Source organism: Microbacterium zouquanmingi, from assembly GCF_052266675.1.
Taxonomy (GTDB): domain Bacteria; phylum Actinomycetota; class Actinomycetes; order Actinomycetales; family Microbacteriaceae; genus Microbacterium.
Map to the genome: position 1 here is coordinate 56,086 of NZ_JBQPRA010000002.1, position 56,685 is coordinate 112,770.

Below are 56,685 nucleotides of genomic sequence, written 5' to 3' on the forward strand. Positions count from 1 at the left end.
AGGATTCCTCCGGTGACGACGTCGGATTCCGCCGACTGCTCGCCGCGAACGGCGCCGCCGGCCGCCCGCTGCAGGTGCTGACCGGTCACGAGGTCGTCGTCGACGCCATGCTCCTCGCCGGAGCCGATGGCGTCGTGCCAGGGCTGGCGAACGTCGAGGCCTCCGGCTACGTGCGGCTCTGCGACGCGGCTGCGCGCGGCGATTGGGATGCTGCGCGCCTCGAGCAGGAGCGGATCAACCGACTGTTCGAGATCGTGTTCCAGCCCATCGGCCTTGCCGGGGATGCGACGGGTGTCGGCGCGTTCAAGGCCGCGATGCACGCACGTGGACTGATCGATCACCCGACGATGGCGGCTGGCGTGCAGAGCCTCGATGCGGATGCCGTGCAGAAGGTCCGCGGCATCCTCGCCGAGATGGATCTGCTCCCTACCCAGGCGGCGTGATGGAAGAGCTCGTCCTCGCTGTTGACATCGGCGGCACGAAGACGGCCGCGGCGCTCGTGACGCGCGATGACGTGCTGCTGCAGACCGAGCTGATGCCGACTCCGGCGTCTTCGGGACCGGCAGCGGTTATCGCGGGTGCGGTCACGCTCGCGGAGCGGTTGCTCGCCGGGCGCGACCCCGACTTGCGTCTCGCGGGCATCGGCGTCGGAACAGCGGGCGTCGTCGATCACACCACCGGGACCATCGTCTCGGCGACAGATACTTTCGCTGATTGGGCGGGGACGCCTCTGGCCGCCGGCCTCCGGTCTGCGCTCGCCCACCGGCTCGCTCCCGATGCGCTCGTGAGCGTGCGGAACGACGTCGACGCACACGCGCTGGGCGAGTTCCTGCAGGGAGCTGCGGCCGGAGCATCCGCGGCCCTCATCGTCGCCGTCGGCACCGGAGTCGGCTCCGGCATCATCGTCTCCGGTTCCCCGCTGTTCGGTGCGCATCACGTCGGCGGCGAGATCGCTCACATGCCCGTGCCCGGCGCCGAGCACCTGCGCTGCCCCTGCGGACGGATGGGGCACCTCGAAGCGCTCGGTTCTGGAACCGGGATGCACCGGCACTACCTTTCGCTCGGTGGCGACCCGCGGGTTCCGGATGCCAGGGGGATCGCCGCCGCGGCAGCGACCGACCCCGTGGCTGCACGTGCGCTCGCCGAATCGGCGGCCTGCGTCGGTCGCGCTCTCGCCGGCGCTGCCACCCTGCTCGACCCCGAGCGCATCGTCCTCACCGGCGGCGTGCCGCAGATCGGAGAGGCATGGTGGATGCCGATGCGCGACGCCTACCGCGCCGAAGTCATCGACGTGCTCCAGAACATTCCGATCGTCGCCGGCAGTCTCGGCGCTGACGCACCGCTGCGCGGCGCCGCAGCCACAGCCTGGAGGAACTGATGCGATCCACCGACACACTTGCGCGTCTTCGCGGCGGCCTGATCGTCTCGTGCCAGGCGTATCCGGGTGAAGCGATGCGCGATGCGCGCACCATGGCGCAGGTCGCCTCCGCCGCGATCGTCGGGGGAGCCTCGGCGATCCGCGTGCAGGGCATCGCCGATATTCGCGCCGTGGCCGAGCTTCCTGTTCCGCTCATCGGGCTATGGAAGGACGGCGACGACGACGTGTTCATCACGCCGACCCTCGAGCACGCGATCGCCGTCGCCGATGCGGGGGCCGACATCATCGCGATCGACGGCACCCGCAGGCCCCGGCCGGACGGGCTCACTCTTGCTGAGACTGTGGCAGGTCTGCGCGCACACCTCGCCGACACCGGTAGAGGCGCTCTGATCATGGCTGACTGCGGCTCGCTCGATGACGCGGTCACCGCAGAGGAAGCCGGTGCTGACATCCTCGGCACCACGCTGTCGGGGTACACCGGCGAGCGGCCCAAGACAGCAGGTCCCGATCTGGAACTCATCGGGCAGATCGCCGCACGCTGCTCCGCGCCCATCTGCGCCGAGGGGCGGGTGCATTCCCCCGCGCAGGCGGCGGCGGCGCTCGCCGCCGGGGCTTTCACGGTCTGCGTGGGCACTGCGATCACGCATCCGTCGACCATCACGTCATGGTTCGTCGAGGCGATCCGGGGCTGACCCTCGCGGTGGGCGGGTGATCGGACTAGCGTTGCGATTACCCTTCCCCGCCCCCAAGGAGGCGCAATGGCCCGTGTCCGTGTTGACCTGTTCGCTTCGCTCGATGGCTTCACCGCAGCGCCGGACCCGGCATCTGACAATCCGATGGGGGATGACTGGGCGCCGCTGACCGCCGCCTACTCCGCCACCCGCACCTTCCGTGCCAAGGTCTTCGGTGACACCACCGGTGCCGGCACAACCGGAATCGACGAGAAGTACGCCCAGGCGCTCTCGTCCGGGGTGGGCGCCGAGATCATGGGCGCCGCCATGTTCGGCCTGCACGTGAACCCCGACGATCCGGACTGGAAGGGATGGTGGGGAGACGAGCCGCCCTTCGGATACCCCGTCTTCGTGCTCACGCATACTGCGCCGCGTCCGTCGATCCCGATGAGCGGCGGCACTACGTTCCACTTCCGCACCGGTGACCTCGTTGGCATCCTCGACGAGGCGAAAGAGGCCGCAGACGGCCTGGATGTGTTGATCGGCGGAGGTATCCGGACCGCGCGCGAGTTCTTGCGCGCCGGTCTCGTCGACGACCTGCACGTCGGAATCGCACCGATCGTGCTCGGCCGCGGCAACCGAGTGTGGGAAGACATGCGAGGGATCGAATCGACCCACGCTGTCACTAGTGAGGTCGCCGAGAGCGGCACCATCCACGTGACGTTCCGCAGGTAATCGACTCAGAGTTCGTCGTCGAGCAGGCGCAGCAGCCAGCGCTTGCGGGCGCGGTGCACATCGCGCGAGACGGCGGCGTCTTCGATCACGCTCTCGGAGGCATGGAACGCGCCCGACCACACGTGCAGCTCGGCCTGGTTTCCCGCAGCCCACAGGGCCCCGGCGAAGGTCGCGACCGAGTCGCGGAACACCTCGGCGGATCCCACATCGAGGTAGGTGGGCGGAAGGTCTTCGAGATCGGTGCGATCGCCAGGAGCGATGGATGCTGCGCCTTCCAGGGCGGCATCCCAGCAGGCGCGGTTGGAGGTGCGGCTCCACGCCGGGTCGGTGGCGAACTGCACGGCCGAGGCGGTGTCGTGGCGGTCGAGCATGGGACACATCAGTAGGGTTCCTAGCACGGGGATGCTCTGATCGCGGCATTCGAAGGCTACGGATGCGGCAAGCCCTCCGCCTGCGCTGTATCCGGCGAGGACGACGGGAACGCCATCTGCTGCGGCCTGTCGTGTGAGCTCGACGAGATGCGCGACGATTCGATCGTGCGGTGTCTCGGGGGTGAGCGGGTAGTCAGCGGACCACAGTTCGAGCTGCGCGTCCGCGGAGTGCCGGGCGAGCACGTCCGCGCCGTCCAGGCGATTGCCGGCGATCAGGCCGCCGCCGTGGAAGAAGAGCACGCGCACGCGAGGAGTGATGCCGGGAGAGCAGAAGGCGGTGATGCCTGGGGCGACGTCGCGTGCTTCCAAGCCGTGCGTAGTGCAGATCGCGTCGACCGTCGTGCCGCGACCGGCGGCGATCGCCCGGTAGCGGTGCATCGCCGCGACATCGGCTACCTCGGCGAGCACCGCGGCGGAGAGTTCGCGCAGACCTGGTGCGAGGGGAACTGCGACGTTCGGGCGCCGGAACGGCGTCACTGTGCATTCATCAGACATCAGATGTCCTATCGTGGCACGAAAGGACAGAGCTGTCCATAGTGGACGTTCTCGTTAGAGCCGGTCGAATCCGGTGATGGTGACGACGGCTTCGCCGGCCTCGTCGGATGCCGCGAGATCGATGGTCGCGCTGATGCCCCAGTCGTGGTCGCCCGTGGGGTCATCGATGATCTGCCTGGCCGTCCATTCGGTCTGGCCCTCGGTGAGGAGTAGCAGCTTCGAACTGCGGGCATCCGGGCCTGTGAGGATCTCATCATGCTCGGCGAAGTAGGCGTCGAGCGCGTCATCCCACGCATCCGCACCGAAATCAGGGTCGAGTGCGGCCAGTGCATCGACGTCTTCGAGGGCTGCCAGCTGCACCCGGCGGAACAGCTCATTGCGCACGAGGGTGCGGAACGCGCGCACGTTGCTGGTGAGGCGCTTCGGAGCCGGCGGGACGATCGGCTCTTCGTCTGGGCGATGCAGATCGACGACACCGTTGTCGGTGCCTGCGCGCAGCTCCTCCCACTCATCCAGAAGTGAAGAGTCGACCTGGCGCACGAGCTCGCCGAGCCATTCGATGAGGTCGCGCAGGTCTTCGTTCTTCAGCTCTTCAGGGATGGTCTGGGATGCTGCGCGATACGCATCCGACAGATAGCGAAGCACCACTCCCTCAGAGCGTGCGATCTTGTAATAGGCGACATATTCCCCGAACGACATGGCCTGCTCGTACATGTCGCGGACGACGGCCTTCGGGTGCAATTCGAAGTCGCGAATCCAGGGCTGCGCAGCGCTGTACGTCTCGAACGCCGCGCCGAGCAACTCCCCCAGCGGCTTCGGGTACGTGATCTGCTCGAGCAGCTCCATCCGCTCGTCGTACTCGATGCCCTCGCGCTTCATCTCTGCCACGGCATCGCCACGCGCGAGGAACTCCTGCTGGCTCAGCACCGCACGGGGATCGTCCAGCGTCGATTCGACGATCGAGATCATATCGAGGGCGTAGGTCGCGGCATCCGGATCGAGAAGCTCGAACGCGGCCAGCGCGAACGGTGAGAGCGGCTGGTTCAGCGCGAAGTTCGGCTGCAGGTCGACGGTGAGACGGATCTCGCCAGACGGCGTCTGCTCGACGATCCCCGATTCGCGCAGCGTCCGGTAGATTCCGAGCGCCCGCAGCGCCAGCAGGCGCTGGCGAGCGCGGGGCTCGTGGTTGTCATATACCAGTGCGCGTATATTCCCGAACGCGTCACCGCCGCGACCGATGACGTTGAGCATCATCGCGCTGGTGATCTGCATGTGCGAGGTGAGCGTCTCGGGCTCAGCATCCACGAGTTTGCGGAATGAGGGCTCGCCCCATGACACGAATCCGTCGGGTGCTTTTTTGCGGATCAGCTTGCGCTTCTTTTTCGGGTCGTCGCCAGCCTTCTTGATCGCCGCAGCGTTCTCGGACTCGTGCTCGGGAGCCTGGCAGACCACGGTGCCCGCCGTGTCGTATCCCGCGCGGCCTGCACGGCCGGCGATCTGATGGAACTCGCGGGCGTTCAGCTGCCGCATCCGCGTGCCGTCGAACTTCGTCAGGGCGGTGAGCAACACCGTGCGGATCGGCACGTTGATACCGACGCCGAGCGTGTCGGTGCCGCAGATGACGCGCAGCATCCCGCGTTGGGCGAGCTGCTCGACGAGCCTGCGGTACTTCGGCAGCATCCCGGCGTGATGCACGCCGATGCCTGCGCGCAGGAACTTCGACAGCGTCTTTCCGAACGCCGTCGTGAACCGGAACTCTCCGATGAGAGCGGCGATCTCGTCGCGCTGCTCACGCGTGGCGATCTTCGTGCTCGACAGCGCCTGCGCCCGCTCCATCGCGGCCGCCTGCGAGAAGTGCACGACGTAGATCGGCGACTGGCTGGTACCCAGCAGGTCTTCGACGGTCTCGTGGATCGGCGTGAGCTCGTAGAAGAAGTGCAGCGGGACGGGACGCTCGACCCCGGTCACCACTGCGGTCTCGCGGCGAGTGCGCCGAGTGAGGTCTTCGGCGAGTGAGGTGACATCGCCGAGCGTCGCCGACATCAGTACGAACTGCGCTTGTGGAAGCGTCAGTAGCGGAACTTGCCATGCCCACCCGCGATCGGGGTCGGCGTAGAAGTGGAATTCGTCCATCACGACCTGACCGACGTCGGCCGTAGGCCCCTGGCGCAGCGCGAGATTCGCGAGGATCTCAGCCGTGCAGCAGATGATTGGAGCATCCGCATTCACCGATGAATCTCCGGTGATCATGCCGACGTTGTCGGGGCCGAAGATGTCGACGAGCGCGAAGAACTTCTCGCTGACCAGCGCCTTGATCGGCGCGGTGTAATAGCTGCGTCGGCCTTCGACGAGCGCCGCGAAATGGGCGCCGATCGCGACGAGTGACTTGCCGGTGCCCGTCGGCGTCGACAGGATCAGGTTGTTGCCGGAGACGATCTCGATGACCGCTTCGTCCTGCGCGGGATAGAGCTGAATGCCGGTGGACTCTGCCCATTCCACAAACGCCATGTAAACGGCATCCGCATCGGAGCCGTCGGGAAGAGTCGTGGGATCGAGAAGAGAAGACATGAGAAACGGCCGGGTCAGGCCTTCTTGACGACGCTTGACTTGAGCAGCATCGCGCCGAATCCATCGATCTTGCAGTCGATGTCGTGACCGTTGACGGGGGCGATGAGGCGGATGCCGCGCACTTTGGTTCCCGCCTTGATGCCCGTCGAGCCCTTGACCTTGACGCTCGTGACGAGGGTGACGGTGTCACCGTCGGAGAGGACGTTGCCGACGGCATCCTTCACGACCTTCTCCGCCGGCTCGTCTGCCGAGTCGGAGGATGCTTCGCTCGGCGACCATTCGTGACCACACATCGGGCACACCAGCAGGGCGCCCATTTCGTAGGCGTGCTCACTGGAGCACTCGGGGCACAGAGGAAGCGAATCAGCCATGGGATCAGCGTATCTCGGCGGCGAGCTCACGCCCGCGGTGCATTCCGGAGCACGTCGGCTTTGAGTAGCTCGCCGACCGGGCACTCCCATCTCGAAGTAGTCGGGTGCGGCGACGGCGAGGCCCGCGTCGAACAGCGCCCGTGGTCGGATGCCCCCACGGCGCGGTGCTGACCCGCCGTGCCGGGCAGCACCACGGGCGTGGCATAGCTCCTGAGAAACAGCGCAATTCGGCGGGTAGCGAGCCGGAATCACGCCGATCGGCGAAAAACTTCAGGAGTTATGCGCGGGATCAGGCCGCGCCCTCGCGTCTCCGCACGTTTTCGCTGATCCAGAGGGGGAGCCGACCTAACCGTCGCCGACGAGCTCACCGCGGATGCGGCGCAGATCCTCCATGAGTGAGCCGATCAGGACCCAATGACCGGATGCCGGGGGCGTCAGATGCAGCGGGGCGGTCAAAGCCGGAATGGCTGACGTCTCCGTCGACGCCTCTGGAGCCACGTCAGCGACCTGCACTGCCAGGCGCACGTCGTGTCCTGCCCGTCGCAGCTGCTCGGCGATGGCATGCACGGAAGGCTCATCGGCGAGAGTCTCGTCATAGTGGTCGAAGTACGCGCGCGTCATGCCGATCACCTGGGTCACGATCGGGGAGAGCGTGTCGAGGAGCGTCCGCATCTCGGCGACTTCGCCGCGTGAGCGGCGACGCGGGTTGAGGGTCAGGGATTCCTCGCCGGCGGTGACGGATGCCGCGGCTGCGACCTGCATAGGACGAAGCAGGCGCGCCTTGACCATGAGCGCCTGAAGATCGGCAGGACTCTGCACCGCCATGAGGGCGGCCGCGAGTCGGTCCATGCTCGCGGCGATCTCGGTTCCGAGCAGCCCCAGGTCACGTCGGGCCGGAGCGGTGAGAACAGGCGGCACGATCAGCGCATTGACGATGATGCCGATCACGACACCGATCAGGGTCTCGATGATCCGATCGAGCGCGTACTGCGGACTCGACGACCCCAGTGCGAGCACGAGCATCGCCGAGATCGCCACCTGGTTACCCATGCCGGGTGTAGCTCGGAACGCCCAGGCCACGAGCATGGCGACGACGATCGCGAGCAGCACCACCCAGCTCTGCGGGCCGAGCAGCAGGCTCAGGCCGGTCGCGATCAGCACCCCGCCGATCACGCCGGCGCTGCGCTCGATCGCTTTGGTGAAGGACTGGTTCACGCTGGGCAGTACGACCAGAAGCGCCGCGATGGCGGCGAACACCGGCAGGGGCCCGGGAACGAGCCAGCCGGCGATCAGCCACGCACCGATGGTCGCGACGGCCGATTTCACGACCTGCAGCAGAGGGCTGCGCTTCGCACTTCGCATCGCCGCCGTCACCCGCATGTGACCACGCTATCGCCGTACCGATCGGGTAACGGCGAACTGAGGGCACCCTAACCTCGTGTTACGTTAGGGGAGGCTTACCAAAGCTACTCGGCTCACGCCTCACCCATCCCGATCTGAAGGAACGCCTGTGCGCATCTCCCGCATCCTCGGCCTCGGCACTGCCGTGCTTCTCGCCGCAAGCCTCACCGCCTGCTCCACCGCTCCCGCAAGCACCGACGACGGCGCAGCGGGCGCGAACCCGGCATCCGACGGTGCTTTCCCCGTCACGATCGAGCACGTCTACGGCGAGACCACCATCACCGAGAAGCCCGAACGCGTCGCCACCGTCGCGTGGGCGAACCACGAGGTTCCGCTGGCGCTCGGCATCGTTCCGGTCGGCATGAGCAAGGCCACGTGGGGCGACGATGACGACAACGGCGTGCTGCCGTGGGTCGAGGACAAGCTCGACGAGCTCGGCGCCGAGACCCCCGTGCTCTTCGATGAGTCGGATGGCATCGACTTCGAGGCCGTTGCCGACACCGAACCCGACGTGATCCTCGCTTCTTACTCCGGGCTCACGCAGGAAGAGTACGACACGCTCTCCAAGATCGCCCCCGTCGTCGCGTACCCCGAGGTCGCCTGGGGCACGCCCGTCGAGACAATGATCGAGATGAACTCCGCAGCGCTCGGTCTCGCCGACGAGGGCGACGCTCTCATCGATGAGATCCATGCCCAGACGGATGCTGCGCTCGAAAAGCACGCGGCACTCAAAGACGCGAAGCTCCTGTTCGCCTACCTCGACCCGAGCGACCTCAGCCAGATCATGTACTACACGCCGGTCGACACCCGTCCCGGGTTCCTCACTGAGCTCGGGCTTCCGGAGCCGGCCGTTCTCGCCGACACCGACAGCACCGAGTTCTACCTCACCGTGAGTGCTGAGAACGCTGATGTCTTCGACGACGTCGACGTCTTCATCACCTACGGCGACGATTCGCTGATCGAGACTCTGCAGGCCGATCCGCTGCTGTCGAAGATCCCGGCGATCGCCGAGGGCCGCATCGCCATCCTCCCCGATGCCACACCGCTGGCAGCATCGGCGAACCCTTCGCCGCTGTCGATCGGCTGGGGAATCGACGACTACTTCGCGCTGCTCGAGGCGCCGCTCCTCGCGCAGTGACCGGCGCGTGACCTCGACCGCCACCGCATCGAAGCCGGGCACCGCGAACCTGCGGCGCCCGGCTTCGGCGCGCACCATGTGGCTGCTCGTCGGGGTCGGGGTGCTCGTCGTGCTCAGCATCCTCTCGGTGTCTTTCGGTGTCCGCGCGGTCTCGCTGCATGACATCATCACGGCCCTGGGCGGTCAGGACGACACCATCGCCCAGGCGGCGATCATCAAGCGCATCCCTCGCACCGTGCTCGCGCTTCTCGTCGGCGCGGCGCTCGCCCTGTCGGGCGCCGCGATGCAGGCGGTGACCCGCAACCCGATCGCCGACCCCGGCATCCTGGGCATCAACAACGGCGCGTCGTTCGCCGTCGTGATCGTGCTCGCCGCGTTCGGCGCGACCGGAGCCTTCACGCAGATGCTCGTCGCCATCGTCGGCGCCGCCGTGACCGCCGTCTTCGTCTATACGGTGGGATCGCTCGGGCGCGGCGGGGCCACTCCGCTCAAACTCGCGCTCGCCGGCGCCGCGACGAGCGCGGCACTCGCCTCGCTCATCAGCGCGATCCTGCTGCCGCGCGTCGACCTGCTGCAGGCGTTCCAGGCATGGCAGATCGGCGGCGTGGGAGGAGCCGAATGGCCGCGCATCGCGGTCACCGCTCCGGTGCTCGCCGTCGGCGCGCTCGTCTGTTTCGCGTGTGCGCGCGGAATGAACTCCCTCGCCCTCGGCGATGATGTGGCAACCGGCCTCGGTGAGAACGTGTTCCGCACGCGGCTGATCTCCGCGCTCGGTGCCGTCATCCTCGCGGGCGCCGCCACGGCGATCGCGGGACCGATCGGATTCGTCGGTCTCGTCATCCCGCATTTCTGTCGGATGCTGGTGGGCACAGACCATCGCTGGCTGCTGCCGTTCTCGGCGCTCGCCGGAGCCGCGCTGCTGCTGGCCAGCGACATCGTCGGACGGGTGATCTCGCCGTCGGGCGAAGAGATCCAGGTCGGCATCATCACCGCCGTCATCGGTGCCCCGTTCTTCATCTGGATCGTCCGCCGCCAGAAGGTGAGAGAGCTGTGACCCTTCGACAGGCTCAGGGACCGAGTCCGCGACAAGCGCCGGCGATGATCGCAGCAGGACGCCGTGCCCGCCACCGCCGCCACGCGACCGCGAGCGTGATCCTGGGCATCCTGCTTCTCGCGCTCGCCGCTGTCGCCCTCATGGTGGGCAACACCTTCTACACGCCGGGCGAAGTCATCCGCGTCATCCTCGGCGAGAGTGTGCCCGGGGCGTCCTTCACGGTGGGGGAGCTGCGTCTGCCCCGCACCGCTCTCGCGATTCTCGCGGGCTTCGCGTTCGGCATCGCCGGCGTCTCGTTCCAGACGCTGCTGCGCAACCCGCTCGCCTCCCCCGACATCATCGGCATCACGCAGGGCGCGAGCGCGGCGGCTGTCGTCGCCATCGTCACGCTCGGGCTCAGCGGCCTGGCCGTGTCAGGGTTCGCCGTCGCAGGTGCGCTGATCACGGCGATCGCGATCTACTTCCTCTCGAACAAGGGCGGGTTCTCCGGCATCCGGCTGATCCTCATCGGAATCGGCGTCGCGGCCATGCTGCAGAGCGTCGTCTCGTACGTGCTGTCGCGCGCCGCGCAGTGGGACATCCAGACCGCGATGCGCTGGATCACCGGCAGCCTGAACAACGCCTCGTGGGACGACATCGCACCTCTCGCGCTCGCGAGCCTCATCATCTGGCCGTTCCTGTTCTCGCAGGCGAAAGCGCTCGGGATGCTGCAGCTCGGCGACGATTCGGCCGCAGGCCTGGGCGTTCGAGTGAACCGGACGCGGTTGGTGTTCATCGTCGGCGCGGTGATCCTGCTCGCCTTCGCCACCGCCGCCACAGGGCCCATCGCGTTCGTCGCGTTCATGGCGGGTCCCATCGCCGCCCGCATCACCGGGCCGGGTGCGAATCTGCTGCTGCCCTCTGCCTGCGTCGGTGCCGTGCTCGTGCTCGGTGGCGACCTGATCGGCCAGTTCGCCTTCTCGGGCCGCTACCCGGTCGGCGTCATCACCGGCGTGCTCGGTGCGCCGTACCTGATCTACCTGCTCATCCGCACGAACCGCTCGGGAGGATCGCTGTGACCGAAGCGCACACCCTGACCGCCGAGGCCGTCACCCTCGGCTACGGCGATCGCACCGTGGTCGAAGGGCTCGACCTCGCCATCGCGCCGGGGAAGATCACGGCGATCGTGGGGGCCAACGGATGCGGCAAGTCGACGCTGCTTCGAGCTCTCGCACGCCTTCTGTCTCCGGCATCCGGACAGGTCGTCCTCGACGGCAAGTCGGTGCATTCCCGACCAACGAAAGAGGTCGCGCGGGTGCTCGGCCTGCTGCCGCAGTCGCCGATCGCTCCCGAGGGCATCGTCGTCGCCGACCTGGTCGGCCGGGGGCGTCACCCGCATCAGAAAGCCCTCGCGCGCTGGACCGCGCACGACTACGAGGTCGTCGCCGACGCTCTCGCGGCGACTGGAATCACCGATCTCCAAGACCGCAGCGTCGATGAGCTCTCCGGGGGTCAGCGCCAGCGGGTCTGGATCGCGATGGCGCTCGCGCAGGAGACCGACATCCTGCTGCTCGACGAGCCGACGACCTTCCTCGACGTCGCCCACCAGGTCGAGGTGCTCGACCTGCTCACCGACCTCAGCGTCTCGCGCGGCACGACCATCGTGATGGTGCTGCACGACCTCAACCTCGCGGCCCGTTACAGCGACGAGCTCGTCGCGATGCGCGGCGGAAAAGTGCACGCCATCGGCGCTCCCGAAGACGTGCTCACCAACAGCCTTGTCGAAGAGGTCTTCGGCATGGCGAATCAGATCACCACGGATCCGGTCTCCGGAAAGCCGATGGTCACCCCGATCGGAAGGCATCATGTCCGCTGAGACCCGCACTCGTCCCTCCTACGTCCTCGCGCGTGCCGTCGTGCGTGCGGTGGAACGGGTGTCGCCGAACTTCGTGCGAGTCACCTTCGGGGGATCAGACCTGGACGACTTCGGTACCCCCGGCGACGTGTTCGACGCGCGGATCAAGCTCGTCTTCCCGCCGGCATCCGGCATTCTTCCCGACATCGATCGCGATACCGACGACTGGTGGGGTGCGTACCTCGCGGTTCCAGAGGACGAGCGCGGATCGATGCGCACCTATTCGGTGCGCTCTCTCAACGTGGCGGATGCCGCGACCGAGGTCGTCGTCGACTTCGTGCTGCACCTGGCGCCAGGGCTCACCGGTCCCGCTTCGCTCTGGGCGAGCAACGCCGCCGTCGGCGACGAGTTGTGGATCGTGGGTCCGCGGCGCGGTCGTGAGGATCGCAGCGGGATCGAGTTCGCGCCGGGCGCGGCATCCGCTGTCGTCCTGGTCGGCGACGAAACGGCAGCGCCCGCTATCGCGCGCATTCTCGAGGATTCCCCGCGCGATGCGCGCGGGATCGCGTTCATCGAGGTGCCCTCTGCCGACGACGTCCTGCCGATCAACGCTCCCGCGGGGGTCACGGTGCACTGGCTGCCGCGCGGCGATGCGGTGCACGGACTGCGCGTGATCCCGACCGTGCTCGACTATCTCGGTGACACCGGTCACTCCGAGATCACCGTGCAGGATGCCGAGGGCGAAGACCTCGTGTGGGAGACGCCGGTCCATTCAGGCAGCGGCGAATCGATCGGTGTGGCAGCGGCGGGCGTCGACCGCTACTTCTGGATCGCAGGCGAGAGCGGCGTGGTCACGACGCTCCGCCGCCACCTCGTCAAGGACCTGGGCATCGACCGCGCGCAGGTGGCCTTCATGGGCTACTGGCGCCGCGGCGTCGCCATGCGCGGCTGAGGCTTCATGCTGACGTCGGTCCCGCGTGGTTCGATGAGTCTATGAACGCAGAAGAGCGAATGCAGCGGGAGGTCAGGGCGATCTGGGCCACTGTCATCAGCTTCTGCGTGGGCGCGATCCTCGGCACATGGGTGCTGTGGGGGAGCCCCAGACCGGTTGCCGGCGATGGATCGGTCGGGATGCCGATGGCGATGGTCGCCGGAGCGATCGCCGCGGCATCCTTCGTCGTCAGCACGCAGCTGTATCGCCGCGGAGACCACACGGGCATGCCCTGGTGGCAGGTGGTGATCTCGTCGCTCTCAGCCGTCGCGCTCACTCTCGCGTTGTCCGGGGTCACCGCGCTCGGCGTGCTGCTGGCCACCGAGGTGCTCGGGGTCGGACTTCAGGGGCTCGAAGTGCCGCCGATCGGCGGGGGCGTCTTCACCGGGGTCGCAAGTGCCGTGGCCGGGCGTCTGGCCTTCGGCGCGGGCGTGGGCCTGCGCACCTCCGATATCGCAGATCTGCTGTTCGGCTACCTGGCCATCGGCACGCTGTTCGCGATGCTCACTGCCGCCGACCCGCGGTGGTGGGAGCAGAACTTCTCACAGCTCGGTCTGGGAGCCGGCGCCTGGGCGTTCAACGGCACGCTCGTTGTCGCAGGTCTCCTCATCGCGACTGTCGGCTCATATATCGGGCGTGATCTGCACCGCGTTCTCGGAGACGCAGCGCTTCGGAGGATCGCCTGGGTGGTCGTGCTGTGGGCTGCCACCGGTGTCGCGCTCGCCGCAGTGGGGCTCTTTCCGCTGTCGGGGGTCGTACTCGTGCACGACATCGCGGCGCTGGCGACACTCGTTCTGTTCGTCGCCGCTGGCGCTGTGACGGCGGCGGCGATGCCCGGGCCGCCGCATCCGCTCGTGCTGATCACGATCGGTGCCGTGCTGCTGATCGTGATCGCTTTCGTTCTCGCCAACGTGCTCGATCTGTTCTCCGTCACCGTGCTCGAGGCGATCGTGATCGGCATCGGCCTGCTCTGGCTCACGACTCTCGTGCGCATCCTCGCGGTGCTCACCCCCGTCGGCACTCGGCCGTCCGCACGGCAGACGCTCGTGCACGCCTGACGCGCGCCGCCATTGATACCGGGGTGGTCTCGGCGGGCGCCGACTGACAGGATCGAAGGACGACGCTGCACCGATCTACAAGGAGAGGACGACGATGTCCGACCAAGTATTCATCTTCATCGCGCTGGGGCTCTACTTCGCCGCCATGCTCCTCATTGGTTATCTGGCATTTCGCCGGACGAAAGACCACGAGGATTACATGCTCGGGGGGAGGGATCTGCCGCCGTGGGTCGCGGCGCTGAGCGCCGGAGCATCCGACATGTCCGGCTGGCTCGTGATGGGTCTTCCTGGCGCGATCTATCTCTCCGGACTCATCGAGGCATGGATTGCCATCGGCCTGACGATCGGCGCCTACCTGAACTGGCTGCTGGTCGCTCCGCGGCTTCGCGCCTACACGCAGGTGTCGCGCAACTCGATCACCATTCCGAGCTTCTTCGAGAACCGGTTGCGTGACTCGTCGCGGATGCTGCGCATCCTCGCCGGCGTCGTGATCCTGGTGTTCTTCACGCTGTATATCTCTTCCGGCATGGTCGCCGGTGGCTTCTTCTTCGAGAGCTCGTTCAACTCCGACTATCTGCTCGGCATGGTGTTGGTTGCCGGAGTCACTCTTCTGTACACGCTGTTCGGCGGGTTCCTCGGGGCGTCGTTCACGGACGTCGTGCAAGGACTGATGATGGTGATCGCGCTGATCGTCGTCCCGGTCGCTGCGATCATCGCCGTCGGCGGCTTCGGCGAGGTTGCCACGTACGTCGAAGACCTTGCCCCGAACCACATCTCGCTCATCGGTGGAACTGCTCTGACCGGTGGAACGGTGTTGGCTATCATCGGGTCGCTCGCTTGGGGACTGGGCTACTTCGGCCAGCCGCACATCATCGTGCGGTTCATGGCACTACGTAACCCCGGCGAGGCGAAGGCTGCCCGCCGCATCGGGATGAGCTGGATGATCATCTCGCTGATCGGCGCAGTGTTCTCTGGCTTCGTCGGCATCGCCTACATGGCACACCAGGGCATCGATCTCGGTAACCCCGAGACGGTGGTGCTGGTGATGGCGCAGACACTGCTGCACCCGTTCGTCGCAGGCCTCGTGCTGGCGGCGGTGCTCGCGGCGATCATGAGCACGATCTCCAGCCAGCTGATCGTCGCCTCGTCGGCTCTCGTCGAGGACCTCTTCAAAGTGGTCAAGAAAGAGCCGTCGCCCAAGCTGCTGGTGATGCTCGGACGACTGACTGTGCTCGGCGTCGGCATCATTGCCGCGCTGCTCGCGATCATTCCCAACGATACGATCCTCGGGCTGGTCTCGTTCGCATGGGCCGGTTTCGGTGCGGCCTTCGGCCCACTGATCTTGCTCAGCCTGTTCTGGCGCAAGCTCACCAACTGGGGTGCCCTGGCTGGCATGTTCGTCGGTGCCGCCGGCGTCTTCATCTGGAAGGCCGTGTGGCCCGAGATGTACGAACTGCTGCCCGGCTTCATCTGCGCGATGATCGTCGCGGTGGTGGTCAGCCTCATCACCCACAAGGACGGGACGGAGCGTCAGAACGAGATCCTGCAGGAGTTCACTGACACCGGCACGCTGCTGACGGTCAACGGCGTGGGGCGCGGAGCGCGTACCGACCGGATGACGCCCTGACCCGACGCCGCCGGCATCCCGATTTCAGGAGGAGCCCCCGAGATCAGGACGTTTCGTCAGAAATCTCCTGATCCGGGGCGCAAGTCCTGAATCCGGATGCCGCTACCGCGATATGATGAATTGATCAGATCATCATGTCAGGGGGCGCCGTGCTGACGGAACCGAATCGTCCGCTCTACGAGGTCAAGGCCGGCCTGTTCAAAGGACTCGCCCATCCGCTGCGCATCCGCATCCTCGAGGTGCTCTCGGCTGCGCCGGAAGCATCCGTTTCCGAGATCCTCGCCGTCACCGATCTCGAGGCCTCGCATCTGTCGCAGCATCTCGCTGTGCTGCGCCGCAACCGGCTGGTGATCTCTGAGCGCCGAGGGAGCCTCGTCTATTACCGCCTCGCCTACCCGCAGGTCGCCGATCTGCTGCGGGTGGCGCGAGCGCTGCTCGGCGAGATCCTTCAGTCCACGCAGCAGCAGCTGATCGAGCGTGACGGGCTGCCGCAGATACCGGAAACCTCACAGTGACTGCCTCCTCGCACGCACGGGCGGCTGGCCTCGCTCTGCGCCAACTCCTTCCGTCCGCGAACGACTACCGCGGCGCCAGCCGCACCTGGCGCGGCGACCTGCTCGCCGGAGTCACGGTCGGCATCGTCGCGCTGCCTCTCGCACTCGCCTTCGGAGTGAGCTCGGGGGCCGGTGCCGAGAGCGGCCTGGTCACGGCGATCATCGCGGGAATCGTCGCGGCGATCTTCGGCGGTTCGCATGTGCAGGTCTCCGGACCCACCGGAGCCATGGTCGTCGTGCTCGCACCGATCATCGCCGTTCACGGACTCGGCGCACTCGCCGCCGTGTGCCTGCTTGCAGGGCTCATCGTGCTCCTCGCCGGCGTGCTGCGACTTGGCCGCACCATCTCGTACATTCCGTGGCCGGTGATCGAGGGCTTCACGCTCGGCATCGCGGTGATCATCTTCCTGCAGCAGGTGCCCACGGCCACCGGCACCGAGGTGGGCGAGAGCACGAACGCGGTGCTCGCCGCGCTGCAATCACTGCAGACGATCACGTGGCCGAAGCTCGGCTGGTCGCTGATGCTCGTGGCTCTCGTCGTGATCGTGATGCTCGTCTCTCCCCGCATCCACCCGCGGTTCCCCGGCTCGCTCGTCGCCATCGTCATCGCAGCCGTGGCGACGTGGGCGTTCGACCTTCCCGTCGACGCGATCGGTGAACTGCCAGCGGGCCTCCCCGCCCCGACAATCCCGATCCTCGATGCGCAGGTTCTGCTGGCGCTCGCCGGACCCGCTGTCGCAGTGGCGGCGCTCGCCGCGATCGAGTCGCTCCTGTCGGCCCGCGTGGCAGCATCCATGGCCGACACCGGGCCCTACGACGCCGACCGTGAGCTCGTAGGGCAAGGACTCGCCTCGATCGCGGCCGGACTTTTCGGCGGCATGCCGGCCACCGGTGCGATCGCGCGCACCGCGGTGAATGTGCGGGCGGGTGGACGCTCGCGGATCGCAGCCATCTCCCACGGCGTGCTGTTGTTCGTGATCGTTCTGGTCGGAGCATCCGTCGTCGCACGGATTCCGCTGGCAGCGCTCGCAGGTGTGCTGATGGTGACCGCGTGCCGGATGATCTCGATCGCGACCGTGCGCACCGTCGTCGGATCGACCAGAGCCGATGCGATCGTCTTCGTCATCACCGCGATCGTGACGATCAGCATCGACCTGATCTACGCCGTGCTGATCGGCATCGCCGTGGCTGCGTTCTTCGCGCTGCGCCAGCTGGCGCGCGCGAGCGGAGTGCACCGGGAGGAGCTGCCGGGAGCGGCCGTTCCCGGAGACGAGCGCATCGCCGTGTTCCGCCTGGAAGGTGCGCTCTTCTTCGGGGTCGCAGAGCGGATGCTGGAACGCATCAGCGAGCTGCGGGACGTCGAAGTGGTCGTGATCCGGATGTCGCAGCTGCAGATCCTGGATGCGACCGGGGCGCAGGTCATCACCGATCTCATCACGAGCCTCGAGCGGCGAGGGATCACGGTGCTGGTGAAGGGTGTGCAGGCCCGCCACCTCGCACTGGCGACGAAAGTCGGGGTGCTCGCCTCGCTGCGGCACCAGAATCACCTCTTCGATGATCTAGGCGCGGCCGTCGCTCACGCCCGCAGTCACGTGCAGCGATCAGCGGCGTCCTGACTGAGAGCGACGCGAGATCAGGCCCGCTGCGAGGGCGCGAGGAGTATCCTGAAGCCAGTGGAGGTTGCCGGTTCTCAGGCATCCCGCTCAGCGGAGAGATCCGCTCCCCGGCCCTGCAGCCCCGGTGACGTTTCGACGAATCGGATGGTGGTCATCATGTCTCCCGCACAATCGGATCAGGGGCGGTACACGCCGACGACGACGCACGCGGAATGGGGTGCCGGTCATCCTCGGCTGCTCGTCACCAATGACGACGACAGGTACGTGCACGAGCTCGTCGGGGTGCGCACCCGGATCGGATCCTCGACGGATGCAGAGCTCGTACTCACCGGCGCAGATGCCCTGCACGCCGAGATCATGCACGACGAGGACGACGAATACGTCCTGACGATGTTCGGCGGCGGCGAGATGAACGCGGTGTCAAGGCACAGCGTCGCCGGTGAGTCGGGCCGAGAGGAGACGCTGCGCACCGGGGCGCGATTCACGATCGGATCGTGGCGGCTCGTCTTCATGCGCGATGAGTTCGCAGATCACGGCAGGCCGTACGGCGGGCGCCAGGGCGGCGAGTTCGCTCACCAGCCGAGGCAGTCCCCGCGGCCTGACTACACAGGCGGCGGATCTGAGCATTCACCGTCATAAAGATAGGGCAGGTGTCCGAAAGTCACGGGGTCACAACACCAGCCGATATCCCATTCCCGCCTCGGTCATCAGATGCACCGGTTCACCAGGCGAGGGCTCGAGCTTCTTGCGCAGCTGAGACATGTACAGCCGAAGGTACCCGGAGTCGGTCACCTGATCGCTTCCCCAGATCTCCTTCAGCAGCTCCTGCCGAGTGACGAGCGCCCCGGGGTGCCGGCACAGGTGCTCCAGCATCCGCCACTCGGTCGGAGTCAGGTGCACTCGTGTGCCGTCGCGCATGACGGCCTTCGCGACGAGGTCCACCACGACCCCGTCGAACGACACTGTCGCTTCGACGGCGACCGTCTGCGCGCGACGCGACAGTGCGCGCAGCCGCGCGAGCAGCTCGTCGATCTGGAACGGCTTGGTGACGAAGTCGTCGGCGCCCGCATCCAGGGCCTCGACCTTGTCCGCGGAGCCGGTACGTCCGGAGACGACGATGATCGGCGCCTCCGTCCAGCCGCGCAGCGCCTGGATGACCTGGATGCCGTCGAGCTGTGGCATCCCGAGATCGAGCAGGATGATGTCGGGCTTCTCCTGTGCGGCGGCCGTGACCGCTGCCGCACCGTCGGAGGTGGCGACCACGTCGTAGCCGTGCGCGGCCAGTGTGATGCGCAGCGCGCGCACGAGCTGCGGGTCATCATCCGCGATGAGGAGTTTCATGACCCTGGCCCGTCCGCCGCGACCGGCAGCGAGATGACCATCGTGAGACCGCCGCCCGGCGTCTCCTCGGCCGTCAGCGCGCCCCGCATACCCTCGGTGAACCCCCGCGAGAGAGCGAGACCCAGACCGAGTCCGGCGCTGTTGTCCGTGTCGCCGGCACGCTGAAACGGTTGGAATATGCGATCGCGGCGCTCGGCAGGCACCCCGACGCCGCGGTCGATGACGCGGATCTCGAGGTTCCCACCGCGTCGGATCGCCGACACGACGATCTTCTGACCGTGCGTCACGTACCGGTGTGCGTTGGCCAGGACGTTCACGAGCACCCTCTGCAGCAGCACAGGATCCGCCGACAGCGGCGGCAGCTGCGGGTCGAGATCGAGCTCCACGTCCGCGGGCCCGAGCGACAGCTCATCCAGAGCCGATACGACGCTGCCGACAGCATCCACCGGCGTCAGCGACACGGCGAGCACGCCGGCCTGCACGCGACTCACATCGAGCAGATCGGTGACAAGAGTGGTGAGTGTCGAGAGGCTCTCATCCGCGGTGACGAGCAGCTCGCGGCGGTCGGGCTCGGAGAGCTCCTGCGCGCTGCGCAGCCCGCCGACCGCGGCGACCGCTGCCGCGAGCGGTCGTCGAAGGTCGTGGCTCACCGCTGAGAGCAGAGCGCTGCGCACCTGGTCGGTCTCGGCGAGAGCTTCGGCCTCGCGAGCTGTCGCGGTGAGCTCGGTCCGCTCGAGCGCGGCTGCCAACTGCGCGACGATCACATCGAGCAGGCGGCGCGACGGGGCATCCAATGGGCCACCGTGCAGCTCGAGCACGGCGACCGGACGCCCACCGACCGCTCCGACGGGCACGGCCGTCGCCCGTCCGTCCGGCACCGGCTCTCCATCACGCGCGAGCACCTCACCGGCGGGTGTCACGAGCCGCACCCCGCTCAGCCCGAACGCCTCTCGGGTTCGACTCACCAGCGCGAGCACTGCACTGTCACCGCGCAGCACATGTCCGGCTACGGATGCCAGCAGCTCCGCCTCGGCGGTGGCGCGCTGGGCGATGCGCGCGCGCCGGGCCGCCTGCGCGACGATCAGGCCGACGAGCACCGCGATGATCACGTAGAGCACGAGCGCGATGATGTGCAGCGGATGCTCGACGGCGATCGAGAAGGCCGGTGCGACGAAGAGCAGATCCAGCGTGATGCCCGAGAGCACTGCGGCGGTCACGGCTGGACGCACCCCGCCGATGAGCGCGACGATCACGACCAGCAGCTGGTACGAGAGCACCTCGTAGGTGATGGACTGCGGGCTGCTCAGGGTGAAGAGCAGCCATGTCAGTACGGGTCCTGCCACGAACGTCACGGCGAAACCCCAGACCTCGCGCCGCCATCCCAGGGCGCCGCCTGCAACGGGCGGCAGGGCTGGGCCGGCGGCGGGTTCTGCGAGCGGGGAGGTGCTCATGATGACTGAATCCTAGACTCCGACATGACCGGCGCGCTCCTGGCCGGGGAGCGGACGCGAACGCCGCCCGTAGATGAGCTCGGACGAGTCCAGCAGCCACGGCACGAGCGTGATCGAGACGCCGTGCACGAGCATGAGCTGGTTCGCGATGCGCCGCGCTCGCCGGTTGTGCAGCAAGCGCTCCCACCAGTGCCCGACGATGTACTGCGGCAGGTACACGGTCACCACGGACGCCCCGTGCCGTTCGCGGTAGCGCTCGATGAACTTCGCGATCGGTTGCGCGTAGGTGCGGTAGGGGGAATCGAGGATGATCAGCGGTATCGGGATGCCGTGCGCGCGCCACTCCTGGTGCAGCTGCTCGCCATCCTCGGCGGCGAACGCGATGTGCACGGCGAGTGTCTTATCGTGGTCGGCGGCGATCGCGTAGTCGATCGCCTTCAGTACGGGCTTCTGCAGGCGGTTGACGAGCACGATCGCGACGTCGCCGGATGCCCCGAAGCGAGTCTCGTCGTCCATTGCCACCTCGTGTTCGACGTCGCGGTAGTACCGTTTCACGCCGATCATGAGAAGGGCGAGCACGGGGATCGCGAAGAAGACCAGGTATGCCCCGTGCGTGAATTTGGTGACGGTCACGATGACCAGCACCAGGACGGTGAACACCGCACCGATCGTGTTGATGGTCAGCCCGGTGTGCGCGGAGCGCCGTTCGGATGCCGTGGCTGCTGTTTTCACGCGGAGCGGGCCGCGCAGCATCCGCCGCCAATGCCGCACCATGCCGATCTGGCCGAGCGAGAACGAGACGAACACACCGATGATGTACAGCTGGATCAGCGTGGTCAGGCGGGCCTGGAAGACGATGAGGACGGCGATCGCAGCCAGTCCCAGCAGGATCATGCCGTTGGAGAAGACCAGGCGGTCGCCGCGGGTGTTCAGCGCCTTCGGCGCGTAACCGTCGCGGGCCAGCACCGAGCCCAGCAGCGGGAAGCCGTTGAAGGCGGTGTTGGCGGCGAGCAGCAGGACGCATGCGGTCGCCGCCTGCACGATGAAGAACAGGATGCTGCCGCCGCCGAAGGTCGCCGAAGCGATCTGTGCCATCAGGCTCGGCTGCGGGTTCGCGCAGTCGAAACCGACGAGGTCGCAGGGATTCTCGGCGTAGTGCACGCCGGTGATGAGTGCGAGCGCGGTGAGGCCGGCGAACAGGCAGATTGCGACGGAGCCCATCAGCACGAGCGTGGATTGGGCGTTGCGCACCTTAGGGGCGCGGAAGGCGGGGACGCCGTTGGAGACGGCTTCGACGCCGGTCAGTGCGGAGCATCCGCTCGAGAAAGCGCGCAGGATCAGCAGGATGACGGCGGCCTGGCTCAGACTCTCGGCATGCACGGTGAAGTCGGCGCTCGAGGCGGCGGGAGCGTCGCCGAGCAGGGTGCGGACGAGACCGGTGACGATCATGATGCCGACCGAGGCGATGAAGATATAGGTGGGTATCGCGAACACCGTGGATGCTTCGCGGACACCGCGCAGGTTCACAAGGATGATCAGCACCACGAATCCGACCGCGAGTTCCACGCGCCAGGCGTTCAGCCAGGGGAGGGCCGAGATGATGTTGTCGACCCCGGATGCCACCGACACGGCGACCGTGAGGATGTAATCCACCAGGAGCGCTGCGGCGACGATGACGCCGGGGATCTCGCCGAGGTTGGTGCGCGCGACTTCGTAGTCGCCGCCCCCGGAGGGATAGGCCTTGATCAGCTGCCGATAGCTGAGCACCACGACGATCAGCAGCACGATGACGGCGACCGCGACCATCGGGCTGAACGCGAGGAAGGCGGTCCCTCCGATCAGCAGGATCATCACCAGCTCCTGCGGCGCGTACGCGACCGAGCTCAGCGCGTCGGAGGCGAAGATCGGCAGAGCCCGCCGCTTCGGGAGCAGCTGGTCGTTGACCTGTTCGCTGGTCAGCGGGTCGCCGATGAGCAGTCGCTTGGCGAGCTGCGGGGCATCTGGTTCCTGGTCTGTCACGAATGACGACCGTACGCCCGCTGCGGCGGCGATGGCGGCATCCTTACGGAATCCCTACGGGCGTCTTTGCGTGCCCTTACGGAATCCTCACTTGCCGGAGCGTTCGTGCGGGCCCGCTTCGTTCGTCGGCCATTCCTCGGCGAGCAGGCCGTAGTTCATCCCGTCCATCCACTCGCCAGAGCGGTGCAGCGCGGTCTTGCGACTGAACTCCTCGCGCCGCATCCCGAGGCGCTCCATCAGTCTCCAGGATGGCTCATTGTCGGCGAAGCATCCGGCATGGACGCGGCGCAACCCGAGCGGGCCGAAGCATGCATCGATCACGGAGTGCACAGCCTCTGAGGCGTAGCCCTGACCGGTGTGCTCGGGGGCGAGAGACCAGCCGAGTTCGGCTTCGACGTCTCGCGCCCGTTCGATCACCTCGCGCTGCGCCCAGCCATCCTCGACTTTCAGCATGATGTCGCCGATCACGGCATCGTCGGTGAGGCGGCGGATGACGAGCGTCGTCGCCAGTCGGCGAGGTTCGAGGTACAGCTCATCGAACGCCTCGCGCGTTTCGGGCGCAGGGCCCAGCCATCGGCTCACCTCCGGCAATCGCCGATACTCCCATATCGCGCCGAGATCGTCGGCCGTGGCGGGCCTGATCTCCAGGCGCTCGGTGCGGAGAGGCCAGAAGTCGCGTCGCGGCGAGTCGCTCATTCCTCGATTTTAGAGCGCGCCTGCGACGCGTGATGTCCGCTCGTGACGAACGCACAGCCTGCTCTTACCACCCACGCGTAGCGTCGATGTCATGAGGACCATCGAGGTCAACGACGAAACGATCCGCCAGACACGAGAACTCCGCGACGAGTTCCAGAGGTTCCTCCGCGAATACGAGTTCGGAATGCGCGAGGTCGAGACGAAGATCTCGATCCTCCGCGACGAGTTCCTGCACGACCACTCGTACAACCCGATCGAGCACGTCAAGAGCAGGCTGAAGACGCCGGACAGCATCGTCGAGAAGATCGCTCGCAAGGGGATCGAGGAGCCGGATTTCGAACAGATCCGTCAGCAGATCACCGACATCGCCGGCGTTCGCGTCACCTGCAGCTTCGTCGCCGACGTCTACCTGCTGTTCGATCTGCTCACGCAGCAGGACGACATCACCGTGCGCGCCGTCAAGGACTACATCGCCCACCCCAAGGCCAACGGATACAAGAGCCTGCACGTGATCATCGATGTGCCGGTGTTCCTCTCGACCGGACCGCTGCTCGTGCCGGTCGAGGTGCAGTTCCGCACCATCGCGATGGACTTCTGGGCGAGCCTGGAGCACAAGATCTATTACAAGTTCGCCAATCAGGTGCCCTCGCACATCGTCGAGAGCCTGACGGATGCCGCCGAGGCCGCGTCAGAGCTCGACATCCGCATGGAGCGGTTGCACCGTGAAGCTCACGGCGTGCCGCGGCGTCAGCTCGACCCACCGCCCCCACCTCCCCGCATCGTGCAGGTGTAGCGGCGTCAGACGCTGCGAAGAGCGTCGGCGGCGGCCTCGAGCGCGCCGTCGTTCAGCGTGAAGTAGGCCCATCTGCCGCGCTGTTCGCGGGTGATGAGTCCTGCCTCGGTGAGGAGCTTCATGTGGTGAGAGACCGTGCCCTGTGACAGGCCGACCGGCTCGGTGAGGTCGCAGATGCAGGCCTCGCCGCCCTCGCTGCGTGAGATGAGTGAGAGCAGCATGACGCGAGTCGGGTCACCGATCGCCTTGAAGACGCGCGCCGTCTTCTCGGCGTCGTCGGCCGAGAGCGAGGAGGTCACCCGCGGCGTGCAGCACGCGGTCTCATCGATGGTCAGAGGCAGGCTCACATCGACAGTCTCGCACGTATTGACATTCTTCGATAGGTGCGAGACTGTTTTCATATTGAAGTTCTTCGATTTGAGGAGACGTGATGAGTGAGCTTCCCGTTGCCGTGATCGGTGCAGGCCCGCAAGGTCTTGCCGCTGCGGCTCATCTGGCTGAGCGGGGTATCGACTTCGTCGTCGTCGAGCAGGGCTCAGGTGCGGGCTCGGCGGTTGCCGAATGGCAGCACGTTCGGTTGTTCTCGGCATGGCCGGAACTGATCGATGCCGCCGCACGCCGTCTTCTCGACGCGCTCGGATGGGTGGCTCCTGTCAACGGGTACCCGAAGGGTGCGCAGTGGGTGAGCGAGTACCTTGAACCGCTCGCCGAGTCATTCGGGGAGCGGGTGCGCTACGAAACGACAGTCACCGGTATCAGCCGTCAGGGGCGCGACAAGGTCGTCAGCACCGGACGAACGCAGCAGCCTTTCGTCGTGCACACGCAGGATGCGAGTGGCCGTGACGGCCGCATCCTGGCGCGCGCGGTGATCGATGCCAGCGGCACCTGGAACCTGCCGAACCCGGCCGGGGCCGACGGCTTCCCCGCCGTCGGTGAGCGGGCTGCGGCCGGCCACATCTCATACCGCATCCCGGGAGACGTCACCGAGCTCGCAGGCGTCCACGCCGTGGTCGTCGGCGCAGGGCACTCCGCCGTTCACGCCGTTCTTCAGCTGGCAGCGCTTGCCCGGCGCTTCCCCGAGACCCGCATCACCTGGCTTCTGCGCCGCGGCGATGCCGCCCGCATCGCGGGTGGCGGACCAGCGGACGAACTGCCCGAGCGCGCGGCGCTGGGGCAACGCGTGCAGAAGGCCATCGATGAAGGAACGGTCGAGGTGGTGACCGGCTTCCGCGTGGCCGAGATGTCGGATGCAGCCGGGGGCCTGGTGCTCCGAGCCGAAGACGGGCGCGAGGTGAGCGAGGTCGCGCGGGTGTTCGCGCTCACTGGTTTCCGCCCTGACACCGAGATCCTGCGCGAGCTGCGCATCGACCTCGACCCGCTGCTTGACGCCGTCGCCGGCATCGCCGACGAGATCGACCCCAACATTCACTCATGTGGATCCGTGGAGGCAACCGGCGCACGCCAGCTCGCTCAGCCTGAGAAGGACTTCTTCATCGTGGGTGCGAAGTCGTACGGTCGGGCACCGACCTTCCTGGCCCTCACGGGGTACGAGCAGGTGCGCAGCGTGGTCGCCCACCTCGCGGGAGACCACGAGGCCGCCGCGCGCAACGAGCTCATCCTCCCCGATACGGGTGTGTGCGGTGGAGCAGGCGAGTTCGACACGGCAGGCGGGTCAGGCGCGGGCGCATGCTGCGCGCCGCAGCCCGTGCTGCAGCTCGGCTCGCGACCGGTTACCGTCGGCTGATGGCCCAGACCGCTGCCCCCGCCCACGCCGCGCCGCGTCTGTCGCCGCTCGATCGCTGGCTGCCGCTGTGGATCGGGCTGGCCATGGTCGCCGGGCTCGTGGTCGGGGCACTCATCCCCGGGGTCTCCGACGTGCTCGCCCGGCTCGAAGTCGGTGGCATCTCGGTGCCGATCGCGCTCGGGCTGCTGGTGATGATGTATCCCGTCCTCGCCAAGGTCCGCTACGACCGGGTCGCCGCAGTCACCAGTGACAAGAAGCTCCTGATCTCCTCCCTGGTACTGAACTGGCTGGTGGGCCCCGCGCTGATGTTCACGCTTGCCTGGGTGTTCCTCGCCGACCTCCCCGAATACCGCACCGGACTGATCATCGTCGGGCTCGCCCGGTGCATCGCGATGGTGGTCATCTGGAACGACCTCGCCTGCGGGGATCGCGAGGCCGCTGCCGTACTCGTGGCGATCAACTCCGTCTTCCAGATCGTGGCGTTCTCGCTACTGGGATGGTTCTACCTCACGGTGCTCCCCGCCTGGCTGGGGCTCGACACCCAGGGGATCGAGATCTCGGTCTGGCAGATCGCGCTGAACGTGCTGATCTTCCTCGGCATCCCTCTGCTTGCGGGCTTCGCGTCTCGCTACCTCGGTGAGCGCCGCAAGGGGCGCGAATGGTACGAAGAGAGGTTCCTGCCGCGAGTGGGCCCTTGGGCGCTCTACGGACTGCTGTTCACCATCGTTCTGCTGTTCGCGCTGCAGGGGGAGCAGGTGGTCTCGCGCCCGTGGGACATCGCTCGCATCGCCGTGCCGCTGCTCGTCTACTTTGTGATCATGTGGTTCGTTGGCATCTGCACCGGCCGCATGCTCGGGCTCGACTACGCCCGCTCATCCACACTCGCCTTCACAGCCGCAGGCAACAACTTCGAGCTTGCCATCGCTGTCACGATCGCCACCTTCGGGGCAGCATCCGGTCAGGCGCTCGCCGGCGTCGTCGGCCCGCTCATCGAAGTTCCCGTGCTCGTCGGGCTCGTGTACGTCTCACTGTGGCTTGCCCGGTCCTGGTTCCGCATCGATCCGTTCGCCTCTGAAAGGTCAAACTTGTGACTGACACCACCATTCCCGCTGTGCTCTTCGTCTGCGTGCACAATGCGGGCCGCTCGCAGATGGCGGCCGGGTTCCTGCGAGAGATCGCCGGAGACCGCATCGAGGTCCGCTCCGCGGGCTCGATGCCCGCCGATCAGATCAACCCCACGGCCGTCGAAGCCATGGGAGAGCTGGGAATCGACATCACGGCCGAGCGTCCCAAGGTGCTCACCACCGATGCCGTGCAGACATCGGATGTGGTGATCACGATGGGGTGCGGTGATGCCTGCCCCATCTTCCCTGGCAAGCGCTACGAGGACTGGGAGCTCGAAGACCCCGCAGGGCAGGGTCTCGACGCGGTGCGGCCGATCCGCGACGACATCCGCACGCGCATCGAGCAGCTGGTCGCCGAGCTCCTCTGAGTGGCGCTGCGCGCCATTCGCGTTTCATAACTCCTGAACTTTTCCCCCGATCCCTGCGTTTCTGGTCGGGGTAGAGCGGTTGCGGCCAATTCCTCAGGAGTTGTGCCCGCGCTCAGGCCATGAACTCACGCACGGCGGTCGTCATCGCGGTCACGCCGATCTCGATTCCCGGATTCATCACGGGGGCGAACAGTGCAGAGTGCGTCGTCGGAATCACATCTGACACCGTGCCGTCGGCGACGGCCGTGGCGTAGGCATCCGCGTCGATCACACCCCAGAACCAGAACACGAGTGGCGCGCCGGAGTCCCTGGCGAACCACGACACGTCCTCGCTGCCCGTGAAGAACCCCGGGTCCATCACCGTGCCCTCGCCGAGTGCACGGTCGATGGCCGCGGAGACGCGGGCTGTGGCATCCGGGTCATTGATCGTCGGCGGCAGTCGGTGCTCCGTGCGGAACTCGGGCTCGCGCTCTGCGCCGGATGCCGTCGCCTCTGCCCGCACGATCCGCTCGACACTCGCGATGATGCGCTCACGCGATGCGTCATCGGGGTAGCGCAGGCTGAGCTCGAGCGTCGCCTCCGACGAGATGATGTTGTTCTTCGTGCCGGCGTGGATCGATCCGACCGTGATGACGCCGACGCCGCGGGGGTCGACTTCGCGCGACGCGATCGTCTGCAGCCGCATCACGGTGGCCGCGGCCATGACCACCGGGTCGATGGTCGTGTGCGGGCGTGAGCCGTGTCCGCCGCGGCCGTGCATAGTGACGGTGATGCCATCGGCCGCAGCCATCTGCGGACCGGGGCGCATGCCCACCACGCCGGCGGGCAACGGGGTGACGTGCTGACCGAGAACGACGTCGGGTTTCGGATAGCGATCGAGGATGCCGTCATCCAGCATCGCCCGCGACCCCGCACCGTACTCCTCGGCGGGCTGGATCAGCACGACGAGAGTCCCTGACCACTCGTCCCGCGTGTTCACGAGCCGCTCGACGGCACCGATCATCGCCGTGACATGCATATCGTGGCCGCACGCGTGCATGATCGGCACGGTGTTTCCTGCCGGATCGATGCCGATCATGGTGCTCGCGTACGGCAGGCCGGTGGTTTCTTGAACAGGCAGCGCGTCCATGTCGGCGCGCGCCCAGACGACGGGGCCGTCACCATTGCGCAGCACGCCGACGACACCGGTGATGCCGACGCCCTCTTCGACCTCGAGGCCGAGAGCGCGCAGATGACCGGCGGCGATGCCGGCTGTGCGCGTCTCTTGGAACGAGAGTTCCGGATGCCGGTGCAGATCGGTGTACAGGTGCTCGAGGTCGATGGGCATGGGGCCGACTCTAGCGTCAGCCGCCGCCGACTAAAGTTGACGTGCCCACTCGGGCACACATCCCAGGAGCACTGCATGACAACGGTCGACGATCGGGCCCGCTACCGGCCGAATCCTTCTGTCCTCGATGCGCTGAAATCGCCCCGACTGCTGACCCGCGAAGTTCTCGCGGGGTTGGTGGTGGGTCTCGCATTGATCCCCGAGGCCATTGCCTTCTCGATCATTGCCGGGGTCGACCCCAAGGTCGGGCTGTTCTCCGCTTTCGTGATGGCGGTCTCGATCGCGTTCGTCGGCGGTCGCCCCGCGATGATCAGCGCGGCGACGGGAGCGGTCGCACTCGTGATCGCGCCGGTGATGCGCGAACACGGCATGGACTACTTCATCGCCACGGTCATCCTCGCGGGAATCTTCCAGATCCTCCTCGCCCTCTTCGGCGTCGCGAAGCTCATGCGTTTCATCCCGCGCAGCGTCATGGTCGGGTTCGTCAACGCGCTCGCGATCCTCGTCTTCATCGCACAGCTGCCGCATCTGATCGGTGTGCCCTGGCTCGTGTACCCGCTGGTGGCCGGCGGCATCCTGATCATGGTGGTGATGCCCCGGATCACGAAGGTGATCCCGGCACCTCTCGTCTCGATCGTCCTGATCACGGCGGTCGTCGTCGTCTTCGCGCTCAACGTGCCCACGGTCGGAGATGAGGGGGAGCTGCCGAAGAGCCTTCCAGAGCTCTTCTTCCCGAGTGTTCCGATCACCTGGGAGACGTTCACGATCATCGCTCCCTTCTCTCTCGGGATGGCGCTGGTGGGTCTTCTCGAATCTCTGATGACGGCGAAGCTCGTCGATGAGATCACCGACACGCACTCGCGCAAGACCCGTGAGGCCTGGGGGCAGGGCGTCGCGAACATCCTCTCCGGATTCCTCGGCGGCATGGGCGGCTGCGCCATGATCGGGCAGACCATGATCAATGTGAAGGTCTCTGGCGCCCGCACACGGATCTCCACGTTCTGCGCCGGTGTCTTCCTGCTGATCCTCGTCGTCGTCCTCGGAGACGTCGTCGCGATCATCCCGATGGCAGCGCTCGTCGCGGTCATGATCATGGTGTGCGTGGCGACCTTCGACTGGCACAGCATCCGTCCGTCGACCCTGAAGCGGATGCCGAAGAGCGAGACCCTCGTCATGCTCTCGACGGTCGTGCTCGTGGTGATCACCTCGAACCTGGCCATCGGGGTGGTGGCCGGTGTGGTCGTGGCATCCGTGCTCTTCGTCCGTCGCGTCGCGCATTTCGCGACCGTCACCCGGACGGTGACGGCGGATGCCGCGTACTACGTCGTCGACGGCGAGCTGTTCTTCGCTTCGAGTAACGACCTCACCACGCAGTTCGAGTACGCCGACGATCCGCCGCGCGTCGTCATCGACCTGTCGCGTTCGCACATCTGGGATGCCTCGACTGTCGCGGCACTCGACGCGATCCAGACGAAGTATCTCGCTCATGAGAAGACGGTCGAACTCGTCGGGCTGAACGTCGCCAGCGGAGTGTTCCACGGGCGACTGAGCGGGGGCTTTCCGCCGGCGTGATCTCTCGCCGTCGCGGTCACGGTCGGGTGGCTATGGCGCGTGCGTACCGCGGTATCGGCGATTCCGAATCCCCAGCAGAACCGATGCCACGACCGCCGCGACGATCGACGCCGTGAGGATCGCGACCTTGGCGTGGTCATGAGCCTCGCTGCCAGCGGCGAAGCTGAGCTCGGCGACCAGTAACGAGACTGTGAAGCCGATCCCGGCGAGGATGCCGACTCCGACGATATCCAGCCACCGCAGGTCCGGGTCCAGGTCGATCCGACGGATACGCGTGACCGCCCATGTGGCCGCCGTGATGCCGATCGGCTTGCCGAGGACGAGCGCGAGCATGATTCCGAGGACCACAGGGTCGGCGAACGCCGCGATGGCCCCCTCTGCGCCGCCGATTGCGACGCCGGCGGAGAAGAACGCGAAGACCGGCACCGCGATTCCCGCGGAAAGCGGCCGGAACCGGTGCTCGAACACCTCGGCGAGGCCTGGCTCGGCATCCGTGCCCCGATCGGCTTTCCGGTGCAGCACGGGGATCGTGAAGCCGAGGAGGACGCCGGCGATCGTGGCGTGGATGCCGGATGCGTGCAGTAGTGCCCACGCGATCACTCCGATGGGCAGCAGCACGAGCCATGCCGCGGTCGGCCGCAGGTGGAAGAACCGTCGGTACAGCTGCGCGATCAGTCCGTAGCCGGCGATCACGACGAGCGCGAGCACGAGTGGCACGATCTCGACCGTCTCCGTGTAGAACAGCGCGATGATGCCGATGGCGATCAAGTCGTCGACGACGGCGAGCGTGAGCAGGAAGATGCGCAGTGCGCTCGGCAGATGCGAGCCGATCACCGCCAGCACGGCGACCGCGAAAGCGATGTCGGTCGCTGTGGGGATCGCCCAGCCGCGCGACGCTTCGGCCGAGCCCGCGGTGACGGCGAGGTAGATGACGGCGGGCACGATTACTCCGCCGATGGCGGCGAAGATCGGCACTATGGCGGTGCTGAACTTCCGTAGATCGCCGCTGACGAACTCGCGCTTCAGTTCGAGGCCCACCAGGAAGAAGAAGATCGCCAGCAGCCCGTCGGCCGCCCACGCGCCGATGCTGAGGCGTAGGTGCCACGGCTCGTACCCGATCTCGAAGTCGCGGATCGCGAAGTAGGACTCGGCCCAGGGCGAATTGGCCCACCCCAGCGCGACGATGGCGAGTGCGACGAGCAGGATGCCGCCGACGGTCTCTTTGCGGAGGAGGTCTCCTATGCGGAGCGATTCCGCGGTGGAGGCGGAGGGGAACTTCCGACGGATGCCGAGGATGCGTGCGGGGGAGGGCGACATGAGCGCCTTTCGGGTCGACAGCAGAACATGTCGACCAGGCTTCCCGACTCTCCTGCATCCAGTCTAGATGTCATCGTCAGCCACGGTCATCACCGCACTCGCCGGGTCTCGAACGCCCACATCGCCGCTTCGACGCGGTTGCGCGCCCCGATCTTCGTGAGGATCGCGCCGATGTGCGTCTTGACGGTTCCGAGCGAGAGGAACAGTCGCCCGCCGATCTCCGTGTTGGTGAGTCCCTCGGCGAGCAGCACGACGACCTCTTCCTCACGCGCTGTCAGCGGATCCGGGAGAGCTCGCGTGCCGGCAGCCGCGGGCGAGAACTCGGCCAGGAGTCGGGTGGTGATCCGCGGCGAGATCAACGCATCGCCGGCCGCCGCGGCCCGTACCGCCTCGGCGATGAGCGTGGGGCCTGCGTCCTTCAGCAGGAACCCCTTCGCCCCCGCGCGCAACGCCCCGTACACGTACTCGTCGAGATCGAATGTGGTGATGATCACCACGGCGATCGGATCTTCGACATCACGGCCGGCAAGCAGAGCCGTGGCCCGGATGCCGTCGAGTTCCGGCATCCGGATGTCGAGGAGTGCGACGTCGGGGTGCGTGCGACGCGCGAGCGCGACGGCCTCCGCGCCGTTCTCGGCCTCGGCGACCACCTCGATATCGGAGGCGGCATCCAGCAGCATCCGGAGACCGGTGCGCACCGGCTCCTGATCGTCGGCGATGAGGACGCGGATCATCGGGCTCCTCGCAGGGGGATCGTGGCGCGCAGCATCCATCCGCCGCCGGGACGCGGGCCGGTTTTGACCGTTCCGCCGAGCAGCGCCGCACGCTCGTCCATCCCCTGCAGGCCGTGACCGGTGCCGACGCCGCCTGACGGCGCGGCTCGGCCGTCGTCGATGACCGTGAGCTGTGCGGTTCCGTGCGCGGTGGTCAGCGAGAGGTCGATCGATGTGGCACCCGTGGCGTGCCGTCGCGCGTTCGTCACGGCCTCCTGGGCGATGCGGAACAGCGTCGCGGAGACGATGTCGGGCGTCGCGGTGAGGGAGGCGATCTCGACCGTGACGCGAGGCGGCCCCGACGTCGCGAGTGCCCGGAGATCGGAGAGCCCAGGAGGCGGCGCGTACTCGGCCCGCAGCACCCCGACGAGCGCACGCATGTCCTCCATCACCGCGGACGCCTCGCGCTCGATGATCTCGAGCGACTCGGTGACTCTGGCGGAGTCCGACGGTGCGAGGCGGGCCACCTGTGCGCGGATCACGATCGCGGACGCGTGATGGGCGACCGTGTCGTGCAGATCCCGTGCGAGCGCCTCGCGCTCCTGCGCCCGGACGGCGGCGAGTTCACGCGCGCGGGAGGTCACGCGCTCGCGGCGCAGCGCACCGATCAGGCAGGCACCGCCGACGAACGCGACCCCCGCGACTGCGCCGGCGATGCTCTCGGCCTCGAACAGTCGTGCTCCGCTGAGCGCGATCGAGATGACCACGCCGGCGGCGAGGATCGGTCCGCCGATCGCGCGGGCGCGCGTCGACCCCCACCGGAACAGCGCGTAGGGCACCGCGAGGAGCGCGAACATCGTCACGACCCCGCCGGTCGGCACTCCGCTGAGCTCCTGCGCGATCTCGAACGCGATCGACAGTGCCGTCGTCGCGGCGACGACCGGCAGCGGATGGGTCCGTCGCCAGGGCAGTGCGGACAGCGCGACGACCGTCACGGCGACGGTGGCGACCGGCCACGCGAGGTCGCGGCGGAGCGACGCTTCGAGGATTGTGACCACGGCGAGCACGACGACGAGCACGACGTCTAGACGCTGAGGGCCCGCCGCGCGCACGCTAAGCCGCGACAGGCGCTCCGCTTCGCGTGGGCTCTGCACATTTGGCATGTTACTCAGGCCGGATGCTGTGCGGGGTGCGTACTCACGCGGCGACCGCGACAGCCGCGGACCGACGCCGCAGAATCGTGCTGCGGATGACGACCTCGGCGATGACGATGTTGATCAGCCACCCGGCATCCATCTGAATCAGTCGCCAGAACTCGCTAGGGGTGCCGAACATGATCGCGAACGGGGCTGAGGTGAACACCTGCGTACCCGCGCCCGATGCGAGCGCATACGCACGGATCATCCATGCGCCATGACGGGGGATGTCGCGTCGCGCGATCGCCCGGAGAGCGAGCACGATGAACGCGATCATCAGCCCGCCGACGACGTAGCGCGATATCTGCAGCGCGAGTCCATCGATGGGCGGGACGTCGTAGAACGCCGTCATCCACAGCCCGCTCAGCGCGACCGCCAGCCCGGCGGGCACGAGCAGGTATCGTCCGGCGAACCGGTGCCATTCGGGGTGGCGTCGCCGCAGCCCGGGCAGGAACTGGAACGCGCCGACCAGCGAGTACACGAGGGCGCCGACGATGTGCAGCACCACGGGCAGCGGCATCTGCAGGAATCGGGCGTTCGCCTCGGTCTGTGGAGCGTCCGCGGCGATCTCGCCGATGCGCATCGCGCCTGCGAGCGAGGGGACCAGGGCCAGGGCGATGAGCCCTGCGGCGATGAGCCATTCACGACGTGGCGATTTCATGCTTCGATGCTCGCGCGCCGGCGCGGTCGCGCACATCGGCCACATGGCCGGTTCTGCTCACCGCGGAGGGCGGGATCAGGAGAGCGTGGCGGGGCGGACTTCGCGTCGCGCGGTCGTGCCGCGCACGATCAACTCGAACGGCAGCGCCGCGTGCGCGGCAGGCTCGTCCGTCGCCTCGAGCTTCGCGAGCACAGCCTCGGCCGCGCGCTCGCCCTGTGCGAGCGGGAACTGATCGACGGTCGTGAGCTGGAAGAACTCGCCGAGTTCGTGGCCGTCGATGCCGATCACGGAGATGTCCTCCGGCACCCGGTAACCGAGATCACGCGCCGCCATGACGGCGCCGATCGCCATCTCATCGGATGCCGCGAAGACAGCCGTCGGGCGCGGATCTGGACGACCGAGGAGTTGTTTCGCTGCCCGATAGCCGCCTTCGACCGTGAAGTCCGAAGACGCCAGGAACGCCGGATTCGGAGTGATCCCCGCGCCAGCCAGCGCCGTCTCGAAACCGAGCCGGCGATTGGTCGGGATGTGGAAGTCCAGATCGAACTCGGAGCTTGCGCCGATGTGCGCGATCTCGGTGTGGCCGAGGGTCAGCAGATGCTCTGTGGCGAGCTGCGCGAGCGCACCATCATCGGCGGTGAGCGTGTCGAGCCGGGGGTTCGGGCCACCGATGGCGATCACCGGCAGGCCGAGCGCGAGCAGTCGTGCTGTCTCGTGCTCGTCGAGCTCGATGGAGACAGCGATCACAGCATCCACACGCTGTCGTCGCAGAGCCGTCTCGAACACGTCCTTTCGAACGTCCTGATCGGCCGTGATGTTGTAGAGCGTGATGTCGTAACCGTGGCGCATCAGCGCACTCGACACTCCAGAGAGCACCGTACTGAAGAACCATCGGTCGAGGAACGGCACCACGACGCCGATGTTCCTCGTGCGCCCTGACGCCAGGCTCGAAGCCCGCGAAGAGACGACGTAGCCGAGCTCCTGCGCGGCCAGGTGAACCTTCTCGCGAGACGAGGCAGAGACGTAGCCGCGACCGCTGAGGGCGCGCGAGACCGTGGCTGTTGACAGCCCGGCCTTTCGCGCGACCTCATCGATGCTGACCACGGTGTCTCAGTTCTTCGTGTACCAGGCTGCGTGATCAGTCGGCACGGCAGTGCCCTCGAACCGCTGGCTCTGCGTGATGAAGGTCACGTCGTCGCCGAGCTCCAACGGCTCCGCGCCGAGGTTCGCGACCACATGCACGTCTCCGCGACGGAAGGCGATGGCGCTCTCGCCGAGGTCCTCCCACACCAGCGAGCCGTTGCCGAGCTCGAACTCGCGGCGCATGCCCAGCAGCGTCTTGTACATGTGCAGGGTGGAGGTGGGGTCTGCCTCCTCGACATCGCGAGCGAAACGCGACCACTCCTCGGGCTGCGGCAGCCAGGAGTCTCCGGTCGTGTTGAAGCCGTACGCCGCCGCCTCCGCTTCCCACGGGATCGGCACGCGGCAGCCATCGCGGCCGTAGCGCTCGCCGCTCGTGCGGAACCACGTCGGGTCCTGACGGAACTCGTCGGGGATCTCCATCGCCTCAGGAAGTCCGAGCTCTTCGCCCTGGTACAGGTACGAGGAACCGGGCAGAGCGAGCATGATGGTGGTCGCCGCGCGAGCGCGTGCGAGACCGGTCGCCTCGTCGGGCTTGCCAGCGGACTTCGGTCCGATTCCGTCGCCCTGAGGGCTGTCGGCGGTGAGGGCCAGACGAGAAGCGTGCCGGATCACGTCGTGATTCGACAGCACCCAGGTGCTGGGAGCGCCGACCTTGCCGAACTCGTCGAGGGAGTCGCGGATGACGCCGCGAACCTTCTGCGCGTCCCAGTCGGTCATCATGTACGGGAAGTTGAAGGTCTGGTGCATCTCATCGGGACGAACCCAGAGCGCCGTCTTCTTCAGCGTGGGCAGCCAGGCCTCACCGCACAGTGCGCGATCGCCGTCGTACTCCGCGAGAACCTTGTGCCAGTCGCGGTAGATGTCGTGGACACCCTCCTGGCCCCAGTAGGGCACGTCGTCCTCGCCGCCGCCCATCGAGTCAGACTCGGACGGGGGCGTGTAGTCGGGGAGGCCGTCGGCCTTGATCATGCCGTGGGCGACATCCACGCGGAATCCGTCGACGCCGCGGTCGAGCCAGAAGCGCAGGACGCCGCGGAACTCCTCGCGAACCTCTTCATTGGTCCAGTCGAAGTCGGGCTGCGAGGGGTCGAAGATGTGCAGGTACCACTGGCCGGGGGTCCCGTCGGGCTCGGTGATGCGAGTCCACTGACCGCCGCCGAAGACGCTCTCCCAGTTGTTCGGGGGAATCTCGCCGTTCTCGCCCTTGCCGTCACGGAAGATGTAACGAGCGCGCTCGGGGCTGCCAGGGGCCGCCTTCAGTGCCTGCTGGAACCACACGTGCTGATCGCTGGAGTGGTTCGGAACGAGGTCGACAATCACCCGGATGCCGCGGGCGTGGGCCGCGGCGAGCATCGTGTCGAAATCGGCGAGCGTGCCGAACAGCGGGTCGACATCGCGGTAGTCGGCGACGTCGTAACCAGCGTCCTTCTGGGGGCTCGTCATGAACGGGCTCAGCCAGATCGCATCGATGCCGAGATCCTGGAGAGAATCGAGTCTGCTGGTCACGCCGGGCAGATCGCCGATTCCATCACCAGAGGCGTCAGCGAAGGAACGCGGGTAGATCTGGTAGATAACGGCGCTTCGCCACCACTCGGAACCGGGCGCTGCGAACTGCTCAAGCTCTGTCATGGCAACAGCATAGTGCAAACGCTTACAGACCCGCTAGGGCGCGGATCGAAACGGTTCGAAGGCTAGTCGTCGATGACGACGTTCACTGGGTTTTCACCGCGCAGCATCCGGTCGATCTGCTTACGGATCAGACGTGAGATCCGCGGGTTCATCGCGGTGGACGCTCCGCCGATGTGCGGTGAGAGAAGCACTCCCGGCGTCTTCCACAAGTCATGCTCGGTGGGCAGGGGCTCGGGGTCGACGACATCGAGTGCCGCGCGGATGCGTCCCTGCTGGCGCACGAGCGCGTCGCTGTCGATCAGGGTTCCGCGACCGACGTTGACCAGCAGTGCGCCGTCGGCCATCCGGCCCAGCAGCTCGTCGTCGAAGAGGTGGTGCGTGGCGTCGCCCCCGGGGAGCGCGAGGATGACGATCTCGGCATCCGGCAGCAGAGCAGGGAGCTCGTCGATCGCATGCACCTGCACGCGTCCGAGCCGCTCATGCCAGACCGGGCGGGCGGTGCGCGCGACGACGGTGAGGTCGATCTCGAAGGGCTCCAGACGCAGGGCGATCGCTTCGCCCACTCCGCCGAAGCCGACCAGCAGCACCCTGCGATCAGCGAGACTCTCGGCGAACACCGGCGACCACTGGCTGTCCTGCTGAGCGAGGACGAACCGAGGGAGCTGGCGCTGTGCGGCAAGCGTCAGCGCGAGGGCGATCTCGGCCGTGGAGGCCTCGTGCACGCTCGCGGCATTCGCGTAGCGGAGACCTTCGGGGAGCTGGTCGGCGACCCCGTCGTACCCGATCGACTGGCCCTGCACGAGGCCGATGTCGAGCCCTTGGAGTGCACCGAGCACCGTGCTGTCGCTCAAGTAGGGCGCAACCACCAGGTCGATCTTCTCGCGCGGGTGTGGAGACTGAAGGTCCCAGACGTCCAGCTCCACTCCCTCGGGCAGCGCGCCGAGGTTCTCGGCCAGTCGAGCGGTGGGAACGGTGACGAAGAGACTCACGCCTCGAGCCTAGCGACGGTGCGGAAGCCGGCGTTACCCATTGACGAGTCAGGGGTGTTCTGCGAGCGCGCCGCATTCCGGTAGCGATTGCAGTACGAGATGTGGCAGAGGTAGCTCCCCCCGCGCAGCACGCGCGAGGTGCCTGTTTCGGGTCCGGTCGGGCTCTGGGCAGGTGAGTACTCGTAATAGTTCGGGTCGAACCAATCGGAGCACCACTCCCATACATTTCCGACGGGCTGCCACAGGCCGTATCCGTTCGGGGCGAAGCTGTGCACGGGAGCCGTCGTCAAGAAGCCATCAGCGAGCGTGTTCTCGCGAGGGAACGTTCCCTGCCAGATATTCGCGCGCCACCCGTCCTCATCGACCTCGGCGTCGCCCCACGGGTACTTCGCCGCATGCAGCCCGCCCCTGGCGGCGCACTCCCATTCCGCTTCGGTGGGAAGGCGACGCCCCGCCCAGTCGCAGTACGCCTGGGCGTCGTTCCAACTCACATGGACGACGGGGTGATCGTCGAGGCCGTCCAGATCTGAATCTCGTCCGCCGGGGTGCGCCCAGTCGGCGCCTCGCACGCCGAACCACCACGGCGTCCGCGGGGGCTGGCCGAGATTGTCATTCTTCGGGGCCGCGAGCGCGAGGTGGAACACCGCAGAGAACCCGAACTGCTCGGCCTCGGTGCGGTATCCGGTCGCGTTGACGAACGCCGCGAACGCGTCGTTCGTCACGGACGTCGCATCGATCGAGAACTCGGGGAGCATCACCTCGTGAAGAGGGGCCTCGCCATCTCCCGCATTCCGGTCGCCGGAGGAATCGCCCATCAGGAAGGTTCCCGCCGGGATCACGGACTGCTCGATCGCGTGGGCGGATGCTGCTGGCGTAGCATCCGAACTGCCCGCATCCGGCCCTGGCTGAATCGTCAGAAACTGATCGCGGGCCGGTGCTCCGCACGTGCAGGACGGACCGCACGTCCCATCAGTCTCCGCGCCGGTCATCGCTACGCGGCGACGCGAGCGATCGCAGCGACGGCGCTCGCGAAGAAGCCAAGGCCGTCGATACCCGACCGCATGGCGGCGTCGGTGTCTGGGCCGAAGCCCGCCTCTGTCGCGTGCTCGGGGTGCGGCATGAGGCCCACGACGTTTCCGGCCTCGTTCGTCACACCGGCGATGTCGCGCAGTGATCCGTTCGGGTTGACGCCTGCGTAGCGGAAGGTCACCAGGCCCTCGCCCTCCAGACGATCGAGAGTGTCATCGGAGGCGATGTAGCCGCCTTCGCCGTTCTTGAGCGGGATGACGATCTCCTGGCCCCGGCGGAACGTGTTGGTCCAGGCGGTGTCGGAGTTCTCGACCGTGAGCTTCTGGTCGCGGCGAACGAAGTGCTGGTGATCGTTGCGGATGAGCCCGCCTGGCAGCAGGTGCGCCTCGACGAGCATCTGGAAACCGTTGCAGATTCCGAGCACCGGCATTCCGGATGCCGCGGCATCCTTCACCTCGGACATGATCGGCGACAGCGCGGCGATCGCGCCGCTTCTCAGATAGTCGCCGTAGCTGAAGCCACCAGGAAGGACGAGCGCGTCGACGCCTTCGAGGTCGTGCGATCCGTGCCAGAGGGCGACGGGCTCGGCGCCGGCAAGGCGGACAGCGCGCTGCGCGTCGCGGTCGTCGAGTGACCCAGGCCAGGTGATGACGCCGATGCGGACGCTCACTCGACCACCTCGATGCCGACGACATCCTCGATCACGGAGTTCGACAGCACGTCTTCGGCGATCTTCTTCGCCTCTGCCAGCACGGCGTCGGTGACCTCGCCGTCGACAGTGAGCTCGAAGCGTTTGCCGATGCGCACATCGCTGAAGCTCGTCACACCCTGGCGTGAGAATGCGCCGGAGACGGCCTTCCCCTGCGGGTCGAGCAGTTCGGACTTGGGCATGACGTCGACGACGATGGTGGGCATGAACGGCTCCGGAAGTCGCGGGAAGGCGGGCACGCCCAGTCTAGTGTGCGTGCGAGTGCGCGTCAGGAGTGGAAGACGGTGTGCAGATCGCCGACGGCCTGGCGGCCGCCCAGTCCGTCGATCTCGAACAGCACAGAGATGCCTGCGACGTGCGATCCCAATCGTTCGATGAGCTGACGGCCGGCGGCGAGCGTGCCGCCAGTGGCGAGGACGTCGTCGATGAGCAGGACGCGTGAGCCCTGGGGCAGGTCGTCGTGCATCTCGATCGTCGCGGTGCCGTATTCGAGTGAGTAGTCGACGGATGCCGCGGGGCGAGGAAGCTTGCCGGCCTTGCGGATCGGGATGAGGCCGACTCCTGCTGCGATCGCCGCGGTTCCGGCGATCAGGAACCCGCGTGCTTCGATTCCGGCCACGTAGTCGAAGGATCCCGCGAAGGGCTCGATCAGTGCCTCTGTGGTCGCGCGGAGCGCATCGCGGTCGGCGAGCAGTGGCGTGATGTCGCGGAAGAGGATCCCCGGCTCCGGGTAGTCCGGGATGCTGCGGATCAGCGACTCGGCGTGGGCGAGGGCAGGAGAAAGTTCTCGGGAGGGCACTGATCAAGGGTACCGGCCTCTCCTGTGGTGGCACTTGACAAGCTTGGGAGCGCTCCCATATCGTTACTCAACGATCGTGGGAGCGCTCCCACATCACAGAGTCAAGCAGTGAAACCCCACCCGCACAAAGGAGTGAATCGTGAACACATCCATCCGTCGACGCGTGCTGACAGCAGCGTCCATTGCGTCGGTAGCAGCTCTCGCCCTGGCCGGTTGCGCCTCAGGCGCCAGCGACTCCGGCGCTGAGGGAGATGCCGATGCAGACGTCACGCTGACCGTGACGACCTTCGGCACCTTCGGCTACGACGACCTGTACAAGGAGTACGAGGACCTGCACCCGAACGTCACCATCGAGGCGACGAACATCGACACGGGTGGAAACGCTCGTACCGACGCTTTCACCAAGATCGCCGCAGGCTCTGGCCTCAGCGACATCGTCGCCGTCGAAGAGGGCTGGCTCGGAGCCATCATGGACGTCTCCGACACCTTCGTCGACCTGAGCGACTACGGTATCGAGGACCGCAAGGGCGACTGGGTCGACTGGAAGTACGCTCAGGGCACCGACGCCGACGGCCGCGTGATCGGCTACGGCACCGACATCGGCCCTTCGGGCATCTGCTACAATGGCGCGGCCTTCGAGGCTGCCGGCCTCCCGAGCGACCGCGAGTCGGTTGCCACGCTGCTCGACGGCGACTGGGCGAACTTCTTCAAGGTCGGCCAGGAGTACACCGACAAGACCGGCAAGGCCTGGTACGACCACTCCGGCTTCGTCTGGAACTCGATGGTCAACCAGCTCGACGAGGGCTACTACACCGCTGACGGTGAGCTGAATGTCGAGGGCAACAAGGAGCTCAAGGAGCGCTTCGAACTCCTGGGCGCTGCAACCGAGGGCGGCCAGTCGGCTGCTCAGGCTGCATGGGACTGGAACGGCGGAAAGTCGTTCGTCGACGGCACGTTCGCAACCTTCGTCTGCCCCGGCTGGATGCTGGGTGTCGTTCAGGGTCAGGTCGAGGCAGGCGGCGGCGACGCATCGACCGGCTGGGACTTCGCAGACGTCTTCCCCGGCGGAGCTGTCAACTGGGGTGGAGCATGGCTCACGATCCCGGAGACCTCGAAGCACAAGGAAGCAGCCGCTGAGCTGGCTGACTGGCTGACGCAGCCCGAGCAGCAGGTGAAGCAGTCGGTTGCCGCCGGCAACTTCCCCTCGACCATCAAGGCGCAGGAGACCCTCGCGGCGGATGCCACCCCGAACGCGTTCTTCAACGACGCACCCACCGGTGCGATCCTGGCCGAGCGTGCCAAGGGCGTCGTCGCGCAGTTCAAGGGCGCGGATGACTCGATCATCCAGGAGAACGTCTTCGGACCGGCGCTCAGCAAGCTCGACCGTGGCGAGCTGAACACTCAGCAGTCGTGGGATGAGGCCATCTCGCTGCTGAACGAACTCGTCGGCTGATACCGAAGAATCCACTGTTCGTGATCTCGTCTCGGCCCCGGCTCGCCCGGCGACCGGGGCCGAGACGAATCACATCTTCGACGTCAAGGACACAATCATGACTCTCACTGCCCCACCCAAGGATCGTGTGGTCGCCACCGCCGATCCGGTGGTTGCCGGTAAACGACGTTCTTGGCGTCATCGAGTATCCCGGTTCGACCAGAACGCCTCGCCCTACTTCTACATCTCGCCGTTCTTCCTGCTGTTCGGCCTCGTCGGGCTGTTCCCGCTGCTGTACACGGTGTATGTCGCAGTCTTCGACTGGGACCTGCTCAAGGGCCAGGGCGACTTCGTCGGGGCAGGGAACTTCATCGAGGTGCTCGGCGATGCGATGTTCTGGAACTCGATCCTCAACACGCTGAGCATCTTCCTGCTCTCGGCCATCCCGCAGCTCGCGGTCGCACTGATCGTGGCCTACCTGCTCGACCGCGGCCTTCGCGCCCCCACGTTCTGGCGGATGAGCATCCTCATCCCCTTCGTCGTCACCCCTGTCGCCGTGGCGATCATCTTCTCGAGCATCTTCAACGAGGCCGACGGCCTCGCCAACAATCTTCTGAACCTCATCGGCATCGTCGACCAGGAGTGGAAGCACAACACCTTCCTCTCGCACATCGCGATCGCCACGATGGTCAACTTCCGCTGGACCGGATACAACGCGCTCATCCTGCTCGCCGCGATGCAGGCCGTGCCGCGCGATCTCTACGAGTCCGCCGCGATCGACGGCGCCGGCCCCATCCGCCGCTTCTTCTCGATCACCATTCCCACCATCCGCCCGACCCTCATCTTCGTGATCATCACCGCGACGATCGGTGGTCTGCAGGTCTTCGCCGAGCCTCGATTGTTCGACGTGTCCACCGCCGGCGGCATCGGCGGCAGCGACCGGCAGTTCCAGACCACGGTGCTGTTCCTGTGGGAGATGGCATTCTTCCGCCGCAATCTCGGCGAAGCATCCGCCGTTGCGATCCTGTTGTTCGTGCTCATCGTGGCGATCGGCGTGATCAACTTCCTGCTCACGCGCGGGATCTCCACCGGTGACGCACCGAAGAACCGCGCGGCCAGACGCCGCGCCCGAAAGAGCCAGGCCAAGACAGGAGCACAGCGATGAGCGCGACGCAGGCCCTCAGCGTGCCGGAGAAGATCCGTCGCCGCAGGAGCAGCGGTGGTGTCGCAGGTGTCGGAAGCCGTCCCGGCTTCCTCACCTACGGGCTGCTGGCAGCCTTCATCATCGGCAGCGTGTACCCGCTGTGGTGGTCGGTGGTCGTCGCCAGCGGCACCAACTCCACCCGCGGCGAGACGCTGCCGCTGATCCCCGGCGGTAACTTCTTCGCGAACGCCGCCAAGGTCTTCGACGCGATCCCGTTCTGGCTGGCCCTGGGCAACTCGGTGATCATCTCCACGGTGATCACGCTCTCGGTCGTGACCTTCTCCACTCTCGCCGGATACGCCTTCGCGAAGCTGCGCTTCCGCGGACGCGAGGGACTGATGATCTTCGTCGTCGCCACGATGGCCATCCCCACTCAGCTCGGTATCATCCCCTTGTTCATGGTGATGCGCGAGATGGGCTGGACCGGATCGATCGGCGCCGTGATCGTGCCGACGCTGGTCACCGCCTTCGGGGTGTTCTTCATGCGCCAGTACCTCGTCGATGTCATCCCTGACGAGCTCATCGAGGCCGCGCGCATGGACGGCGCGAACCAGTTCCGCACCTTCCTCACGGTCGGAATCCCCGCCGCACGCCCCGCCATGGCGATCCTCGGCCTGTTCACCTTCATGACGGCGTGGACCGATTACCTCTGGCCGCTCATCGTGCTCTCTCCCCAGAACCCGACCCTGCAGACGGCGCTCAGCCAGCTGCAGTCCGGCTACTACATCGACTACTCAATCGTGCTCACCGGTGCGGTGCTCGCAACCCTGCCCCTGCTGATCCTCTTCGTGGTCGCAGGCAAGCAGCTGGTCAGCGGCATCATGGCGGGCGCGGTGAAAGGATGACATCTATGACCAGGCATTTCCCCGAGAACTTCCTCTTCGGTGCGGCGACTGCCGCCTACCAGATCGAGGGTGCGGCGTTCGAAGATGGGCGCACCGCCTCAATCTGGGATGAGTTCTCCCGTGTGCCGGGAACGGTCATCGGCGGCGACAACGGCGACGTGGCGTGCGATCACTACCACCGCTACGAGAGCGACGTCGCGATGATGAAGGAGCTGGGGCTTCAGACCTACCGTTTCTCGACGTCGTGGGCACGAGTGCGTCCCGACGGTGGCGCCGTCAACGAGAAGGGCGTCGATTTCTACAAGCGCCTCGTCGACGAGCTGCTCGGCGCGGACATCATGCCGTGGCTGACGCTGTACCACTGGGACATGCCCCAGGCTCTGCAGGAGAACGGCGGCTGGACGAACCGCGACGTCGTCTCGCGCTTCCTCGACTATGCCGGAACCATGCACGATACGCTCGGCGACCGCGTGAAGGTGTGGACGACGCTGAACGAGCCGTGGTGCTCGTCGTTCCTCTCTTATACGGGTGGCGAGCACGCCCCCGGTCACACCAGCATCAGTGAGGGCCTGCTGGCAGCGCACCACCAGCTGCTCGCGCACGGTGAGACGGTCCGCGAGCTGCGCTCGCGCGACGCATCGCTCAATCTGGGCATCACCCTGAACCACACGGTCGCCGACCCCGCCGACCCGAACAACGCCGGTGACGTGGATGCTGCGCGCCGAGTCGACGGACAGTTCAACCGCTGGTTCCTCGACCCGATCTATCGCGGAGAGTATCCCGCGGACATCGTCGAGGATTTCCGTGCGGTCGATTCGGCTGCCGTCGCGCAGTTCGAGGCAGCGATCCACGACGGTGACCTCGAGACGATCTCTCAGCCGATCGATACGCAGGGCGTCAACTACTACCACGGTGATTTTCTCTCGGGCACCGCGCAGGAGAACCCGCCTCTGCCCGGCGGCCCGGCCACCGAGCGCAAGGGACGCAGCCCGTACCCCTCTGATGCCGGCATCCATGCCGTTGAGCGGGGGCTTGAGCGCACGGCGCAGAACTGGGAGATCCAGCCGGAGGGTCTCACTCGCCTGCTACACCGTCTCTCGGACGAGTACACCGCCGAGCGCGACGTGACGCTCTACGTCACCGAGAACGGTGCGGCCTTCAACGACGTCGTCGCCGAAGACGGTCAGGTCCACGATGCCGATCGTGTCGCGTACGTGCGCGCGCACCTGTCGGCAGTGCTGGATGCCGCCGAGGCCGGCGTCGACGTGCGAGGGTTCTTCTACTGGTCACTCATGGACAACTACGAGTGGGCCTGGGGTTATGACAAGCGCTTCGGGATCGTGCGCGTGGACTACGACACTCAGAAGCGCACGGTGAAAGACAGCGGTCGCGAGTACGCTCGGATTATCGCCGCACGCTCGCTCTGACTGTCGGAGAAGCGGCAGAAGGGAGAGCCGTGGTCTCGCGCGCGACGATTGAAGAGGTGGCGACCGCCGCTGGGGTGTCCCGGTCGACGGTATCCCGTGTCGTGAACGGGTCGACGTCGGTGAGCCCTACGGCGCTCCAGGCCGTGCAGTCGGCGATCGCCGAGCTCAGCTACGTGCCCAATCGGGCTGCCCGTTCGCTGGCCTCGCGGCAGACGAACGCGATTGCGCTGATTGTCCCTGAAGACACCACGCGCTTCTTCGGAGACCCGTTCTTCGCGTCCATCGTCGCGGGGATCACTGCGACGCTGGGCGGTTCGGACTATGTGCTGAACCTGCTCATCGCCAGCGACGACCCCGGCGACAAGATGACGAGCTTCGTGCGCAACGGCGGCGTCGACGGCGCACTGATCGTCTCGCACCACACGAGTGACGCGTTCGTGGAGCGCATGTCGGATGCGCTGCCGGTGGTCTGGGGTGGTCGGCCGCAGCGTCAGCGGGCGAGCGAGTACGTCGTGGACGTCGACAACATCGCCGCAGGACGCATCGCGACCCAGTATCTGATCGACCTCGGCCGCACGCGGATCGCGACGATCGCGGGTCCGGCGACGATGCTCGCCTCCGTCGATCGAAGTGAGGGTTTTCGTGCGGCGCTCGCGGATGCCGGGCTCGCTCCCTTCGCTGAGGTCGCGGGCGACTACAGCGAAGGCAGCGGCGCGCAGGCTGCTCGTCTGATCCTCGCAGACGGTCAGCCGGATGCGATCTTCGTCGCCAGCGACCTCATGGCGCGGGGAGCCATCGCTGCCCTGCGCGGGGCGGGCCTGCGGGTTCCGGAAGATGTGGCCGTGGTGGGCTTCGACGACTCGCCCGTCGCTCTGAGCGCAGACCCGCCGCTGACGACCGTGCGGCAGCCGATGTACGCCATGGGCGAGAAGATGGCGGCCGTACTGCTGTCGAGGCTGCGCGGCGAAGAGCCACCACCCGTAACGATTCTGCCGACCGAGCTGGTGGTGCGCGCCTCGGCGTAAGAGGGCAGGTGCGCAGTCACGCGACCAACTGCGCCTTGAGGGTGTTGTTCCACGGGTCACTGAACGTCAGCGTGCGTCCGTCGTCGGCGACCTGGGTACCGAAGTGCTTCAGTCGTTCGCCGAGTTCTCCGAGGCTGTCGGCATCCGGCAGGGCGAGGTCGACCTGACCGAGGCCGAGCGCCGGCATCCGGGGCCCCGCGCCCCGTGAGTTCCACACGTTCATCGCCATGTGGTGGTGGTAGCCGCCGGCGCTGACGAACAGGGCCTGCTCTCCCATGGAGAGGGTCGAGTCGAATCCCAGTCGCTGCACGTAGAAGTCGCGTGCGGTGGCGACGTCGCCGACCGAGAGGTGTACGTGGCCGACTCGAGCGGGCGCCATGTCGGCGGGCTCCTCGCCGAGGTGCTCCTGGAGGAAGGTGTTCGGGTCGAGGTACAGCGTGGCCATCTCGACCTGCCCGTGCGTCCACGACCACTCCGAGCGGTCGCGGTCCCAGTACAGCTCGATTCCGTTGCCCTCGGGATCGGTGAGGTAGAACGCCTGGCTTACGAGGTGGTCGGCGCTGCCGGTGAAGGTCTGCGGCGCGCGCTGGGCGACAGAGAGAAGGGCGGATGCCAGTGCCGCCTGTGACTCGAAGACGATCGCGGTGTGGAAGAGGCCGGCCGACCCGCGGGCAGCATGCTTCAGGCCCGGCGAGTGCTGCAGGATCACGATCGGCACACCGGCGCGCCCGAGCGTGACGGTGTCGCCCTCGGCGCCCAGCACCTGAAGAGTGATGATGTCACGGTAGAAGGCCGTCATCGCGTCGAAGTCGGCGACGAACAGGGTGACAGCGCCCATTGTTGTTGCCTCGGCAAGTGTTTTCGTCATGACAGGTGAAACGGCGACAGGCGCGAAAGTATTCCGAGTATCGTCTGGATCATGCCCATGATCGACCTGAACTCGGATCTCGGTGAGAACGTTCCGAGTCGTATCATCAGCGACGACGCCGCGATGCTCGAGATCGTCAGCAGCGCGAACGTGTCGTGCGGCTTTCACGCCGGGAGCTCTGCGGGCATCCGCGAGACGCTCGCGACCGCCGTCCGACACAGCGTCGTGATCGGCGCTCACCCCGGGTATCGCGACTACGAGAACTTCGGTCGCACCGAGATGGATGTGGACTCGGAAACCCTGCAGGCCGATGTCGAGTATCAGCTCGGCGCGCTGATGGGGCTCGCGTCTGCAGTCGGCGGCAGGGTGCAATACGTCAAGCCGCACGGTGCGCTGTACAACACCATCGCTCACGATCCGCGACAGGCGGCCGACGTCGTCGCCGCGATCCGCGCGATCGACCCGAATCTCGTCCTGCTGGGGATCTCAGGCGGCGTTGTCCTCGGCATCGCGTCGAGGGCGGGGCTTGCCGTGGCATCCGAAGCATTCGCTGACCGCGCCTATCGCCCGGACGGGCAGCTCGTCCCGCGCGCGCACGAGGGCGCCGTGCTGCACGACCCTGCGGTGGTGGCACAGCGCATGGCGCGGTTGGCGGACGAAGGAGTGATCCGCGCGATCGACGGCACCGACGTGCGCGTCGACGCGCAGTCGATCTGCGTGCATGGCGACAGCCCGGGGTCGGTCGCCATGGCTGCAGAGACGAAGCGGATGCTGCAGCAGAACGGCATCACGATCGCAGCCTTCGCCGGCGGGTGATCGATGCGCATTCTCACCGCATCCGATCGCGCCCTCCTCGTCGAAGCAGCCGACCTCGACGAGGCGATGCGATTGAACCTCGCCTGGCGTGGGCTGCCTGGCATCATCGAGCGGGTTCCCGGCGCGCGGACCGTGCTCGTGTACTTCGATCCGCTACGAACGTCGGCGGCCGCGCTGGCAGAACTCCTCTCAGCGGCCGAGCCGCAGGACGAGCACATGCCGCCCGCGGGCGAGGTGACGATCCCCGTGCAGTACGACGGGGACGATCTCGCCGAGACCGCTTCGCTTCTGGGCGTATCGACGGACGAGCTGGTGAGCCGACATCTCGCTGCGGACTGGCGGGTGGCGTTCTCCGGGTTCGCGCCGGGGTTCGGGTACATCGTCGGCGATGATCCGCTGTTCGATGTGCCGCGAAGGTCGTCGCCGCGCACGCGCGTACCGGCAGGAGCGGTGGCGCTCGCAGGGGCCTTCACGGGCGTGTATCCGCGAGAGAGCCCTGGCGGTTGGCAGCTCATCGGACGCACGGATGCCGTGATGTGGGACCTCGATCGTGAGCCGCCTGCTCCGCTCGTGCCGGGGGTTGTGGTGAGGTTCGAACGTTCTGAGCGACCCGTGCTCCCGGTTCCCGCCGCTCCCGCCGCTCCTGCCGTGAGCGTCAGGGGCGAGAAGCCTTCGCCTCGCACCAGTGTGGAGGTCATCCGCACATCCATGCAGCTGCTGGTCCAGGATGCCGGCCGTCCTGGACGCGCGAGCCTCGGGGTCTCGGCATCCGGCGTGGCGGATCGCACGGCCATGCGCGATGCGAACCGCGCGGTCGGCAACGATCGAGACGCCGCGGTGCTGGAGAGCGTCGGGGGAGCAGCACTGCGTTTTCACGGCGCGGGCGTCGGCGTGGTGACGGGAGCCGTGGGCGATCTGACAGTGACGAATCACGCGGGTGAGGTGCGTGACATCGTGCACGGCAGCCCCTTCGCCACAGACGACGGGGATGAGCTCGAGCTGGGGTATCCGACGCAGGGTCTGCGCTGCGTCATCGGAATCCGCGGCGGGGTGCGGGCGGCATCCGTTCTGGGCAGCCGCTCGAGCGACACCCTTTCCGGGCTCGGCCCCCCGCCGCTCGCAGCCGGCGATGTCGTCGGTGTGGGGGCGGCGCCAAGGCGGGCCGTCGATCCCACCGTGGTGACGCGCGAGCTGCCGGCGCCGGGCGATCTCGTCGAGCTCAGCATCACTCTGGGTCCGCGTGATGAGTGGTTCACAGCATCCGCTCTTCACACACTGACGACGCAGGAATGGCTTGTCACGTCACGGGCTGACCGGGTCGGGGTCCGTCTGCAGGGTGAGGTGCCGCTCGCGCGCGCCGTCGAGGGAGAGCTGCCGAGTGAGGGTGCGGTGAGCGGTGCGATACAGGTGCCCGGTGACGGGCAGCCGGTGCTGTTCCTGCCCGATCACCCGCTCACCGGCGGATATCCGATCATCGGTGCGCTCACCGATTCCTGCCTCGACCTCGCGGCACAGCTGCCGCCGGGCGCGCGGGTGCGATTCTGCGTCGGCTGAGCCACGGCATCCGGTGGCCGGCGCTGGCTTCGGTGCTGAGGGCCCCTACTCCGGGTCGCCGCCGAGCGGGCCGACCGCCGGGATCGGGCCACCATCGTCAGCGCCCGAGCGGCGCCAGCGGGCGATCGCGTTGCCCAGGTGGTAGATGAGCAGGGCCGCGACCGTGCCGATGACGATCGCGCCGAGCTGGAACGCACCCCATGACATCGCGAAGCCACCGACGGCGATCACGAACGACACCGCCACCGTGTACTGGTTGACGGGACGCGAGAAGTCCACGCGGTTATCGACCCAGATCTTGATGCCGATGACGCCGATGAGGCCGTACAGCGCAGTGGTCACGCCGCCGAGCACTCCTGCGGGGATCGTGTTGAAGATCACGCCGATCTTTGGTGAGAACGCCAGCAGGATTGCGGCAAAACCTGCCACCCAGTACGCGGCCGTCGAGTAGACGCGGGTCGCGGCCATGACGCCGATGTTCTCGCCGTAGGTGGTGGTCGCCGATCCGCCGAAACCGCCGGCGAGCGTCGTGGCGACACCGTCTGCGATGAGGGCGCGCCCGGTGTGCTTGTTGATCGACGGGTCGTTGGTCATCGTCGCGACACCGCGGACGTGGCCGACGTTCTCGGCGATGAGCACGAGGACGACCGGGAGGAACATCGGCGCGAACGCCCAGGCTCCGGGGTCGGTGACCGCGGCGAGGTGGAAGTCGGGCAGTCCGATCCAGGCCGCTTCTGCGACGCCGTCGAATGTGACCTGTCCGGTGAAGATCGCGACGATGTAGCCGACGATCACGCCGAGGAAGATCGAGATGCGACCGAGGAATCCGCGGAAGAACACGCTGAACAGCACGACGGCGATCAGAGTGACCGAGGCGAGCTCAGGCTGCAGCGTGAAGTTGTTCCACGCCGCGGGGGCGAGGTTGAAGCCGATCAGCGCGACGATCGATCCCGCCACGACCGGCGGCATGAAGCGGTCGACGAAGGCGATGCCCACTGCCTGCACGAGGAACCCGACTCCTGCGAGCAGGACTCCCACCACGAGCACGCCGACCAGGGCCTGGCCGATCTGCTGCGGGGTCTCGAGTGCACCGCCGCCGTTGATCGCCGTGATCGGGGCGAGGAAGGCGAACGATGAGCCCAGATAGCTGGGGAGGCGGTTGCGCGTGATGATCAGGAAGAGCAGCGTGCCGATTCCCGAGAACAGCAGCGTCGTCGAGACCGGAAAGCCGGTGATGATCGGAACCAGGAACGTCGCACCGAACATCGCGACGATGTGCTGTGCGCCGATGGCGAAGGTCGCGGGCCAGTTCAGGCGCTCTTCGGGCTTGACGACCTGGTCGGGGGCGACGTTGCGACCATCGCCATGAATCTTCCACACGGGCATGCGTGCTCCTCAGTTTTCGGGCTAGGAGCAACATTATCGATTGCTGCGCGTTCGCCGTGCATGGCGCGATCCGGGCGTGACAGAAAGGGGGCCGCAACGACAGATATAGGACCGTTCGGCCGTTCGCGTCCGACATCCGTGCAGACGGCCCCCGAAGTGTCGGACGGCGCCTACGCGGTCAGGCGCTCGATGAGCTCGCGGTATCGTGCGGCGGTGCGCTCGACGATCTCCTCGGGGAGTGCGGGCGGCTCACCCTGCTTGTCCCAGTTCGCCGCCAGCCAGTTGCGGACGATCTGCTTGTCGAAGCTCGCCATCCGCTCGGACGGGGTCTGTCCGGATTCCCAGGCCGCGGCATCCCAATATCTCGATGAGTCGCTCGTGAGCACCTCATCGGCCAAGCGCAGTGTGCCTTCAGCATCCGTCCCGAACTCGAACTTGGTGTCGGCGAGGATGAGGCTGTGCTCCTCGGCGATCGACGCGGCGCGCGCGTAGATCGCGAGCGATGCGTCGCGCAGCTCTACCGCGCGTTCCACGCCCACCAGCTCGACCGCGCGCTCGAAGGTGATGTTCTCGTCGTGTTCGCCCATCGGCGCCTTGTAGGCCGGGGTGAAGATCGGCTCGGGCAGGCGGTCGCCGTTGCGGAGCCCTGCCGGAAGCGGGATGCCGCAGACCGTGCCGCTCTCCTGGTACTCGATCCAGCCGCTGCCGGTGATGTACCCGCGCACGACGCACTCGATCGGCAGCATCTCCAGCGATTGTGCGAGCATCGCCCGGTCGGAGACCTCGGCGGGGATCTCACCCTGTGCGAGATGGTTCGGGAAGTCGAGCTGCTCGAACCACCAGCGGCTGAGCTGTGTGAGCAGAGCTCCCTTCTGCGGGATACCGGGAGAGAGCACGAAGTCGAATGCACTGACCCGATCGGATGCCACGACGAGGATGCGAGTGTCGGCGGGATCCGCTGAGGCGTACAGATCACGGACTTTGCCGGAGTAGAGATGACGCCAGCCGGGGATGCTGTTCGCTTCGCTCGTGGGGATGCTCATGCGCCCATTATCCCCGTCCCGACGGCGGTGTCGGTTCTCGGGTGTACCGTTGCCGGGTGAGCGACGCCACCGCATCTCGAACGGGATCCGACCAGGCGCCCGAGCGCAGCCCCTGGCCGGCGCTGTGGGCGCTGGTGATCGGGTTCTTCATGATCCTCGTCGACACCACCATCGTCGGTGTCGCGAATCCGGCGATCAAAGAGGCACTCGACCCGAACTCCAACAATCTCGACCGCGTCGTGTGGGTCACCAGCGCCTATCTGCTGGCCTATGCCGTACCTCTCCTGGTCACCGGTCGCCTCGGAGACCGGTTCGGACCGAAGAACATCTACCTCACAGGCCTTGCGATCTTCACTCTCGCCTCGCTGTGGTGCGGACTGTCGACCACGCTCGACGGGCTCATCTGGGCGCGCGCCGCGCAGGGCATCGGCGCCGCGCTGCTGACGCCGCAGACCATGGCCGTCATCACGCGCACCTTCCCGCCCGAGCGTCGAGGCGCGGCGATGGGGCTGTGGGGCGGGGCATCCGGTGTCGCGATGCTCGTCGGTCCGCTCGCCGGCGGATTCCTCGTCGACGCTCTCGGCTGGGAGTGGATCTTCTTCATCAACCTGCCGGTCGGCGTGGTCGGTTTCGTGCTGGCGTGCATCCTCGTGCCGAAGCTCGAGACACACAAGCACCGCTTCGACATCCCTGGTGTCTTCCTCAGCGCCATCGCGATGTTCCTCATCGTGTTCGGGCTGCAAGAGGCCGAAGCCTACGACTGGGGTGTCATCTGGGGTCCGATCTCGGTGTGGGGCCTGATCATCGCCGGTGTCGTGGTACTGGGGCTGTTCCTCTGGCACCAGGCGCGCACCAAGAACGAGCCGCTCGTGCCGATGGAGCTGTTCCGCAATCGCAACTTCGCCTGGTCGAACATCACGATCGTCACGGTCGGGTTCACGGTGACCGCGCAGGGTCTGCCGTTGATGTTCTTCCTGCAGACCGCCCGTGGGCTGAGCCCGACCGAGTCCGCCCTGCTGCTGATCCCGATGGCGATCGCCGCGGGCGTCGTCTCGCCGTTCGCCGGCCAGCTGCTCGACCGCATCGATCCGCGCGCCATGCTCGTGCCCGGGCTGCTGCTCGTGTCGCTCTCGCTGTTCATGTTCGCGGCGATGATGAACGTCGATACCCCGATCGGCTGGCTGCTGATCCCCTCTGCGATCCTCGGTCTCGGAAACGCCGGCATGTGGGGTCCGCTGGCGACCACGGCGACCCGTGACCTTCCGATGCATCAGGCCGGTGCCGGTGCAGGCATCTACAACACGATGCGCACGATCGGGTCTGTGCTGGGCTCGGCCGCGATCGCCGTGTTCATGCAGAGCAGGCTCGTCGCGAATCTGCCCGGCGCAGAGGATGCGTCGGGCGGGTTCGGCGAGGGCAAGATGCCAGATGCTGTCGCAGGACCCTTCGCCGAGGCGATGGCGCAGACCATGCTGATGCCGGCCGCGGTCATTCTTCTCGGCGTTGCCGCTGTGCTGTTCCTGCGCCGGCCTGCGCACCTGGGTGTGCGCAACAAGTAGGCATCAGTTTGCGGGCATCTCACCGGTCATGATGGGCTATTGCGATGACGATCGAACTCACCCGCCCCACGACCGCCCTCTTCGACTCCTGGGCGGCGGCCGTCGCAGAGTTCGGTGGCGAGCACATCGATGGTTCGGGAATGACTGCGCCGACCAGCGGCGATCATGAGACGCTCGACGCGCTGATCGCCAAGGCCGAGGTCATCTCCGACACGAGCGTCCCCGCGCCCGATGGGCGGGTGCACAACGATCTGTACTGGATCACCGATGCCGGTGAGGTCGTCGGCTTCGTATCGCTCCGACATGAGTTGAACGACTGGCTTCGTCGGTTCGGCGGACACATCGGCTATGCCGTGCGCCCGACGCGTCGACGCCAGGGGTATGCCCGCACCGGGCTCGCCCTTGCGCTGGAACGATCGCGGGAACTCGGCCTCGACCAGGTCATGCTGACCTGTGACGACGACAACGCCGGATCGTTCCGCACGATCGAGGGCGCGGGTGGCGAGCTCGAAGACGTGATCGATGCCGCCGAGCAGGGTCACCCGAGCGTACGCCGCTACTGGATCGCGCTGTAGCTGCAGCTACAGCCCACTCCTTCGCGCTGCTGAAAACTGTTCGCGCTGCAGAAACAACTGCAGCCCGAACAGGAAACAGCAGCGCGAACAGGCGAATCTGAGAAGAGCACCGCAGGCGGTGCGTCAGGCCGGGCGCGATCTCGGCGAGGTGCTCACGGCATCGGTCAGTCTGCTCAATCCGTCGGTGATCGTGATCGGCGGGGCGATGGCACGGGTCGGCGAGCGCCTCATCGCCGGAGTCCGCGACAGGTGGAGCGCGGCTACGCGCTACTCAAACCTGCTCGCGCTGCAGAAGTAGTAGCAGCGCGAACAGCGAAGAGCCGCGCGAACCAGGAATCAGCCGCGCGAACCAGGCGCAGCCTCAGCGGGCCGAGTCACTCGCTGACGCTGGCGGCGATGTCACGGCGGTAGTGCGAGCCGTCGAGGCCGATACGCCCGATGGCGTCGTACGCGCGCGTCCTGGCGTCAGTGAAGTTCGAACCGACCGCGACGACGTTGAGCACGCGGCCTCCCGTGGCGACGAGGTCGCCGCCGGGAGCATCCGGCCCTGCCGTGGCAGCATGCACGATCCCGACGCCCTCGATGCCTGCGGCATCCGCAAGACCCGAGATCTGGCGGCCGGTCTGCGGAGCTTCGGGGTACCCCTCGCTTGCGAGCACGACTGTGATCGCAACGTCGTCCGAGAAGACGGGAGCGGGCTGGTCTTCAAGGGTGCCGGATGCCGCAGCCAGCAGCAGCTGCGACAGCGGAGTACGCAGGCGCGGCAGCACGACCTGGGTTTCCGGGTCGCCGAAGCGCGCGTTGAACTCGATGACCTTTACGCCGGCCGTGGTCAGGATGAGACCGGCATAGAGAAGACCGATGAACGGGGTGCCCTCGGCATCCATCTGGCGGATCACGGGAAGTGCGACCTGTTCGGTGACGAGATCGACGAAGGCCGCTTCGCTGCCGAACTGTTCGTCGAGCCAGGGGAGGGGAGAGTACGCACCCATGCCGCCCGTGTTCGGGCCCGCGTCGCCGTCGAAGGCGCGCTTGAAGTCTTGAGCGGGGCTGAGCGCCCGCACAGTGTCGCCGTCAGAGAGGAAGAAGAGCGAGACCTCGGGGCCGGCGAGAAACTCCTCGACGAGCACGGGGCCTGCCGGCAGGTAGTGCTCGGCGTGCGCGAGGGCCTCGGCGCGATCGGAAGTGACGATGACGCCCTTGCCGGCCGCGAGACCATCGGCCTTGACGACGTAGGGAGCGCCGAGATCATCGAAGGCCTGCTCGACGTCGGTGATGGATGCTGCGCGGACCGCGCGTCCGGTGGGCACTCCTGCGGCATCCATGATGCGCTTCGCGAAAGCCTTCGAGCCCTCGAGCTGCGCGGCGGCCTTGCCGGGCCCGAACACCGGGATGCCGCGCTCGCGGAGCGTGTCTGCGACACCGGCGACGAGGGGGGCTTCCGGACCGATGACGACGAGGTCGATCGAGTGCTCGTTCGCGAAGGAAGCAACGGCACCGCCATCGAGCTGATCGAGGGTGACGAGGTTCGCATCTGCGGCGATGCCGGCGTTACCGGGCGAGACGAAAAGCTCGTGCCCTGCGCTTTCGGACTTCAGCGCGAGGATGATCGCGTGCTCACGGGCACCGGAACCGAGGACGAGGATCTTCACCTCACCAGACTATCGAGGCCCGCGCGGCAATAGACCACGGATGTGGTGTTCGCCCCTTGCTAAGCTCACCAGCCGAGGGGAGCGTCAGTCGGATGCTTCATCGGAGGGAGCATCATGACTGACCAGCAGCCGCAGGAACCCACGTGGCAGACCCCGCAGCAGCCCGCACCGCCGCAGCCGCCGGCACCGTATCCGGGTGCTCCCGCTGCTCCACAGAATTATCCCGCCCCTCCGGCGCAGCCGGGTTACGCCCCGCCAGCCCAGCCCGGCTACGCCGCACCCGCGCAGCCCGGTTACGCTCAGCCCGGCTATCCGGCGCAGCCCGGATACCCGGCACCCGCCTACGGTGCAGCGGCGCTCCCGGTGTACCCGGCCGTGCCGCGCGGTGCGAGCAGCCCCGATGACCTGACGCTGCCCCTGTACGGCGCAACCTTCGGTCAGGCCATCACCCGCTTCTTCAAGAGCTACGCGACCTTCACCGGACGCGCATCGCGCAGCGAGTACTGGTGGGTGCAGCTGTTCATCTCTCTGGTCGCGCTCGTCGCCATCGTGCTGATCGCTGTGAGCGCCGGAATCAGTGCCGCGCAGTCGTATGAAACGGGAGATGCCGGCTGGGCCGTTGCCATCACCGCTGTCGTGGGCGTCGCTTTGGCGATCTTCGGCCTCGGCATCATCGTCCCGACGCTCGCGATCAGCTGGCGCCGCCTGCACGATGCGAACTTCGCAGGGCCCTTCTGGTTCCTGTCGTTCACCTACA

The 56,685-nt window shown here is 66.9% G+C and carries 54 protein-coding genes and 1 pseudogene (2 of these 55 cut by a window edge); 30 read left to right on the forward strand and 25 right to left on the reverse strand.

What is annotated here, in order from left to right:
- The 4 genes from ACTU6V_RS04335 to ACTU6V_RS04350 all read left to right on the forward strand — a co-directional run.
- A protein-coding gene (locus ACTU6V_RS04335; RefSeq protein WP_443475041.1) for a dihydrodipicolinate synthase family protein crosses the window boundary here: on the forward strand, positions 1 to 443 show its 3' portion. It extends 496 nt beyond the left edge of the window; 443 of the gene's 939 nt are visible here — the last part of the coding sequence; its start codon lies beyond the left edge, outside the window; it ends in the stop codon at positions 441 to 443.
- The gene (locus ACTU6V_RS04340) at positions 443 to 1,378 is read left to right on the forward strand and encodes an ROK family protein (protein WP_443475042.1); all 936 of its coding nucleotides are present in this window, start codon (positions 443 to 445) and stop codon (positions 1,376 to 1,378) included. The genes ACTU6V_RS04335 and ACTU6V_RS04340 overlap by 1 nt, the downstream gene beginning before the upstream one ends.
- Positions 1,375 to 2,070: an N-acetylmannosamine-6-phosphate 2-epimerase gene (locus ACTU6V_RS04345; protein ID WP_443475328.1), complete on the forward strand. Its 696-nt coding sequence runs from the start codon at positions 1,375 to 1,377 to the stop codon at positions 2,068 to 2,070. Before ACTU6V_RS04340 ends, ACTU6V_RS04345 begins: the two co-directional genes overlap by 4 nt.
- Before the next feature lie 66 nt (positions 2,071 to 2,136).
- Positions 2,137 to 2,784 carry a dihydrofolate reductase family protein gene (locus ACTU6V_RS04350; protein ID WP_443475043.1) on the forward strand — a complete coding sequence of 216 codons (648 nt, stop codon included), beginning with the start codon at positions 2,137 to 2,139 and terminating at the stop codon, positions 2,782 to 2,784.
- Positions 2,785 to 2,789: 5 nt separating this feature from the next.
- Here ACTU6V_RS04350 and ACTU6V_RS04355 read toward each other — a convergent pair whose 3' ends face one another.
- The 4 genes from ACTU6V_RS04355 to ACTU6V_RS04370 form a co-directional block, all read right to left on the reverse strand.
- The gene (locus ACTU6V_RS04355) at positions 2,790 to 3,710 is read right to left on the reverse strand and encodes an alpha/beta hydrolase fold domain-containing protein (RefSeq protein ID WP_443475044.1); all 921 of its coding nucleotides are present in this window, start codon (positions 3,708 to 3,710) and stop codon (positions 2,790 to 2,792) included.
- A 54-nt stretch (positions 3,711 to 3,764) separates the two neighbouring features.
- Positions 3,765 to 6,278: a DEAD/DEAH box helicase gene (locus ACTU6V_RS04360; RefSeq protein WP_443475045.1), complete on the reverse strand. Its 2,514-nt coding sequence runs from the start codon at positions 6,276 to 6,278 to the stop codon at positions 3,765 to 3,767.
- A 14-nt stretch (positions 6,279 to 6,292) separates the two neighbouring features.
- Positions 6,293 to 6,649 carry a zinc ribbon domain-containing protein YjdM gene (locus ACTU6V_RS04365; protein WP_443467837.1) on the reverse strand — a complete coding sequence of 119 codons (357 nt, stop codon included), beginning with the start codon at positions 6,647 to 6,649 and terminating at the stop codon, positions 6,293 to 6,295.
- 345 nt (positions 6,650 to 6,994) lie between these two features.
- The gene (locus tag ACTU6V_RS04370; protein ID WP_443467836.1) at positions 6,995 to 8,029 is read right to left on the reverse strand and encodes an FUSC family protein; all 1,035 of its coding nucleotides are present in this window, start codon (positions 8,027 to 8,029) and stop codon (positions 6,995 to 6,997) included.
- 130 nt (positions 8,030 to 8,159) lie between these two features.
- On the opposite strand from ACTU6V_RS04370, the gene ACTU6V_RS04375 reads away from it, so the two are divergent.
- From ACTU6V_RS04375 to ACTU6V_RS04420, 10 genes are all read left to right on the forward strand, one after another.
- Complete coding sequence (locus ACTU6V_RS04375) at positions 8,160 to 9,188, forward strand: iron-siderophore ABC transporter substrate-binding protein (protein WP_443467835.1); 1,029 nt, start codon at positions 8,160 to 8,162, stop codon at positions 9,186 to 9,188.
- Positions 9,189 to 9,195: 7 nt separating this feature from the next.
- Positions 9,196 to 10,242 carry a FecCD family ABC transporter permease gene (locus ACTU6V_RS04380; protein ID WP_443475046.1) on the forward strand — a complete coding sequence of 349 codons (1,047 nt, stop codon included), beginning with the start codon at positions 9,196 to 9,198 and terminating at the stop codon, positions 10,240 to 10,242.
- A 44-nt stretch (positions 10,243 to 10,286) separates the two neighbouring features.
- Positions 10,287 to 11,300 (forward strand): FecCD family ABC transporter permease, encoded by a 1,014-nt coding sequence (locus ACTU6V_RS04385; RefSeq protein WP_443467833.1) that lies wholly within the window; start codon positions 10,287 to 10,289, stop codon positions 11,298 to 11,300.
- A complete protein-coding gene (locus ACTU6V_RS04390; RefSeq protein WP_443467832.1) occupies positions 11,297 to 12,097 on the forward strand; it encodes an ABC transporter ATP-binding protein in 801 nt (266 codons plus the stop codon). The genes ACTU6V_RS04385 and ACTU6V_RS04390 overlap by 4 nt, the downstream gene beginning before the upstream one ends.
- Positions 12,087 to 13,028 (forward strand): siderophore-interacting protein, encoded by a 942-nt coding sequence (locus ACTU6V_RS04395; RefSeq protein ID WP_443467831.1) that lies wholly within the window; start codon positions 12,087 to 12,089, stop codon positions 13,026 to 13,028. Before ACTU6V_RS04390 ends, ACTU6V_RS04395 begins: the two co-directional genes overlap by 11 nt.
- Positions 13,029 to 13,069: 41 nt before the next feature.
- Positions 13,070 to 14,125, forward strand: a complete 1,056-nt coding sequence (locus ACTU6V_RS04400) for a DUF998 domain-containing protein (RefSeq protein ID WP_443475047.1) — start codon at positions 13,070 to 13,072, stop codon at positions 14,123 to 14,125.
- Between the two features lie 94 nt (positions 14,126 to 14,219).
- Entirely contained in the window at positions 14,220 to 15,752 is a 1,533-nt protein-coding gene (gene putP / locus ACTU6V_RS04405) for a sodium/proline symporter PutP (RefSeq protein ID WP_443475048.1), read from the forward strand.
- Between the two features lie 134 nt (positions 15,753 to 15,886).
- Entirely contained in the window at positions 15,887 to 16,267 is a 381-nt protein-coding gene (locus ACTU6V_RS04410) for an ArsR/SmtB family transcription factor (RefSeq protein WP_443467828.1), read from the forward strand.
- The gene (locus ACTU6V_RS04415) at positions 16,264 to 17,922 is read left to right on the forward strand and encodes a SulP family inorganic anion transporter (RefSeq protein ID WP_443475049.1); all 1,659 of its coding nucleotides are present in this window, start codon (positions 16,264 to 16,266) and stop codon (positions 17,920 to 17,922) included. The genes ACTU6V_RS04410 and ACTU6V_RS04415 overlap by 4 nt, the downstream gene beginning before the upstream one ends.
- A 156-nt stretch (positions 17,923 to 18,078) precedes the next feature.
- Complete coding sequence (locus ACTU6V_RS04420) at positions 18,079 to 18,561, forward strand: FHA domain-containing protein (protein WP_443467826.1); 483 nt, start codon at positions 18,079 to 18,081, stop codon at positions 18,559 to 18,561.
- A gap of 30 nt (positions 18,562 to 18,591) precedes the next feature.
- Here the strand turns inward: ACTU6V_RS04420 and ACTU6V_RS04425 are convergent, their stop codons facing one another.
- The 4 genes from ACTU6V_RS04425 to ACTU6V_RS04440 all read right to left on the reverse strand — a co-directional run bounded on the left by ACTU6V_RS04425 (position 18,592) and on the right by ACTU6V_RS04440 (position 23,429).
- Entirely contained in the window at positions 18,592 to 19,263 is a 672-nt protein-coding gene (locus ACTU6V_RS04425; protein ID WP_443475050.1) for a response regulator, read from the reverse strand.
- On the reverse strand, positions 19,260 to 20,714 hold the full coding sequence (locus ACTU6V_RS04430; protein WP_443475051.1) for an ATP-binding protein: 1,455 nt from the start codon (positions 20,712 to 20,714) through the stop codon (positions 19,260 to 19,262). The genes ACTU6V_RS04425 and ACTU6V_RS04430 overlap by 4 nt, the downstream gene beginning before the upstream one ends.
- Before the next feature lie 12 nt (positions 20,715 to 20,726).
- Positions 20,727 to 22,733 carry an APC family permease gene (locus ACTU6V_RS04435; RefSeq protein WP_443475052.1) on the reverse strand — a complete coding sequence of 669 codons (2,007 nt, stop codon included), beginning with the start codon at positions 22,731 to 22,733 and terminating at the stop codon, positions 20,727 to 20,729.
- Between the two features lie 87 nt (positions 22,734 to 22,820).
- Positions 22,821 to 23,429, reverse strand: coding sequence for a GNAT family N-acetyltransferase (locus ACTU6V_RS04440; RefSeq protein WP_443475053.1), 609 nt, complete (start codon positions 23,427 to 23,429; stop codon positions 22,821 to 22,823).
- Between the two features lie 91 nt (positions 23,430 to 23,520).
- Here ACTU6V_RS04440 and ACTU6V_RS04445 point away from each other — a divergent pair, with 91 nt between their 5' ends.
- Positions 23,521 to 24,222, forward strand: coding sequence for a GTP pyrophosphokinase (locus ACTU6V_RS04445; RefSeq protein WP_443467821.1), 702 nt, complete (start codon positions 23,521 to 23,523; stop codon positions 24,220 to 24,222).
- A gap of 5 nt (positions 24,223 to 24,227) precedes the next feature.
- On the opposite strand, the gene ACTU6V_RS04450 is transcribed toward ACTU6V_RS04445, so the two are convergent.
- Positions 24,228 to 24,569, reverse strand: coding sequence for an ArsR/SmtB family transcription factor (locus ACTU6V_RS04450; protein WP_443467820.1), 342 nt, complete (start codon positions 24,567 to 24,569; stop codon positions 24,228 to 24,230).
- Between the two features lie 83 nt (positions 24,570 to 24,652).
- On the opposite strand from ACTU6V_RS04450, the gene ACTU6V_RS04455 reads away from it, so the two are divergent.
- Genes ACTU6V_RS04455 through ACTU6V_RS04465 form a run of 3 tightly spaced genes read left to right on the forward strand, consistent with a single transcriptional unit; the run spans position 24,653 to position 27,458 of the window.
- Complete coding sequence (locus ACTU6V_RS04455; protein ID WP_443467819.1) at positions 24,653 to 25,966, forward strand: NAD(P)-binding domain-containing protein; 1,314 nt, start codon at positions 24,653 to 24,655, stop codon at positions 25,964 to 25,966.
- Positions 25,966 to 27,057 carry an ACR3 family arsenite efflux transporter gene (gene arsB, locus ACTU6V_RS04460; protein ID WP_443475054.1) on the forward strand — a complete coding sequence of 364 codons (1,092 nt, stop codon included), beginning with the start codon at positions 25,966 to 25,968 and terminating at the stop codon, positions 27,055 to 27,057. The genes ACTU6V_RS04455 and arsB overlap by 1 nt, the downstream gene beginning before the upstream one ends.
- Complete coding sequence (locus ACTU6V_RS04465; protein WP_443475055.1) at positions 27,054 to 27,458, forward strand: arsenate reductase ArsC; 405 nt, start codon at positions 27,054 to 27,056, stop codon at positions 27,456 to 27,458. The genes arsB and ACTU6V_RS04465 overlap by 4 nt, the downstream gene beginning before the upstream one ends.
- A gap of 112 nt (positions 27,459 to 27,570) precedes the next feature.
- On the opposite strand, the gene ACTU6V_RS04470 is transcribed toward ACTU6V_RS04465, so the two are convergent.
- The gene (locus ACTU6V_RS04470) at positions 27,571 to 28,785 is read right to left on the reverse strand and encodes an amidohydrolase (RefSeq protein WP_443467816.1); all 1,215 of its coding nucleotides are present in this window, start codon (positions 28,783 to 28,785) and stop codon (positions 27,571 to 27,573) included.
- A 75-nt stretch (positions 28,786 to 28,860) separates the two neighbouring features.
- On the opposite strand from ACTU6V_RS04470, the gene ACTU6V_RS04475 reads away from it, so the two are divergent.
- Positions 28,861 to 30,357 (forward strand): SulP family inorganic anion transporter, encoded by a 1,497-nt coding sequence (locus ACTU6V_RS04475; protein WP_443475056.1) that lies wholly within the window; start codon positions 28,861 to 28,863, stop codon positions 30,355 to 30,357.
- A gap of 30 nt (positions 30,358 to 30,387) precedes the next feature.
- Here ACTU6V_RS04475 and nhaA read toward each other — a convergent pair whose 3' ends face one another.
- The 11 genes from nhaA to ACTU6V_RS04530 form a co-directional block, all read right to left on the reverse strand.
- On the reverse strand, positions 30,388 to 31,674 hold the full coding sequence (gene nhaA / locus ACTU6V_RS04480; protein ID WP_443475057.1) for a Na+/H+ antiporter NhaA: 1,287 nt from the start codon (positions 31,672 to 31,674) through the stop codon (positions 30,388 to 30,390).
- An 89-nt stretch (positions 31,675 to 31,763) separates the two neighbouring features.
- Positions 31,764 to 32,408: a response regulator gene (locus ACTU6V_RS04485; RefSeq protein ID WP_443467813.1), complete on the reverse strand. Its 645-nt coding sequence runs from the start codon at positions 32,406 to 32,408 to the stop codon at positions 31,764 to 31,766.
- Complete coding sequence (locus ACTU6V_RS04490; RefSeq protein ID WP_443467812.1) at positions 32,405 to 33,541, reverse strand: sensor histidine kinase; 1,137 nt, start codon at positions 33,539 to 33,541, stop codon at positions 32,405 to 32,407. Before ACTU6V_RS04490 ends, ACTU6V_RS04485 begins: the two co-directional genes overlap by 4 nt.
- Before the next feature lie 43 nt (positions 33,542 to 33,584).
- Entirely contained in the window at positions 33,585 to 34,244 is a 660-nt protein-coding gene (locus ACTU6V_RS04495; RefSeq protein WP_443467811.1) for a DUF2306 domain-containing protein, read from the reverse strand.
- A gap of 75 nt (positions 34,245 to 34,319) precedes the next feature.
- Positions 34,320 to 35,348, reverse strand: coding sequence for a LacI family DNA-binding transcriptional regulator (locus tag ACTU6V_RS04500; RefSeq protein ID WP_443467810.1), 1,029 nt, complete (start codon positions 35,346 to 35,348; stop codon positions 34,320 to 34,322).
- Between the two features lie 6 nt (positions 35,349 to 35,354).
- A complete protein-coding gene (locus tag ACTU6V_RS04505) occupies positions 35,355 to 37,016 on the reverse strand; it encodes a glycoside hydrolase family 13 protein (RefSeq protein ID WP_443467809.1) in 1,662 nt (553 codons plus the stop codon).
- A gap of 62 nt (positions 37,017 to 37,078) precedes the next feature.
- Positions 37,079 to 38,005: a 2-hydroxyacid dehydrogenase gene (locus tag ACTU6V_RS04510; protein ID WP_443467808.1), complete on the reverse strand. Its 927-nt coding sequence runs from the start codon at positions 38,003 to 38,005 to the stop codon at positions 37,079 to 37,081.
- A complete protein-coding gene (locus tag ACTU6V_RS04515) occupies positions 38,002 to 38,994 on the reverse strand; it encodes a formylglycine-generating enzyme family protein (RefSeq protein ID WP_443475058.1) in 993 nt (330 codons plus the stop codon). Before ACTU6V_RS04515 ends, ACTU6V_RS04510 begins: the two co-directional genes overlap by 4 nt.
- Positions 38,995 to 38,996: 2 nt before the next feature.
- Entirely contained in the window at positions 38,997 to 39,704 is a 708-nt protein-coding gene (gene purQ / locus ACTU6V_RS04520; protein WP_443475059.1) for a phosphoribosylformylglycinamidine synthase subunit PurQ, read from the reverse strand.
- The gene (gene purS, locus ACTU6V_RS04525; protein ID WP_417510436.1) at positions 39,701 to 39,949 is read right to left on the reverse strand and encodes a phosphoribosylformylglycinamidine synthase subunit PurS; all 249 of its coding nucleotides are present in this window, start codon (positions 39,947 to 39,949) and stop codon (positions 39,701 to 39,703) included. The genes purQ and purS overlap by 4 nt, the downstream gene beginning before the upstream one ends.
- 62 nt (positions 39,950 to 40,011) lie before the next feature.
- Positions 40,012 to 40,542 carry an adenine phosphoribosyltransferase gene (locus ACTU6V_RS04530; RefSeq protein WP_443467805.1) on the reverse strand — a complete coding sequence of 177 codons (531 nt, stop codon included), beginning with the start codon at positions 40,540 to 40,542 and terminating at the stop codon, positions 40,012 to 40,014.
- A gap of 139 nt (positions 40,543 to 40,681) precedes the next feature.
- On the opposite strand from ACTU6V_RS04530, the gene ACTU6V_RS04535 reads away from it, so the two are divergent.
- The 5 genes from ACTU6V_RS04535 to ACTU6V_RS04555 all read left to right on the forward strand — a co-directional run bounded on the left by ACTU6V_RS04535 (position 40,682) and on the right by ACTU6V_RS04555 (position 46,475).
- The gene (locus ACTU6V_RS04535; RefSeq protein ID WP_443475060.1) at positions 40,682 to 41,995 is read left to right on the forward strand and encodes an ABC transporter substrate-binding protein; all 1,314 of its coding nucleotides are present in this window, start codon (positions 40,682 to 40,684) and stop codon (positions 41,993 to 41,995) included.
- Between the two features lie 97 nt (positions 41,996 to 42,092).
- Positions 42,093 to 43,139 (forward strand): carbohydrate ABC transporter permease, encoded by a 1,047-nt coding sequence (locus tag ACTU6V_RS04540; protein ID WP_443475061.1) that lies wholly within the window; start codon positions 42,093 to 42,095, stop codon positions 43,137 to 43,139.
- Complete coding sequence (locus tag ACTU6V_RS04545; RefSeq protein WP_443475062.1) at positions 43,136 to 44,023, forward strand: carbohydrate ABC transporter permease; 888 nt, start codon at positions 43,136 to 43,138, stop codon at positions 44,021 to 44,023. The genes ACTU6V_RS04540 and ACTU6V_RS04545 overlap by 4 nt, the downstream gene beginning before the upstream one ends.
- A 5-nt stretch (positions 44,024 to 44,028) precedes the next feature.
- Positions 44,029 to 45,450 (forward strand): GH1 family beta-glucosidase, encoded by a 1,422-nt coding sequence (locus ACTU6V_RS04550; protein WP_443467801.1) that lies wholly within the window; start codon positions 44,029 to 44,031, stop codon positions 45,448 to 45,450.
- A 29-nt stretch (positions 45,451 to 45,479) separates the two neighbouring features.
- The gene (locus ACTU6V_RS04555; RefSeq protein WP_443475063.1) at positions 45,480 to 46,475 is read left to right on the forward strand and encodes a LacI family DNA-binding transcriptional regulator; all 996 of its coding nucleotides are present in this window, start codon (positions 45,480 to 45,482) and stop codon (positions 46,473 to 46,475) included.
- A 16-nt stretch (positions 46,476 to 46,491) separates the two neighbouring features.
- On the opposite strand, the gene ACTU6V_RS04560 is transcribed toward ACTU6V_RS04555, so the two are convergent.
- Positions 46,492 to 47,313 carry a VOC family protein gene (locus tag ACTU6V_RS04560; RefSeq protein WP_443475064.1) on the reverse strand — a complete coding sequence of 274 codons (822 nt, stop codon included), beginning with the start codon at positions 47,311 to 47,313 and terminating at the stop codon, positions 46,492 to 46,494.
- A gap of 81 nt (positions 47,314 to 47,394) precedes the next feature.
- Here ACTU6V_RS04560 and ACTU6V_RS04565 point away from each other — a divergent pair, with 81 nt between their 5' ends.
- Together ACTU6V_RS04565 and ACTU6V_RS04570 are read left to right on the forward strand one after the other, a co-directional pair.
- Complete coding sequence (locus ACTU6V_RS04565; protein WP_443475065.1) at positions 47,395 to 48,159, forward strand: LamB/YcsF family protein; 765 nt, start codon at positions 47,395 to 47,397, stop codon at positions 48,157 to 48,159.
- A 3-nt stretch (positions 48,160 to 48,162) separates the two neighbouring features.
- Positions 48,163 to 49,713, forward strand: coding sequence for a 5-oxoprolinase subunit B/C family protein (locus tag ACTU6V_RS04570; protein ID WP_443475066.1), 1,551 nt, complete (start codon positions 48,163 to 48,165; stop codon positions 49,711 to 49,713).
- Between the two features lie 45 nt (positions 49,714 to 49,758).
- Here ACTU6V_RS04570 and ACTU6V_RS04575 read toward each other — a convergent pair whose 3' ends face one another.
- A complete protein-coding gene (locus ACTU6V_RS04575; protein ID WP_443467796.1) occupies positions 49,759 to 51,099 on the reverse strand; it encodes a uracil-xanthine permease family protein in 1,341 nt (446 codons plus the stop codon).
- A gap of 170 nt (positions 51,100 to 51,269) precedes the next feature.
- Complete coding sequence (locus ACTU6V_RS04580; RefSeq protein ID WP_443467795.1) at positions 51,270 to 52,142, reverse strand: phosphoribosylaminoimidazolesuccinocarboxamide synthase; 873 nt, start codon at positions 52,140 to 52,142, stop codon at positions 51,270 to 51,272.
- A 56-nt stretch (positions 52,143 to 52,198) separates the two neighbouring features.
- Here ACTU6V_RS04580 and ACTU6V_RS04585 point away from each other — a divergent pair, with 56 nt between their 5' ends.
- From ACTU6V_RS04585 to ACTU6V_RS04595, 3 genes and pseudogenes are all read left to right on the forward strand, one after another.
- Positions 52,199 to 53,701, forward strand: coding sequence for a DHA2 family efflux MFS transporter permease subunit (locus ACTU6V_RS04585; RefSeq protein ID WP_443475067.1), 1,503 nt, complete (start codon positions 52,199 to 52,201; stop codon positions 53,699 to 53,701).
- A 44-nt stretch (positions 53,702 to 53,745) separates the two neighbouring features.
- Positions 53,746 to 54,276, forward strand: coding sequence for a GNAT family N-acetyltransferase (locus tag ACTU6V_RS04590; RefSeq protein ID WP_443475068.1), 531 nt, complete (start codon positions 53,746 to 53,748; stop codon positions 54,274 to 54,276).
- A pseudogene (locus ACTU6V_RS04595) lies at positions 54,224 to 54,523 on the forward strand (hypothetical protein); the annotation flags it as partial. The gene ACTU6V_RS04590 and the pseudogene ACTU6V_RS04595, both read left to right, overlap by 53 nt.
- Before the next feature lie 127 nt (positions 54,524 to 54,650).
- Here ACTU6V_RS04595 and purD read toward each other — a convergent pair.
- Positions 54,651 to 55,928: a phosphoribosylamine--glycine ligase gene (gene purD / locus ACTU6V_RS04600; RefSeq protein WP_443467792.1), complete on the reverse strand. Its 1,278-nt coding sequence runs from the start codon at positions 55,926 to 55,928 to the stop codon at positions 54,651 to 54,653.
- A gap of 114 nt (positions 55,929 to 56,042) precedes the next feature.
- Between purD and ACTU6V_RS04605 the strand changes: the two genes are divergently transcribed.
- A protein-coding gene (locus ACTU6V_RS04605) for a DUF805 domain-containing protein (protein WP_443475069.1) crosses the window boundary here: on the forward strand, positions 56,043 to 56,685 show its 5' portion. The gene runs 74 nt beyond the window's last position; only the first 643 of its 717 coding nucleotides appear in the window; the start codon lies at positions 56,043 to 56,045; its stop codon lies beyond the right edge, outside the window.

Coding starts and splice junctions, on each gene's coding strand:
- ACTU6V_RS04340 (WP_443475042.1), top strand. CDS start 443: ATGGAAGAGCTCGTCCTCGCTGTTGACATCGGCGGCACGAAGACGGCC.
- ACTU6V_RS04350 (WP_443475043.1), top strand. CDS start 2,137: ATGGCCCGTGTCCGTGTTGACCTGTTCGCTTCGCTCGATGGCTTCACC.
- ACTU6V_RS04355 (WP_443475044.1), bottom strand. CDS start 3,710: ATGTCTGATGAATGCACAGTGACGCCGTTCCGGCGCCCGAACGTCGCA.
- ACTU6V_RS04360 (WP_443475045.1), bottom strand. CDS start 6,278: ATGTCTTCTCTTCTCGATCCCACGACTCTTCCCGACGGCTCCGATGCG.
- ACTU6V_RS04365 (WP_443467837.1), bottom strand. CDS start 6,649: ATGGCTGATTCGCTTCCTCTGTGCCCCGAGTGCTCCAGTGAGCACGCC.
- ACTU6V_RS04370 (WP_443467836.1), bottom strand. CDS start 8,029: ATGCGGGTGACGGCGGCGATGCGAAGTGCGAAGCGCAGCCCTCTGCTG.
- ACTU6V_RS04385 (WP_443467833.1), top strand. CDS start 10,287: ATGATCGCAGCAGGACGCCGTGCCCGCCACCGCCGCCACGCGACCGCG.
- ACTU6V_RS04395 (WP_443467831.1), top strand. CDS start 12,087: ATGTCCGCTGAGACCCGCACTCGTCCCTCCTACGTCCTCGCGCGTGCC.
- ACTU6V_RS04400 (WP_443475047.1), top strand. CDS start 13,070: ATGAACGCAGAAGAGCGAATGCAGCGGGAGGTCAGGGCGATCTGGGCC.
- putP (WP_443475048.1), top strand. CDS start 14,220: ATGTCCGACCAAGTATTCATCTTCATCGCGCTGGGGCTCTACTTCGCC.
- ACTU6V_RS04410 (WP_443467828.1), top strand. CDS start 15,887: ATGTCAGGGGGCGCCGTGCTGACGGAACCGAATCGTCCGCTCTACGAG.
- ACTU6V_RS04420 (WP_443467826.1), top strand. CDS start 18,079: ATGTCTCCCGCACAATCGGATCAGGGGCGGTACACGCCGACGACGACG.
- ACTU6V_RS04425 (WP_443475050.1), bottom strand. CDS start 19,263: ATGAAACTCCTCATCGCGGATGATGACCCGCAGCTCGTGCGCGCGCTG.
- ACTU6V_RS04430 (WP_443475051.1), bottom strand. CDS start 20,714: ATGAGCACCTCCCCGCTCGCAGAACCCGCCGCCGGCCCAGCCCTGCCG.
- ACTU6V_RS04440 (WP_443475053.1), bottom strand. CDS start 23,429: ATGAGCGACTCGCCGCGACGCGACTTCTGGCCTCTCCGCACCGAGCGC.
- ACTU6V_RS04445 (WP_443467821.1), top strand. CDS start 23,521: ATGAGGACCATCGAGGTCAACGACGAAACGATCCGCCAGACACGAGAA.
- ACTU6V_RS04455 (WP_443467819.1), top strand. CDS start 24,653: ATGAGTGAGCTTCCCGTTGCCGTGATCGGTGCAGGCCCGCAAGGTCTT.
- arsB (WP_443475054.1), top strand. CDS start 25,966: ATGGCCCAGACCGCTGCCCCCGCCCACGCCGCGCCGCGTCTGTCGCCG.
- ACTU6V_RS04470 (WP_443467816.1), bottom strand. CDS start 28,785: ATGCCCATCGACCTCGAGCACCTGTACACCGATCTGCACCGGCATCCG.
- ACTU6V_RS04475 (WP_443475056.1), top strand. CDS start 28,861: ATGACAACGGTCGACGATCGGGCCCGCTACCGGCCGAATCCTTCTGTC.
- nhaA (WP_443475057.1), bottom strand. CDS start 31,674: ATGTCGCCCTCCCCCGCACGCATCCTCGGCATCCGTCGGAAGTTCCCC.
- ACTU6V_RS04485 (WP_443467813.1), bottom strand. CDS start 32,408: ATGATCCGCGTCCTCATCGCCGACGATCAGGAGCCGGTGCGCACCGGT.
- ACTU6V_RS04495 (WP_443467811.1), bottom strand. CDS start 34,244: ATGAAATCGCCACGTCGTGAATGGCTCATCGCCGCAGGGCTCATCGCC.
- ACTU6V_RS04505 (WP_443467809.1), bottom strand. CDS start 37,016: ATGACAGAGCTTGAGCAGTTCGCAGCGCCCGGTTCCGAGTGGTGGCGA.
- ACTU6V_RS04515 (WP_443475058.1), bottom strand. CDS start 38,994: ATGACCGGCGCGGAGACTGATGGGACGTGCGGTCCGTCCTGCACGTGC.
- purS (WP_417510436.1), bottom strand. CDS start 39,949: ATGCCCACCATCGTCGTCGACGTCATGCCCAAGTCCGAACTGCTCGAC.
- ACTU6V_RS04540 (WP_443475061.1), top strand. CDS start 42,093: ATGACTCTCACTGCCCCACCCAAGGATCGTGTGGTCGCCACCGCCGAT.
- ACTU6V_RS04545 (WP_443475062.1), top strand. CDS start 43,136: ATGAGCGCGACGCAGGCCCTCAGCGTGCCGGAGAAGATCCGTCGCCGC.
- ACTU6V_RS04550 (WP_443467801.1), top strand. CDS start 44,029: ATGACCAGGCATTTCCCCGAGAACTTCCTCTTCGGTGCGGCGACTGCC.
- ACTU6V_RS04560 (WP_443475064.1), bottom strand. CDS start 47,313: ATGGGCGCTGTCACCCTGTTCGTCGCCGACTTCGACGCGATGACGGCC.
- ACTU6V_RS04565 (WP_443475065.1), top strand. CDS start 47,395: ATGCCCATGATCGACCTGAACTCGGATCTCGGTGAGAACGTTCCGAGT.
- ACTU6V_RS04570 (WP_443475066.1), top strand. CDS start 48,163: ATGCGCATTCTCACCGCATCCGATCGCGCCCTCCTCGTCGAAGCAGCC.
- ACTU6V_RS04575 (WP_443467796.1), bottom strand. CDS start 51,099: ATGCCCGTGTGGAAGATTCATGGCGATGGTCGCAACGTCGCCCCCGAC.
- ACTU6V_RS04580 (WP_443467795.1), bottom strand. CDS start 52,142: ATGAGCATCCCCACGAGCGAAGCGAACAGCATCCCCGGCTGGCGTCAT.
- ACTU6V_RS04590 (WP_443475068.1), top strand. CDS start 53,746: ATGACGATCGAACTCACCCGCCCCACGACCGCCCTCTTCGACTCCTGG.